Source organism: Cellulomonas taurus (assembly GCF_012931845.1).
Taxonomy (GTDB): Bacteria; Actinomycetota; Actinomycetes; order Actinomycetales; family Cellulomonadaceae; genus Cellulomonas; species Cellulomonas taurus.
The window spans coordinates 1-57671 of the sequence record NZ_CP051884.1; the positions used below are offsets into that span (position 1 = coordinate 1).

At 70.2% G+C, this 57671-nt stretch carries 53 protein-coding genes, 3 tRNA genes and 1 riboswitch (1 of these 57 running past the window's edge); of the genes, 40 read left to right on the forward strand and 16 right to left on the reverse strand.

Features of this window, described 5'->3' with window-relative positions; translation table 11 throughout:
- The 13 genes from dnaA to HGK68_RS00060 all read left to right on the forward strand — a co-directional run bounded on the left by dnaA (position 1) and on the right by HGK68_RS00060 (position 13257).
- Entirely contained in the window at positions 1-1461 is a 1461-nt protein-coding gene (dnaA, locus tag HGK68_RS00005; protein ID WP_169164116.1) for a chromosomal replication initiator protein DnaA, read from the forward strand.
- 452 nt (positions 1462-1913) lie between these two features.
- Complete coding sequence (dnaN, locus tag HGK68_RS00010; protein ID WP_169164117.1) at positions 1914-3044, forward strand: DNA polymerase III subunit beta; 1131 nt, start codon at positions 1914-1916, stop codon at positions 3042-3044.
- 147 nt (positions 3045-3191) lie between these two features.
- Positions 3192-4124: a phosphogluconate dehydrogenase (NAD(+)-dependent, decarboxylating) gene (gnd, locus tag HGK68_RS00015; RefSeq protein WP_169164118.1), complete on the forward strand. Its 933-nt coding sequence runs from the start codon at positions 3192-3194 to the stop codon at positions 4122-4124.
- A gap of 12 nt (positions 4125-4136) precedes the next feature.
- Positions 4137-5327, forward strand: a complete 1191-nt coding sequence (gene recF / locus HGK68_RS00020; RefSeq protein WP_169164119.1) for a DNA replication/repair protein RecF — start codon at positions 4137-4139, stop codon at positions 5325-5327.
- Complete coding sequence (locus HGK68_RS00025; protein WP_246260447.1) at positions 5317-5865, forward strand: DciA family protein; 549 nt, start codon at positions 5317-5319, stop codon at positions 5863-5865. The genes recF and HGK68_RS00025 overlap by 11 nt, the downstream gene beginning before the upstream one ends.
- Positions 5866-6050: 185 nt before the next feature.
- A complete protein-coding gene (gene gyrB, locus HGK68_RS00030) occupies positions 6051-8072 on the forward strand; it encodes a DNA topoisomerase (ATP-hydrolyzing) subunit B (protein ID WP_169164120.1) in 2022 nt (673 codons plus the stop codon).
- Between the two features lie 30 nt (positions 8073-8102).
- Positions 8103-10679 carry a DNA gyrase subunit A gene (gyrA, locus tag HGK68_RS00035; protein WP_169164121.1) on the forward strand — a complete coding sequence of 859 codons (2577 nt, stop codon included), beginning with the start codon at positions 8103-8105 and terminating at the stop codon, positions 10677-10679.
- Positions 10676-11398: a DUF3566 domain-containing protein gene (locus HGK68_RS00040; RefSeq protein WP_169164122.1), complete on the forward strand. Its 723-nt coding sequence runs from the start codon at positions 10676-10678 to the stop codon at positions 11396-11398. The genes gyrA and HGK68_RS00040 overlap by 4 nt, the downstream gene beginning before the upstream one ends.
- A 98-nt stretch (positions 11399-11496) precedes the next feature.
- Positions 11497-11570, forward strand: a tRNA-Ile gene (locus HGK68_RS00045).
- Positions 11571-11594: 24 nt separating this feature from the next.
- Positions 11595-11714 (forward strand): DLW-39 family protein, encoded by a 120-nt coding sequence (locus HGK68_RS15990; protein ID WP_210766870.1) that lies wholly within the window; start codon positions 11595-11597, stop codon positions 11712-11714.
- 19 nt (positions 11715-11733) lie between these two features.
- A tRNA-Ala gene (locus HGK68_RS00050) sits at positions 11734-11809 on the forward strand.
- Between the two features lie 81 nt (positions 11810-11890).
- Entirely contained in the window at positions 11891-12919 is a 1029-nt protein-coding gene (locus HGK68_RS00055) for an alpha/beta hydrolase (protein WP_246260449.1), read from the forward strand.
- Complete coding sequence (locus tag HGK68_RS00060) at positions 12916-13257, forward strand: DUF2200 domain-containing protein (protein ID WP_169164123.1); 342 nt, start codon at positions 12916-12918, stop codon at positions 13255-13257. Before HGK68_RS00055 ends, HGK68_RS00060 begins: the two co-directional genes overlap by 4 nt.
- A gap of 51 nt (positions 13258-13308) precedes the next feature.
- On the opposite strand, the gene HGK68_RS00065 is transcribed toward HGK68_RS00060, so the two are convergent.
- A complete protein-coding gene (locus HGK68_RS00065) occupies positions 13309-14259 on the reverse strand; it encodes a hypothetical protein (protein ID WP_169164124.1) in 951 nt (316 codons plus the stop codon).
- Positions 14260-14394: 135 nt separating this feature from the next.
- Between HGK68_RS00065 and HGK68_RS00070 the strand changes: the two genes are divergently transcribed.
- Together HGK68_RS00070 and HGK68_RS00075 are read left to right on the forward strand one after the other, a co-directional pair.
- Positions 14395-14934: a peptidylprolyl isomerase gene (locus HGK68_RS00070; protein WP_169164125.1), complete on the forward strand. Its 540-nt coding sequence runs from the start codon at positions 14395-14397 to the stop codon at positions 14932-14934.
- Between the two features lie 76 nt (positions 14935-15010).
- A complete protein-coding gene (locus HGK68_RS00075) occupies positions 15011-15802 on the forward strand; it encodes a rhomboid family intramembrane serine protease (RefSeq protein WP_343036952.1) in 792 nt (263 codons plus the stop codon).
- Positions 15803-16213: 411 nt separating this feature from the next.
- Here the strand turns inward: HGK68_RS00075 and HGK68_RS00080 are convergent, their stop codons facing one another.
- A complete protein-coding gene (locus HGK68_RS00080) occupies positions 16214-16462 on the reverse strand; it encodes a cell division protein CrgA (protein ID WP_169164127.1) in 249 nt (82 codons plus the stop codon).
- Between the two features lie 96 nt (positions 16463-16558).
- Here HGK68_RS00080 and HGK68_RS00085 point away from each other — a divergent pair, with 96 nt between their 5' ends.
- From HGK68_RS00085 to HGK68_RS00100, 4 genes are read left to right on the forward strand one after another with little or no spacing between them, the layout of a single operon-like run.
- Complete coding sequence (locus tag HGK68_RS00085; RefSeq protein WP_246260451.1) at positions 16559-17407, forward strand: DUF881 domain-containing protein; 849 nt, start codon at positions 16559-16561, stop codon at positions 17405-17407.
- Positions 17404-18252, forward strand: a complete 849-nt coding sequence (locus tag HGK68_RS00090) for a class E sortase (RefSeq protein ID WP_169164128.1) — start codon at positions 17404-17406, stop codon at positions 18250-18252. Before HGK68_RS00085 ends, HGK68_RS00090 begins: the two co-directional genes overlap by 4 nt.
- Positions 18252-18413 carry a hypothetical protein gene (locus HGK68_RS00095; RefSeq protein ID WP_169164129.1) on the forward strand — a complete coding sequence of 54 codons (162 nt, stop codon included), beginning with the start codon at positions 18252-18254 and terminating at the stop codon, positions 18411-18413. The genes HGK68_RS00090 and HGK68_RS00095 overlap by 1 nt, the downstream gene beginning before the upstream one ends.
- Positions 18414-18417: 4 nt before the next feature.
- Entirely contained in the window at positions 18418-19047 is a 630-nt protein-coding gene (locus HGK68_RS00100) for an aminodeoxychorismate/anthranilate synthase component II (protein ID WP_169164130.1), read from the forward strand.
- Positions 19048-19194: 147 nt separating this feature from the next.
- Here the strand turns inward: HGK68_RS00100 and pknB are convergent, their stop codons facing one another.
- The 7 genes from pknB to HGK68_RS00135 are packed head-to-tail and all read right to left on the reverse strand — an operon-like array spanning position 19195 to position 28036.
- Complete coding sequence (gene pknB / locus HGK68_RS00105; RefSeq protein WP_169164131.1) at positions 19195-21225, reverse strand: Stk1 family PASTA domain-containing Ser/Thr kinase; 2031 nt, start codon at positions 21223-21225, stop codon at positions 19195-19197.
- Positions 21225-22553 carry a serine/threonine-protein kinase gene (locus HGK68_RS00110; protein ID WP_169164132.1) on the reverse strand — a complete coding sequence of 443 codons (1329 nt, stop codon included), beginning with the start codon at positions 22551-22553 and terminating at the stop codon, positions 21225-21227. Before HGK68_RS00110 ends, pknB begins: the two co-directional genes overlap by 1 nt.
- On the reverse strand, positions 22550-24007 hold the full coding sequence (locus tag HGK68_RS00115) for a peptidoglycan D,D-transpeptidase FtsI family protein (protein ID WP_169164133.1): 1458 nt from the start codon (positions 24005-24007) through the stop codon (positions 22550-22552). The genes HGK68_RS00110 and HGK68_RS00115 overlap by 4 nt, the downstream gene beginning before the upstream one ends.
- Positions 24004-25494 carry an FtsW/RodA/SpoVE family cell cycle protein gene (locus tag HGK68_RS00120; protein ID WP_169164134.1) on the reverse strand — a complete coding sequence of 497 codons (1491 nt, stop codon included), beginning with the start codon at positions 25492-25494 and terminating at the stop codon, positions 24004-24006. Before HGK68_RS00120 ends, HGK68_RS00115 begins: the two co-directional genes overlap by 4 nt.
- Positions 25494-26825, reverse strand: coding sequence for a Stp1/IreP family PP2C-type Ser/Thr phosphatase (locus HGK68_RS00125; RefSeq protein WP_169164135.1), 1332 nt, complete (start codon positions 26823-26825; stop codon positions 25494-25496). Before HGK68_RS00125 ends, HGK68_RS00120 begins: the two co-directional genes overlap by 1 nt.
- Positions 26826-26830: 5 nt before the next feature.
- Positions 26831-27316, reverse strand: coding sequence for an FHA domain-containing protein FhaB/FipA (locus tag HGK68_RS00130; protein ID WP_169164136.1), 486 nt, complete (start codon positions 27314-27316; stop codon positions 26831-26833).
- A 9-nt stretch (positions 27317-27325) separates the two neighbouring features.
- Entirely contained in the window at positions 27326-28036 is a 711-nt protein-coding gene (locus HGK68_RS00135) for an FHA domain-containing protein (RefSeq protein WP_169164137.1), read from the reverse strand.
- Between the two features lie 198 nt (positions 28037-28234).
- Here HGK68_RS00135 and HGK68_RS00140 point away from each other — a divergent pair.
- The 10 genes from HGK68_RS00140 (at position 28235) to HGK68_RS00185 (ending at position 37976) form a co-directional block, all read left to right on the forward strand.
- Positions 28235-28317 (forward strand) — tRNA-Leu (locus tag HGK68_RS00140).
- A 945-nt stretch (positions 28318-29262) separates the two neighbouring features.
- Complete coding sequence (locus HGK68_RS00145) at positions 29263-29565, forward strand: hypothetical protein (protein ID WP_169164138.1); 303 nt, start codon at positions 29263-29265, stop codon at positions 29563-29565.
- 224 nt (positions 29566-29789) lie between these two features.
- On the forward strand, positions 29790-30569 hold the full coding sequence (locus HGK68_RS00150; RefSeq protein ID WP_169164139.1) for a Hachiman antiphage defense system protein HamA: 780 nt from the start codon (positions 29790-29792) through the stop codon (positions 30567-30569).
- Positions 30562-33042 (forward strand): DEAD/DEAH box helicase, encoded by a 2481-nt coding sequence (locus HGK68_RS00155; RefSeq protein WP_169164140.1) that lies wholly within the window; start codon positions 30562-30564, stop codon positions 33040-33042. Before HGK68_RS00150 ends, HGK68_RS00155 begins: the two co-directional genes overlap by 8 nt.
- 225 nt (positions 33043-33267) lie before the next feature.
- Positions 33268-33480, forward strand: a complete 213-nt coding sequence (locus HGK68_RS16310; protein ID WP_169164141.1) for a DUF3892 domain-containing protein — start codon at positions 33268-33270, stop codon at positions 33478-33480.
- Positions 33481-33889: 409 nt separating this feature from the next.
- Positions 33890-33982, forward strand: a riboswitch (TPP riboswitch).
- 97 nt (positions 33983-34079) lie between these two features.
- Positions 34080-34889, forward strand: coding sequence for a 3-oxoacyl-ACP reductase (locus HGK68_RS00165; protein ID WP_169164142.1), 810 nt, complete (start codon positions 34080-34082; stop codon positions 34887-34889).
- The gene (gene thiM, locus HGK68_RS00170; protein WP_169164143.1) at positions 34886-35743 is read left to right on the forward strand and encodes a hydroxyethylthiazole kinase; all 858 of its coding nucleotides are present in this window, start codon (positions 34886-34888) and stop codon (positions 35741-35743) included. Before HGK68_RS00165 ends, thiM begins: the two co-directional genes overlap by 4 nt.
- Positions 35740-36399, forward strand: a complete 660-nt coding sequence (gene thiE / locus HGK68_RS00175) for a thiamine phosphate synthase (protein ID WP_169164144.1) — start codon at positions 35740-35742, stop codon at positions 36397-36399. Before thiM ends, thiE begins: the two co-directional genes overlap by 4 nt.
- On the forward strand, positions 36396-37241 hold the full coding sequence (gene thiD / locus HGK68_RS00180) for a bifunctional hydroxymethylpyrimidine kinase/phosphomethylpyrimidine kinase (RefSeq protein ID WP_169164145.1): 846 nt from the start codon (positions 36396-36398) through the stop codon (positions 37239-37241). Before thiE ends, thiD begins: the two co-directional genes overlap by 4 nt.
- Before the next feature lie 42 nt (positions 37242-37283).
- Positions 37284-37976, forward strand: a complete 693-nt coding sequence (locus tag HGK68_RS00185) for a DUF998 domain-containing protein (RefSeq protein ID WP_169164146.1) — start codon at positions 37284-37286, stop codon at positions 37974-37976.
- 36 nt (positions 37977-38012) lie between these two features.
- Here HGK68_RS00185 and HGK68_RS00190 read toward each other — a convergent pair whose 3' ends face one another.
- On the reverse strand, positions 38013-38639 hold the full coding sequence (locus HGK68_RS00190) for a hypothetical protein (protein ID WP_169164109.1): 627 nt from the start codon (positions 38637-38639) through the stop codon (positions 38013-38015).
- Positions 38640-38741: 102 nt separating this feature from the next.
- Between HGK68_RS00190 and HGK68_RS00195 the strand changes: the two genes are divergently transcribed.
- Complete coding sequence (locus tag HGK68_RS00195) at positions 38742-39374, forward strand: TetR/AcrR family transcriptional regulator (protein ID WP_169164147.1); 633 nt, start codon at positions 38742-38744, stop codon at positions 39372-39374.
- Between the two features lie 69 nt (positions 39375-39443).
- Here HGK68_RS00195 and HGK68_RS00200 read toward each other — a convergent pair whose 3' ends face one another.
- Entirely contained in the window at positions 39444-41051 is a 1608-nt protein-coding gene (locus HGK68_RS00200; protein WP_169164148.1) for a methyl-accepting chemotaxis protein, read from the reverse strand.
- 253 nt (positions 41052-41304) lie between these two features.
- Here HGK68_RS00200 and HGK68_RS00205 point away from each other — a divergent pair, with 253 nt between their 5' ends.
- On the forward strand, positions 41305-42201 hold the full coding sequence (locus HGK68_RS00205; RefSeq protein WP_169164149.1) for an NADP-dependent oxidoreductase: 897 nt from the start codon (positions 41305-41307) through the stop codon (positions 42199-42201).
- A 273-nt stretch (positions 42202-42474) separates the two neighbouring features.
- Here the strand turns inward: HGK68_RS00205 and HGK68_RS00210 are convergent, their stop codons facing one another.
- A complete protein-coding gene (locus HGK68_RS00210; protein ID WP_169164150.1) occupies positions 42475-43464 on the reverse strand; it encodes a hemolysin family protein in 990 nt (329 codons plus the stop codon).
- Positions 43461-44846, reverse strand: coding sequence for a hemolysin family protein (locus tag HGK68_RS00215; protein WP_206155769.1), 1386 nt, complete (start codon positions 44844-44846; stop codon positions 43461-43463). Before HGK68_RS00215 ends, HGK68_RS00210 begins: the two co-directional genes overlap by 4 nt.
- 181 nt (positions 44847-45027) lie before the next feature.
- Between HGK68_RS00215 and HGK68_RS00220 the strand changes: the two genes are divergently transcribed.
- Both HGK68_RS00220 and HGK68_RS00225 read left to right on the forward strand, forming a co-directional pair.
- Positions 45028-45846 (forward strand): nuclease-related domain-containing protein, encoded by an 819-nt coding sequence (locus tag HGK68_RS00220; RefSeq protein ID WP_169164151.1) that lies wholly within the window; start codon positions 45028-45030, stop codon positions 45844-45846.
- Between the two features lie 24 nt (positions 45847-45870).
- Positions 45871-47328: an amidase gene (locus HGK68_RS00225; protein WP_169164152.1), complete on the forward strand. Its 1458-nt coding sequence runs from the start codon at positions 45871-45873 to the stop codon at positions 47326-47328.
- 16 nt (positions 47329-47344) lie between these two features.
- Here HGK68_RS00225 and HGK68_RS00230 read toward each other — a convergent pair whose 3' ends face one another.
- A complete protein-coding gene (locus tag HGK68_RS00230; RefSeq protein WP_169164153.1) occupies positions 47345-48160 on the reverse strand; it encodes a PP2C family protein-serine/threonine phosphatase in 816 nt (271 codons plus the stop codon).
- 63 nt (positions 48161-48223) lie between these two features.
- Positions 48224-48799: a TetR/AcrR family transcriptional regulator gene (locus tag HGK68_RS00235; protein ID WP_169164154.1), complete on the reverse strand. Its 576-nt coding sequence runs from the start codon at positions 48797-48799 to the stop codon at positions 48224-48226.
- A gap of 172 nt (positions 48800-48971) precedes the next feature.
- Here HGK68_RS00235 and HGK68_RS00240 point away from each other — a divergent pair, with 172 nt between their 5' ends.
- The 3 genes from HGK68_RS00240 (at position 48972) to HGK68_RS00250 (ending at position 52808) form a co-directional block, all read left to right on the forward strand.
- Positions 48972-51158 carry a beta-glucosidase family protein gene (locus HGK68_RS00240; RefSeq protein WP_169164155.1) on the forward strand — a complete coding sequence of 729 codons (2187 nt, stop codon included), beginning with the start codon at positions 48972-48974 and terminating at the stop codon, positions 51156-51158.
- Between the two features lie 71 nt (positions 51159-51229).
- The gene (locus HGK68_RS00245) at positions 51230-52486 is read left to right on the forward strand and encodes an MFS transporter (RefSeq protein ID WP_169164156.1); all 1257 of its coding nucleotides are present in this window, start codon (positions 51230-51232) and stop codon (positions 52484-52486) included.
- A gap of 91 nt (positions 52487-52577) precedes the next feature.
- Positions 52578-52808, forward strand: a complete 231-nt coding sequence (locus HGK68_RS00250; protein ID WP_206155770.1) for a hypothetical protein — start codon at positions 52578-52580, stop codon at positions 52806-52808.
- A gap of 78 nt (positions 52809-52886) precedes the next feature.
- Here the strand turns inward: HGK68_RS00250 and HGK68_RS00255 are convergent, their stop codons facing one another.
- The gene (locus tag HGK68_RS00255; protein WP_169164158.1) at positions 52887-53513 is read right to left on the reverse strand and encodes a TetR/AcrR family transcriptional regulator; all 627 of its coding nucleotides are present in this window, start codon (positions 53511-53513) and stop codon (positions 52887-52889) included.
- Between the two features lie 158 nt (positions 53514-53671).
- Here HGK68_RS00255 and HGK68_RS00260 point away from each other — a divergent pair, with 158 nt between their 5' ends.
- From HGK68_RS00260 to HGK68_RS00275, 4 genes are all read left to right on the forward strand, one after another.
- Positions 53672-55339 carry an ABC transporter substrate-binding protein gene (locus HGK68_RS00260; RefSeq protein ID WP_169164159.1) on the forward strand — a complete coding sequence of 556 codons (1668 nt, stop codon included), beginning with the start codon at positions 53672-53674 and terminating at the stop codon, positions 55337-55339.
- A 61-nt stretch (positions 55340-55400) separates the two neighbouring features.
- Positions 55401-56255 carry an ABC transporter ATP-binding protein gene (locus HGK68_RS00265; RefSeq protein ID WP_169164160.1) on the forward strand — a complete coding sequence of 285 codons (855 nt, stop codon included), beginning with the start codon at positions 55401-55403 and terminating at the stop codon, positions 56253-56255.
- Entirely contained in the window at positions 56252-57058 is an 807-nt protein-coding gene (locus tag HGK68_RS00270; protein ID WP_169164161.1) for an ABC transporter ATP-binding protein, read from the forward strand. Before HGK68_RS00265 ends, HGK68_RS00270 begins: the two co-directional genes overlap by 4 nt.
- A gap of 3 nt (positions 57059-57061) precedes the next feature.
- Positions 57062-57671, forward strand: partial view of an ABC transporter permease gene (locus HGK68_RS00275; protein ID WP_169164162.1) — the 5' portion only. The gene runs 374 nt beyond the window's last position; the window shows 610 of its 984 coding nt (coding positions 1-610); its start codon is at positions 57062-57064; the stop codon falls past the right edge of the window.

Sequence of the window (57671 nt, forward strand, 5' to 3'; positions counted from 1 at the left end):
GTGCCATCCCAGGACGACCAGCTCCACCAGGTATGGGCGACCGCGGTCGCCCAACTCGAGGTCAGCCCGGACATCACCCCTCGTCAGCTCGCCTTCGTGCGACTCGCGACGCCGCTCGGTCTGCTGGACGGCACCATGCTGCTGGCGGTCGGCAACGACCTGACCAAGGACTACCTGGAGACCCGCGTCCGCGCGGAGGTCACGGAGGCACTGGGTTCGGCGCTGGGCCGGGAGGCCCGGTTCGCGATCACCGTCGACCCCGCGCTGGAGACCGGCAAGGGCGACCACCTCACCTCCTCCACCGGAGCGGCACCCGCGACCGAGCAACAGGACACCGAACCGGAACCGGCTCCCGAGCCGGAGCCGGTCGAGGTCGTCCAGCAGCCCTACCGCCGCCAGCCCGCCGGTCCGACCCCCAGTGCCGAGCCGGCCCGGCTGAACCCCAAGTACCTGTTCGAGACCTTCGTCATCGGCTCGTCCAACCGCTTCGCGCACGCCGCGGCGGTGGCGGTCGCCGAGGCGCCGGCCAAGGCCTACAACCCGCTGTTCATCTACGGCGACTCGGGTCTGGGCAAGACCCACCTGCTGCACGCGATCGGGCACTACGCCCGGAACCTGTACCCGTCGATCCGGGTGCGGTACGTGAACTCGGAGGAGTTCACCAACGACTTCATCAACTCGATCTCTGAGGGCAAGGCCGGCGCCTTCCAGCGCCGCTACCGCGAGGTCGACGTCCTCCTCATCGACGACATCCAGTTCCTGCAGGGCAAGGAACAGACGATGGAGGAGTTCTTCCACACCTTCAACACCCTGCACAACGCGAACAAGCAGGTCGTGATCACCTCCGACCTGCCGCCGAAGCAGCTGAACGGCTTCGAGGACCGGATGCGGTCGCGGTTCGAGTGGGGCCTGATCACGGATGTCCAGCCGCCGGACCTCGAGACCCGGATCGCGATCCTGAGGAAGAAGTCCGCGAACGACAACCTGTCGGCGCCGGACGACGTGCTGGAGTACATCGCCTCCAAGATCTCGACCAACATCCGCGAACTGGAGGGTGCCCTGATCCGGGTGACCGCCTTCGCGAACCTGAACCGGCAGCAGGTCGACATGTCGCTGGCCGAGATCGTGCTCAAGGACCTGATCACCGACGAGGACCAGGCGGACATCACCGCCACCGCCGTGATCGGGCAGACCGCCGCGTACTTCGGTCTGAGCATCGAGGACCTGTGCGGCTCCTCCCGCTCCCGGGTGCTGGTCACCGCTCGGCAGATCGCGATGTACCTGTGCCGCGAGCTGACCGACCTGTCACTGCCGAAGATCGGCCAGGCCTTCGGCGGCCGGGACCACACCACGGTGATGCACGCGAACCGCAAGATCCGTGAGCTGATGGCCGAGCGGCGCTCGATCTTCAACCAGGTCACCGAACTCACGAACCGGATCAAGCAGGAATCGCGGTCCTGAATCCCGCCGATGGGACGATTCCCACACCTGTGGACGGACCTGTGGATACCGGTGGATGACCCCCAGCGTTCGTGTGGACGGATCCTGCGCGATCGGTGGACGGAGAATCACGCTCTCCGCGCCGTGCACGGCGCTCGGCGTTGTCCACCGATCCGTCCCCAGGCTCCGAGCACAGGCCGTTGAACCCGGTGACCTGCGCAAACAGTGGTTCTCCACAGCTTCCACAGACGCGATGACCACGACGACAGATTCCTCTAGAAGAAGATCCACAGACCGTCCAAGCCTTGCCGGGCCGATCCGGGACCCCGGGCGACCGGAGAATCGATCCAGGCCAAGGAATTCGTGGGCTGTTCGCCGTCCACAGGTCACCCCACCAGCGCGCTCTCGCGTAGTCTTCGGCCAGGAATCACACGCCTGGGATCACTCCGGTCCCACGACTGAGAGGGTGGGGCATGAAGTTCCGCGTCGAACGTGACGTCCTCGCTGAAGCCGTCACCTGGATCGCTCGCAGCCTGCCCACCCGTCCGCCGGTCCCGGTGCTCGCCGGGGTGCGGATCGAGGCCGAGGCGGATGGCGTGCTCCGGTTGGCCTCCTTCGACTACGAGGTGTCGGCGCGGTCCGAGATCCCCGCGGAGGTGAGCGAGCCGGGCAGCGTCCTGGTCTCTGGCCGTCTGCTCGCTGAGATCTCCCGTGCACTGCCCGCCAAGCCGGTCGACGTCGTCCTGGACGGCACGAAGGTGTCGGTCACCTGCGGCGCCAGCCGGTTCACCCTGCTCACGATGCCGGTCGAGGACTACCCGACGCTGCCCGTGATGCCGAGCCTGTCCGGCACGGTGGACGGCGACGAACTGACCAAGGCCGTCGCGCAGGTCACCGTGGCCGCGAGCCGCGACGACACCCTGCCGCTGCTGACTGGCGTCCGGGTGGAGATCGAGGGCGAGAAGGTCACGCTGCTCGCCACCGACCGGTACCGTCTGGCGCTGCGCGAGCTGGTGTGGACCCCCTCCGACCCGTCGATCTCCGAGGTCGCCCTGGTGCGCGCCCGCACCCTGAACGACGCGGCGAAGTCCCTCGGTGCCTCCGGTTCGGTGAACGTCGGTCTGTCCACCGGCCAGGGTGTCGACCTGATCGGCTTCGAGGCCGGCGGCCGGCACACCACCTCGCTGCTGGTCGACGGTGACTACCCGCCGGTGCGTCGGCTGTTCCCGGACGAGTCGCCGATCCACGCCGTGGTCAACACCCAGCTGCTGATCGACGCCGCCAAGCGCGTCGCCCTGGTCGCCGAGCGCAACACCGCGATCCGGCTCACGTTCTCCGAGGGCCAGGTCGTGCTGAACGCGGGACAGGGTGACGACGCCCAGGCGTCCGAGGCGCTGGAGGCGACGCTGGTCGGCGGTGACATCGCAGTCGCGTTCAACCCGCAGTTCCTGCTGGACGGACTCGGCGCGCTGAACACGCCGTTCGTTCGGATGGCCTTCACCCACCCGAACAAGCCGGTGGAGTTCACCGGTCAGGAGTCGCTGGAGGGCGAGGACATCAAGGCGTACCGGTACCTGCTGGTGCCGATCCGCTTCGCCTCCTGACGGGTTCGACCGGACCGGCGGCGCGACCGGATGTGACCGGACAGACGGTCGCTCCGGTCGTCAGCACCGGGTGGTCGGCAGCAGAATGGCGCAGACAGTGCCACCACGGGGTCGGCCCGTGTGCTGTCGGGCGAGAGAGGTGGAGACATGCGGATCGGCCTGGTGGGTCTGGGCAGGATGGGCGCGAACATGCGGGAGCGCATGCGTCGAGCGGACATCGAGGTCACCGGTTACGACCGCAATCCGGAGGTCTCCGACGTCGCCTCCCTCGCGGAGCTGGTGGAGGCACTGCCCGCCGGTGAGCGGATCGTCTGGGTGATGGTCCCGGCCGGTGAGGTGACCCACGCCGTGATCGAGGAGCTGTCCGGGCTGCTGGCCGCGGGCGACCTGGTGATCGACGGCGGCAACTCGTACTACGGCGACGACCGCACCCACGCCGACACCCTGGCCGCCAAGGACGTGCACTACCTGGACGTCGGCGTCTCCGGTGGTGTCTGGGGCCTGGAGAACGGCTACGGCCTGATGGTCGGCGGCGACGCGGCGGACGTCGAGCGCGCGCTGCCGATCTTCGACGCCCTGCGGCCGGAGGGCCCCCGCGAGGAGGGCTTCGTGCACGCGGGCAAGGTCGGTGCCGGGCACTACGCCAAGATGGTGCACAACGGCATCGAGTACGGCCTGATGCAGGCCTACGCCGAGGGCTACGAGCTGCTCGAGGCCAAGGACATCGTCGAGGACATCGCCGGCACCATGAAGGCATGGCAGCGCGGCACCGTCGTGCGGTCCTGGCTGCTCGAGCTGCTGGTCAAGGCGCTCGAGGAGGACAAGGAGTTCCACGAGATCGACGGTTGGGTCGCGGACTCCGGCGAGGGTCGGTGGACCGTGGACGAGGCGATCGAGGCCGCTGTCCCGCTGCCGGTCATCACCGCCGCGCTGTTCGCACGCTTCCAGTCGCGCCAGGACACCTCCCCCGCGATGAAGGCCGTCGCCGCCCTGCGTCAGCAGTTCGGTGGGCACGCCGTGAAGTCCGCCGGCGGCGACATCGCCGGTGAGACGCCGTCCGGCGTGCGCTCGGAGGGCTGACGCCCCACGCGCATGTACGTCTCCCACCTGTCGCTGACGGACTTCCGGTCGTACCACCAGGTCGATCTGACCTTCGGACCGGGGATCACCGCGTTCGTCGGACCGAACGGACAGGGGAAGACGAATCTGGTCGAGGCGATCGGCTACGTGTCGACCTTCGCCAGCCACCGCGTGCCGTCCGACGCCCCGCTCGTGCGAGCCGGGGCGTCGGCGGCGGTGGTGCGGTCCCGGATCGTGCGCGCTCAGGACGATGGCTCCGAGCGCTCCCTGGTGCTGGACATCCAGCTCGGCTCCGGGAAGCAGAACCGGGTCAAGCTCAACGGGTCGCCGTCGCGCTCCCGGGACGTGATCGGCGCGTTGCGCTCGGTGCTGTTCGCCCCGGAGGACCTGTCGCTGGTCAAGGGCGATCCCGATGGTCGGCGCCGGTTCGTCGACGCGCTGTGCGTGCAGATCACGCCGCGGCTGGCCGGGGTGTTCGCCGAGTACGACCGGGTGGTCCGGCAGCGCACCGCACTGCTGAAGTCGGCGGCCGGGATGCGCGGCGCACGCCTGGACCTCAGCACGTTGGACATCTGGGACGCCAAGCTGGCCGAGCTGGCGGCGCGGGTGATCGTGGCCCGGCACGCCGTGGTCGCGGCCCTGGCACCGTATGTGGCGGCCGCGTACCGCGAGGTCAGCGATGACCAGGGCACCGCCGAGCTGACCTACAAGTCGTCGGTCGAGCCGCTGGCGGCCCCCGGTGACCCGGTCGCCGTCGAGGCCGACGTGCTGCGCGCGCTGGAGCATGTCCGGCGCAAGGAGCTCGACCGCGGGCTGTGCCTGGTCGGACCGCACCGGGACGATCTGGTGCTCACCCTCGGCGGACTGCCGGCCAAGGGGTACGCCAGCCACGGCGAGTCGTGGTCCTTCGCCCTGGCCCTGCGTCTGGCGTCGTACCAGCTGCTCAGCCACGGACCGCAGCAGGGCACCATCGACGGCGAGACCGACCTTTGGGTCGCGGACTCCGGACCGGACGGCGAACCGGTGCTGATGCTGGACGACGTCTTCGCCGAGCTGGATGCCAAGCGCCGCACCCGGCTGGCCACGATGGTCGCCGATGCTCGCCAGGTGTTCGTCACCGCGGCCGTCCCGGGCGACGTGCCGCCGCAGCTGGCCGGTGATCGCTTCGACGTGCTGGCATCGGAGGTCACCCGTGGCGGGTGACCTGGACCCCACGATCCCGGTCTGCGAGCAGGTCGAGGGCCTGACCCCGGCGCCGCAGATGGCCCGTCTGGCTCTCGGGCGGTTCAAGGCGGTTGCCCGGTCCAAGGGCTACCGCCCGGGCCAGCAGTCGACGCCCCGCTCGCCGCTGAGCCCGGCGGACCGGGGTGCGCCGGGTGTGCATCCTCGCGATCCGCAGACCGTCTCAGCCACGATGTCCCGGTTGTTCCGCGACCGTGGGTGGGTGCCGGAGATCTCGGTCGGCGGCGTGATCGGCCGCTGGCGGGACGTGGTCGGCGACCAGATCGCCGACCACTGCACCCCGGAGAGCTTCACGGACGGGATCCTGCTGGTCCGCACCGATTCCACCGCGTGGGCGCAGCAGTTGAAGCTGCTCGCTCCGCAGCTGGTCAGCCGGATGGCGGAGGACGTGGGGCAGGGTGTGGTGAAGGACGTGCGGGTGCTCGGGCCGGCCGGTCCGGGCTTCGGCCGCGGGAAACGGTCGGTCAAGGGACGCGGCCCCCGGGACACCTGGGGCTGAGACGCGTCGACCCCCCTTCCCGGGGTGGGGTACGCGGAACGGCCCTCCGAGCCGCCAGCGGGCCGTCTGACGCCGATTACGCGCGGGTCGACCACCGAATCGGCACGTTCACAGGGTAGAATCGGGTGGTCATGCCCATGGCAGCAGAGCCACGGGCTGCGCAGGACTGAGGAGCACCACCGACCGTGGCCGATCAGACACCCAAGCCGAACGGCGGCGACTACGGCGCCTCCGCCATCACCGTCCTCGAGGGACTGGAGGCGGTGCGCAAGCGTCCGGGCATGTACATCGGCTCCACCGGTGCGCGCGGTCTGCACCACCTGGTGTACGAGGTGGTCGACAACTCGGTCGACGAGGCACTGGCCGGGTACTGCGACACGATCGGCGTGACGCTGCTGGCGGACGGCGGGGTGCGGGTCTCCGACAACGGCCGTGGCATCCCGGTCGAGATGCACCCCACCGAGGGCAAGCCGACCCTCGAGGTCGTCATGACGATCCTGCACGCCGGTGGCAAGTTCGGCGGCGGCGGCTACGCGGTCTCCGGTGGTCTGCACGGCGTCGGCATCTCCGTGGTGAACGCCCTGTCCAGCCGGGTCGAGTCGCAGGTCAAGCGGGACGGCTACGCCTGGGAGATGGACTTCGCCGACGGCGGCCACCCGCAGGGCACCATCCGTCAGGGCGAGGCCACCGACGAGACCGGCACCACCCAGACGTTCTGGGCCGACCCGGCGATCTTCGAGACCACGGTCTACGACTTCGAGACGCTGCGCTCCCGGTTCCAGCAGATGGCGTTCCTGAACAAGGGCCTGCGGATCACCCTCACGGACGAGCGCCCGCAGGGCCAGGACGTCGACGACGAGGTCACCGGTGCCGAGTCCGGCTCCGACCCGGCGCAGGCGTCGCACCGCACGGTCAGCTACAAGTACGACGGCGGTCTGGTCGACTACGTGAAGCACCTGAACTCGACCAAGAAGGTCGACCTGGTGCACCCCGAGGTGATCGACTTCGAGGCCGAGGACACCGAGCGCAAGATCTCCCTGGAGATCGCGATGCAGTGGACCAGCGCCTACTCCGAGTCGGTGTTCACCTACGCGAACACCATCGCCACCACCGAGGGCGGCACCCACGAGGAGGGCTTCCGGGCGGCGATGACCTCGCTGGTCAACCGGTACGCCCGGGACAAGGGCATCCTCAAGGAGAAGGACGACAACCTCACCGGCGACGACATCCGTGAGGGACTCACCGCCGTCATCTCGGTCAAGCTCGGCGAGCCGCAGTTCGAGGGCCAGACCAAGACCAAGCTCGGCAACACCGAGGCCAAGACCTTCGTGCAGCGGGTGGTGAACGAGCAGCTCGGCGACTGGCTGGACTCGCACCCGAACGAGGCCAAGGACGTGATCCGCAAGGCGATCCAGGCGTCCCAGGCGCGGATGGCCGCCCGCAAGGCGCGCGAGGCGACCCGGCGCAAGGGCCTGCTGGAGTCGAACTCGATGCCCGGCAAGCTGAAGGACTGCCAGTCCAACAACGCCGCCGAGTGCGAGATCTTCATCGTGGAGGGTGACTCGGCCGGTGGTTCCGCGGTCCGCGGCCGCAACCCGCGCACCCAGGCGATCCTCCCGCTGCGCGGCAAGATCCTGAACGTCGAGCGTGCCCGCCTGGACAAGGCGCTGGGCAACGCCGAGGTCCAGGCGCTGATCACCGCCTTCGGTACCGGCATCGCCGAGGACTTCGACCTGAGCAAGCTGCGCTATCACAAGATCGTCCTGATGGCGGACGCCGACGTCGACGGCCAGCACATCCGCACCCTGCTGCTCACCCTGCTCTACCGGTACATGCCGGAGCTGATCCTGCAGGGCCACGTCTACATGGCCCAGCCGCCGCTGTACCGGATCAAGTGGTCCAACTCCCCGCACGACTACGTCTACTCGGACCGGGAGCGGGACGCCGTGCTGGCCGACGGCCAGGCGAACGGCAAGCGGATCCCCAAGGAGAACGGCATCCAGCGCTACAAGGGTCTGGGTGAGATGGACTACTCCGAGCTGTGGGACACCACGATGGACCCGGAGCACCGCACCCTGCTGCAGGTGACCCTCGAGGAGGCCGCCGCCGTGGACAGCGTGTTCTCCGTGCTGATGGGCGAGGACGTCGAGTCGCGCCGCAGCTTCATCCAGCAGAACGCGCGCGACGTGCGCTTCCTGGACATCTGAGCCTCCCGTAGCTGAAAAAGGACTGAGTTCGTGACCGAACTGACCGGCGACAACATCCAGCACGGCAACATCGAGCAGGTCGATCTCCAGCTGGAGATGCAGCAGTCGTACCTCGACTACGCGATGGCCGTGATCGTGGGCCGTGCCCTGCCCGAGGTGCGCGACGGCCTCAAGCCCGTGCACCGTCGCGTGCTCTACGCCATGTACGACGGCGGCTACCGACCCGACCGCCAGTTCTCCAAGTGCTCGCGCGTCGTCGGCGACGTGATGGGCAAGTACCACCCGCACGGTGACACCGCGATCTACGACGCTCTGGTCCGCCTGGTCCAGGACTGGTCGCTGCGCTACCCGCTGGTCGCCGGCCAGGGGAACTTCGGCTCCCCCGGTGACGATCCGGCCGCCGCACCGCGGTACACCGAGTGCAAGATGGCGCCGCTGGCCATGGAGATGGTCCGGGACATCGACGAGGACACCGTCGACTTCCAGGACAACTACGACGGCCGCACCCAGGAGCCGGCGGTCCTGCCGTCGCGCTTCCCGAACCTGCTGGTCAACGGCTCGGCCGGCATCGCGGTCGGCATGGCGACCAACATTCCGCCGCACAACCTGCGCGAGGTCGCCGAGGGCGTCCGCTGGCACCTGGACCACCCGGAGGCCAGCCACGAGGAACTGCTCGCGGCGCTGCTGACCCGGATCAAGGGCCCGGACTTCCCCACCGGCGCGACCATCCTGGGTCACAAGGGGATCCAGGAGGCCTACCGCACCGGCCGTGGCTCGATCACGATGCGCGCGGTGGTCGAGGTCGAGGAGATCCAGGGCCGGATCTGCCTGGTCGTCACCGAGCTGCCGTACCAGGTCAACCCGGACACCCTGGCCAAGAAGATCGCCGACCTGGTGCGGGACAACCGGGTGCAGGGCATCGCGGACATCCGCGACGAGACCTCGGGCCGTACCGGCCAGCGCCTGGTGATCGTGCTCAAGCGCGACGCGGTCGCCAAGGTGGTGCTGAACAACCTCTACAAGCACACCCAGCTGCAGGAGACCTTCGGCGCGAACATGCTCGCCCTGGTCGACGGGGTGCCGCGCACGCTGAGCGTGGACGCCTTCATCCGGCACTGGACCGCGCACCAGATCGACGTCATCCAGCGTCGGACCAGCTTCCGGCTGCGCAAGGCCGAGGAAGCGATCCACATCTTCCGCGGCTACCTCAAGGCGCTGGACGCGCTGGACGAGGTCATCGCGCTGATCCGTCGCTCCCCTGACGTCGAGGAGGCACGCGCCGGGCTGATGGCGCTGCTGGACATCGACGAGGTGCAGGCCAACGCGATCCTGACCCTGCAGCTGCGCCGCCTGGCAGCGCTGGAGCGGCAGAAGATCCTGGACGACTACGCCAAGCTCGAGGCCGAGATCACCGAGTACCGGGCGATCCTCGGTTCCGGCGAGCGGCAGCGGTCGATCGTCCGCGAGGAGCTGGACGAGATCGTCGACCGCTACGGCGATGAGCGGCGCACGACGATCCTGCCCTACGACGGTGAGGTCTCGGTCGAGGACCTGATCGCCGAGGAGGACATCGTCGTCACGATCACCCGCAGTGGCTACGCCAAGCGAACCCGGACTGACGCGTACCGGGCGCAGAAGCGTGGCGGCAAGGGCGTGCGCGGCGCGACCCTGCGCGAGGACGACATCGTCGACCACTTCTCGGTGACCACGACGCACAACTGGCTGCTGTTCTTCACGAACTTCGGTCGGGTGTACCGGGCCAAGGCCTACGAGCTGCCCGAGGGCGGCCGCGACGCCAAGGGTCAGCACGTGGCGAACCTGCTGGCCTTCCAGCCCGGGGAGAAGATCGCCCAGGTGCTGGACATCCGCACCTACGACGCGGCGGAGTACCTGGTGCTCGCCACCCGGTCCGGTCTGGTGAAGAAGACCCGGCTGACCGAGTACGACACCAACCGCACCGGCGGCGTGATCGCGATCAACCTGCGCGAGGACGACAACGGCGTGGCGGACGAGCTGGTCTCGGCCCGCGCGGTGAACTCCGACCAGGACCTGATCCTGGTGTCCCGCAAGGGCCAGTCCGTGCGGTTCACCGCCTCGGACGACACCCTGCGTCCGATGGGCCGGGCGACCTCCGGTGTCACCGGCATGAAGTTCCGCGGCGACGACGACCTGCTGTCGATGGACGTCGTGCGCGAGGACGCCTTCCTGTTCACCGTGACCGAGGGCGGCATCGCCAAGCGCACCGCCCTCACGGTGGAGAACTACCGGCAGCAGGGCCGTGGCGGGCTGGGCATCAAGGTCGCGAACCTGCCCGAGTCCAACGGTGACCTGGTCGGTGCCCTCGTGGTCGACACCGACGACGAGGTGATGGTCATCATGGAGCGCGGCAAGATCGTCCGCTCCGCGGTCAGCGAGGTCAACGCGACCGGCCGGACCACCCAGGGCGTCATCTTCGCCAAGCCCGACAAGAACGACCGGATCATCGCCGTGGCGCGCAACAGTGAGCGTCAGGTCGAGGAGGATGCCGGTACCGTGGACGAGGATTCCAGCACAGCGACGGACGTCCCGGTCGCTGACGACACCACCCCCGAGGAGGCCGGCGAGTGAGCGATCAGAAGCCGCCGTCGATTCCGCCGCGCAAGAAGTCGGGCAAGGACGACACCGCTGCCACCCCCAGCACCGCACCGCGTTCCGGTGCCGCAGCCCGGGGTGCCGCGGTCAAGACCGGTGGATCGACCACCACCAAGGCCACCGAGTCGGTGAAGCCGGAGACCGCCACCGCGGCTCCCGCCAAGACCGAGACGGCCAAGCCCGCGGGATCCGCGCCGAAGACCGAGACCCCGGCCGTCACGCTCACCCCGGTGGACCGCCCGGCCGCTGACCGTCCCAGCACCGACCGCCCGGCCAAGGACCGTCCGAGCAAGGACCGCCCGAGCAAGCCGGCCCCGTCCGCCGCCAGCGAGTCCGGTCCGCGCCGGGTGCGGCTCGCGGTGTCCCGCATCGACCCGTGGTCGGTGATGAAGCTGTCGTTCCTGGTGTCCTTCGCGATCGGCATCATGCTGGTCGTCGCGGTCTCCGCGGTCTGGCTGGCCCTGAACGGGATGCACGTCTTCGCCAGCATCAACGACCTGGTCACCGAGATCCTCGCGGACTCCAACTTCGACCTGCTCGACTACGTGTCCTACGACCGGGTGATCTCCGCGACCGCGCTGATCTCGATCGTGAACGTCTTCCTGATCACCGCGCTGAGCACCATCGGGGCGTTCATCTACAACATCTCGGCGGCTCTGGTGGGCGGCGTACACCTCACCATGACCGACGACTGATCACCCCGCACCGTGGCCGGTCGCAGCGTCGACCGGCCACGGTTTGGGACCTGGGCTGATGATCGGGTAACCTCATCCGGTCCGCACAGCGTGACATCGGGCCTATAGCTCAGACGGTTAGAGCGCTTCCCTGATAAGGAAGAGGTCAGAGGTTCAAGTCCTCTTAGGCCCACTCCCGACCCACCTGGAGAATCCCGTGAAGAAGCTCCTGCTGCTCGCGGCGGTCGCCGCCGTCGGTTACGTCGCCTACACGCGGTACACCGCCGAGCGGGACGACCGGGACCTGTGGGCCGAGGTCACCGACACGGTCGACTGACCACACGGGGCACCACCCCGGGGCCATGGCGCAATTGGTAGCGCACCTGCTTTGCAAGCAGGGGGTTAGGGGTTCGAGTCCCCTTGGCTCCACCACCGAACGCCACTGATCCGCACCGGATCGGTGGCGTTCGTCGTTGGCAGGCGTGATGTGCTCAGCATGCTTAGCATTGCCGGGTGCGATCCCGACTTCTGCTTCTGCTGCGCGGCTTGATCGGCGTCGCGCTGATCGTCGCTCCCTCCTGGACCTTGCTGAGCACCGGCGACACCGTCCGGCACCAGCACGTGTCGTTGGCGGTCCTGCTGGGGATTTCCGCGCTGGCAGGCGTGCTGGTGCTCGCCTTCGCCGTGCGCTCAGTGGTCGCTCGCTCCCGCCCGCGGCCCGAACGGACGTCCGCCAACGCCGCCGAGCGTGGAGAAGGGGACGCGACGACGGAAGCGAGCACGTCTCACCACTCGACCCGACCCCGCCGGGTGGTGCGCGGTATCGGGACCGCACTCGGGCTGGTGCTCCTGGCCGTCCTGGCGGGGGCGAGCGCATGGCTGAGGCCATTCCCTGCGACCGACGCCGCACGGGCCGCACTGGTCTCCGACTCCACCGTGACGATCACCGAGTCCGGCGGCTGGTACACCTTCGCACCGAGCAGTCAGGCCACCACCGGCCTGGTCTACTCCCCCGGCGCCCGGGTCGACGTCCGCGCCACCGCGGCCGTCCTGCGCCCGCTCGCCGAGGCAGGGTACTTGGTGGTCGTGCTCAAGGAACCGCTCGGCATCGCGCTCACCGATCTCGGGCAGTCGGCGGGTCCGATCGACGCGCACCCGGAGATCACGCACTGGGCGGTCGGCGGCCATTCACTCGGTGGCGTGGCCGCCGCCCGGTTCGCCGAGGACCACCCGCAGCTGGTGGACGGTCTCCTGCTGCACGCGTCGTACCCGCTGGACGACATGAGCGGCGCCGACCTGGCGGTCACATCGATCTCCGGCTCCGAGGACGGCCTGAGCACCCCGGCCAAGGTCGACGCCTCGCAGGCGAAGCTGCCCGCGGACACCACGTACGTCCAGGTGTCCGGCGCGGTGCACGCCTTCTTCGCCGACTACGGTGCCCAGCCGGGTGACGGCACGCCGACCACCTCGCGCGCCGACGCCCAGGACCAGATCGTCACCGCGAGCCGGGAGCTGCTGGACGGGATTAGCCTCGGCGAATGAGCCGGATCTTCAGCCAGAGCTTCGCGTCGGTGTATCCGGCGTACCTCGCCAAGGCCGAGCGCAAGGGGCGCACGGCGGCCGAGGTCGATCAGATCATCCTCTGGTTGACCGGGTTCACCGAGGTCGAGTTCCGCGCGCACCTGGAACGCGGGTCGACGTTCACCGAGTTCTTCGTCGCCGCCCCGATGAACCCACACACCGACCTGATCACCGGCGTGGTGTGCGGCATCCGGGTCGAAGAGGTCGAGGACCCCCTGATGCAGCAGATCCGTTGGCTGGACAAGCTGATCGACGAGCTGGCCAAGGGGAAGGCAATGGACAAGATCCTGCGCGCCTGACATGCGGAACGGCCCGCCCCCACGTGGAGGACGGGCCGTTCGACGGTCGGCTCAGGCGTTCTCGCCCGAACCGTCCGGCTGCTTGGTGGAGCTGCGGCGCGGAGCTGCCTTCTTGGCGGCGTCCTGCACCTTCTCGGTCGCCTCGGACACCTTCTCCTGCACGTCCTGGGCGCGCTCGGTGGCGGCGTCCCGGACCTCGGCGGCCTTCTCCGCGACCTTCTTGCCGGCCTCACGGCCCTTGGCCACGGCCTCACCGGCTGCCTCGCCGACCGCCTCGGCCGCCTCACCGAGCTGGTCGTTCAGGTCCTCGCGGGCGGCCTGCGCCCGGGCGCGAATCTGGTCACCGGTCGGTGCCTCCGGCTCCCACGGCTCGGCCCACGGGTCGTTCTGGCTGCGGGACCGGCTCCACGCGAAGACCGCGGCACCGGCGCCGACCACCGTGGCGACGATCAGGAACCGCTTGCCCGCCTTGCCCTTGGGCTTCTGGGCCTCCTCGATCGCCTTCGCGGCCTTCTTGGACGCCTTGGTCAGCTTCTCCGGGGCGGCCTGTGCACTGTCGGCGGCCTTGGAGACCGCGGCGCCGGCACGGTCGGCGGCGTCGTTCACCGCGGCGACCAGCTTCGGCAGCAGCTCGTCCACCAGCTTGTCGTGCGCGGTGTCGATCACCGGTCCGGCCTTCTCGGCGGCCTTCTCCACCCGGGGGGCGGCGGCCTTCACGCTCTCCTTGTAGGCGTGGTCGAGCCGGGGGAGCAGCCACTCGATGGCGGCCTCCACCCGGGGCTGGCTCCACTCCACGGCGTGACCGGCTGCCTCCTTGGCGCTACCGGCCTTCTCCACCGCCTGCTCCTTGGCGACGACGGCGAGCTTGCCCGCCTGTCCGGCCGCCTTCGACCGGGCCTCGGCCAGGGCCGCACCCACGTCGGCCGCCTGGTCCTTGAGGCGCTCGGCCTGCAACTTGTCGGCGACGCGATCGAGCTTGCTCCGTCGGGTCAGAAAGGGCATGTCCACTCACTCCCGCTCCACGCTGGTCTCAATGGCCTCCCACTCTGCCACTGAGTCGGCTTTCGCGCAGGTGGCAGCGCGAGACGCACCGGATCCACCCAGCTGATCGTCAGACCCCCGTGCGAGGATGACGGCATGTACGCGACTCTGCACACCAACCGTGGCGACATCCGCCTGGAGCTGTTCCCCAACCACGCCCCGGTCACCGTGGAGAACTTCCGCGGCCTGGCCACCGGCGACAAGACCTGGACCGACCCGGCGACCGGCGAGCAGAAGAACACCCCGCTGTACGACGGTGTGGTCTTCCACCGCGTGATCGACGGCTTCATGATCCAGGGCGGCGACCCGCTCGGCCGTGGCACCGGCGGCCCCGGCTACACCTTCGACGACGAGATCCACCCCGAGCTGCGGTTCTCCGAGCCGTACCTGCTCGCGATGGCGAACGCCGGTCAGCGCCGGGACCCGATCTCCGGCAAGGTCGGCGGGACCAACGGTTCGCAGTTCTTCATCACCGTGACCGAGACCCCGCACCTGAACGGCAAGCACACCATCTTCGGCAAGGTGGCCGACGAGGACAGCAAGAAGGTCGTGGACGAGATCGCCACCACCCGCACCGGCCCGGGCGACCGGCCGTCGCAGGACGTGGTGATCGAGTCGGTGACCATCGAGTCCTGACCCACCCATGAGCTACCCGCAGCCGGGCGCTGCCCCCACTCCACCGCCGCCGGTCTGTCCGCGGCACCCCGACCGCGTGTCCTACGTGCGCTGTCAGCGGTGCGGCCGACCGACCTGCCCGGAGTGCCAGCGCCCGGCCGCGGTCGGCATCCAGTGCGTCGACTGCGTGCGTGAGGCGGCGGCGCGCACCCCGAGCAACCGCACCATCTTCGGCGGCGTGGTGCGCCAGGGCCGCCCGGTGGTCACGCTGACCCTGATCGGCCTGTGCGTGCTCAGCTACGTGCTGCAGCAGGTCAGCGGCACCTGGACCCGTGACCTGCTGTTCGCCCCGGTGGTCGGCGCGCAGGAGCCGTGGCGGTTCCTCACTTCGGCCTTCCTGCATGCGCCCAACCAGCCGTTCCACCTGTTGTTCAACATGGTGGCGCTCTGGTCGGTCGGGCCCTTCCTGGAGCAGGCCTTCGGCCGGTGGCGGTTCGCGGTGCTCTACCTGCTGAGCGCCCTGGGCGGCTCGGTCATGTTCCTGGTCCTCGCGCCGTTCCCCGAGGGCTGGGTCACCGGCCTGTACGGCGCCTCCGGTGCGGTCTTCGGCCTGTTCGGTGCCGTGCTGGTCGTGCTGCGCCGGGTCGGCCGGTCGGCGGGCACCATCGTCGGGATCATCGCGATCAACGCGGTGCTCGGCTTCGTCCTGCCCGGGGTGGCGTGGCAGGCGCACCTCGGCGGTCTGGTGATCGGTGCCGCCCTCGGCGCGATCTTCGCCTACACCCCCCGCGAGCGGCAGCAGGTCGCCGCGATCGGCGCCAGTGTCGGCGCGCTGATCCTCTTGGTCGCGGTGCCAGTCGTGCTCTACAGCCAGCACGGCTTCCTCTGATCCGCTGACCGATCGGGCACTCCTGGAGCAACCCGGGGCCCCGGGAGGACCGTCCCCAGAGTTACTCACAGCTGTGGAATTACACCGGTGTAGTTATCCACAGGGATGTCCACCGCTGGGGACAGTGCACCGTCAACACGCCGAAGACGCGGGGTTTCCCGGCGTGTCGCCCTGGGGATCGGGTGTGGATCGCGGGGAAGCGCCTGGGGACAACGCCTGCGGGTGCTGGCGCGGGATGAGCGGTCGCCTCACCACTACGGCTCGAGGCGGCTGGCCTGGCGAAGGGTTCCGGCCTTGGGCGCGTGCGCCCTGCGGTGCGTACGCCGGAGGTGCCCGGGGCCCGGGTCGCGGGGCCGGATACGACACACCCCGCCCACCCGTGCACGGGCGGACGGGGCGAGGGTCAGCGGATCACTGCCAGCGGGTGAGCATCCCCAGCCCGACCAGCGCGAAGCCGAAGCCCACCGCCAGGTTCCAGGCACCGATCGACGGGATCGGGAAGGCGAAGCTGGTCAGGTACGCCACCACGATCCAGATCAGCGCGACCACCAGCAGGCCGATCACCACCGGGACGAACCAGGTCGGGTTGCCGACCTTGGCGACCGACTTCTCCTGCGGGGCGATGTACTGCGCCTTCTTCCGCGTCCTCGACTTCGGCACGGGGATGCTCCTGACTTGTGTGGCGGCGACCGGAACCGACCCTGCAGGCCGGAGAATGTGACCTAGCGTAGTGGCGTCGACCCGGGAGGAGGGTGCGTGTCCGAGCAGCACGAGGTGTCAGCAGCGCGCACCGAGCATCATCAGCACCGGGCCAAGCGCCGGAACGGTCTGCGTGGCGCGGTCAGCGTGGCGCTGGTGACGGCGCTGGCCGGTGCGCTGTTCACCGCGAACGCTCGGCTGTCCCACGGCACCAATGAGCGGCAGGCCGTCGACCTGCCCGGGTTGCAGGCGAACGAGGACTCCCGCCGGGAACGCCTCGCGAACCAGGTCGATCAGTTGCGCAGCGAGGTGGACGCGCTGACCGCTCAGCAGAACGCGCAGTCGGGGATCGACTGGTCCTCGGCCGGGATCGCCGCCGACGTCGCCGCCGGTCAGGTGCCGGTGACGGGCGAGGGGCTGGTGGTGAAGCTGGACGACGCGGATCCGAACGGTCCACGGCCGGCGGGCGTGGGGGTGGACGACCTGGTGGTGCACCAGCAGGACCTGCAGGCGGTGATCAACGCGCTGTGGGCCGGTGGGGCCGAGGCGATGATGCTGATGGACCAGCGGGTGATCTCCACCAGTGCCTTCCAGTGCATCGGGAACGTGCTGTCGTTGCAGGGCCGGCGGTACTCCCCGGCCTACGTCGTGACGGCCGTCGGCGACCCGGACAAGCTGCTGGCCGCCCTGAACGCGGACCCGGCGATCCGGGCGTACAAGAGCTGGGTGACCGCGGTGGGTCTGGGCTGGTCGGTGGAGGAACGGTCCGATCTCAGCTTGCCCGCTTACGATGGCCCGGCCGATCTGACCTATGCCAGCGTGCCGGAGGGGACCGAGATCCTGCCGGGCCTGGTCGCCGCCGCAGCTGGATCGGGTGATGCCGACCAGGAGGACTCCGCAGGATGAGCGGCACCCACGCTCCGGTGCCCGGCTTCGACGACGTGTTCGCCGACCCCGGTACCCCGTCCCGACGTGCCCGCCACCACCGGTCCGACGACCGCGGGACCCGGCCGAACCGCCGCGGGTTCGGCGGCTTCGTGCTCGGCTTCGTGGGGGTGGTCGGGGAGCTGCTGATCACCTGCGGGGTGCTGCTGCTCGCGTTCCTTGGCTGGCAGCTGTGGTGGACCGACGTCGAGGGCAACCGTGAGCAGGCAGCGGTGGTCGAGGCGGGTGGCTGGAACGATCCGATCGAGCAGGGACAGGAGACCGGCGGCATCGTCACGCCCCGGTACGACGACCCGCCGGTGATCGAGCAGCCCGAGTACCTGACCACCTTCGCGTCCATGCGGGTGCCGCGCTGGGACGGCGAACCGACCCGGACCATCACCCAGGGCACCGACCGGCCGAATGTGCTGAACCCGCTGGGTGTGGGGCACTACGACGGGGTCGCGATGCCGGGCGGTCTGGGCAACTTCGCCCTCGCCGCGCACCGCACCACCTACGGCAAGCCCTTCAACCGGGTCGCGGAGCTGCAGGAGGGCGACCCGATCGTGGTCTGGACCCAGGACACCTGGTACGTCTACCGGGTGATCGGGTCGGACATCGTCTACCCCAAGGACGTCTGGACCATCCAGCCCGATCCGTGGGACGAGACGGTCACGAACGAGACGGCCACCCGGCGCCTGATCACCCTGACCTCGTGCCACCCGATGTACTCCGCGCGCGAGCGGTACATCGTCTGGGGCGAGCTCGACTACTGGGCGCCGACCTCCGAGGGAATCCCGGCCGAGCTGGAAGGTGTTGAGCTCTGATGTACGGCTGGCTCTGGCGTCATCTGCCCGGACCCGCCGTGGTGCGGGCCCTGATCCTGCTGGTCCTGGCAGCGGCCGTGCTCGCCGCCTGCTTCCTGTGGGTGTTCCCCGAGATCGCCCCGTTCATGCCGTTCAACGACGCCACCGTCGGTGAGGAGTAACCCCGTGGGCAGCCGCATCCTGGTCGTGGACAACTACGACTCGTTCGTCTACACCATCGTCGGATACCTCGATCAGCTCGGTGCTGAGACGGTCGTGGTCCGCAACGACGCCGTGCCGTCCCTGGCGCAGCGCTCCGGCTTCGACGGGGTGCTGATCTCGCCCGGACCGGGGACCCCGGCCGAAGCGGGTGACTCGATCCAGGTGATCCGGGACTGCGCCGCCACCGGCACCCCGATGCTCGGCGTCTGCCTCGGTCACCAGGCACTCGGCGAGGTCTTCGGCGGTACCGTGACCCACGCGCCCGAGCTGATGCACGGGAAGACCAGTCAGGTCGAGCACGAGGGCCACGGGGTGTTCGCCGGTCTGCCGACCCCGTTCACCGCGACCCGCTATCACTCGCTCGCGGTCGTGGACGACACCGTCTCGGACGAGCTGGTGGTCACCGCCCGGGCGAACGGCATCATCATGGGCCTGCAGCACCGCGAGCTGCCGCTGCACGGGGTCCAGTTCCACCCGGAGTCGGTGTTGACCGAGGGCGGCCACCGGCTGCTGGCCAACTGGCTCGCGGTCACCGGTGACGACCAGGCGGTGGCCCGGTCCGCCGAGCTGCGTCCGCTGGTCCGCCAGGACTGACGCTGCTGGTCCGCGGGCGACGGAGCCGGGCGACCACCACGGCTCACCGGGGCCGCGCCTGAACGCGGACGCCGGGTTCGACTCCGTGACGACACGAAGGCCCCGGCACTCATCGCGAGTGTCGGGGCCTTCGTCATGTCGTACGGCTCAGGGGTTCGCGGTACCGCCGCCGTTCCCGCCGCCGTTGTTCCCGCCGCCGTTGTTCCCGCCCCCGTTGCCGCCGCCGTTGTTCGACTGCGGAGCGCCCTCGGACACGGTCAGCGTCACCGTGCTGCCCACCTTCACCGAGGTGCCGGGGCTCGGGTTGCTGGACATCACGTTGCCCTCGGCGACGTCGTTGGACTGCGCGCCCTGGGTGGTCACGGTCAACCCGAGCTGCTGCAGCGCGGAGGTCGCGGACTCGGAGTCCATCCCGACGATGCTGTCCGGGATCGTGACCGTGGTGGGTGCGGTGGCGATCGACAGGGTGATCGTCGTGCCCTGCGGCACCGGACCGGCCGCCCGGTCCTGACCGATGACCCGACCGGCCTCGACCGTGTCGGACTCCTGGGTCTTGATCACCGCCGACAGCTTGAGCTTGCCCAGTTCGGCCTGCGCCTCGTCCTGGGTCTTGCCGGTCAGGTCCGGGAGGTCGACCTGGCCGGAGGCCACGACGATCGTGATCTCGGCGCCCGCGGCGACCGCCTGGCCCGCCGCCGGGTCGGTGCGCAGCACCCGGTCCTCGGCCTGGTCGGGGCTGTTCTCCTGCGTCACGTTGCCGACGGTGAATCCGGCGGCCTCCAACTGGTCGCGTGCCTGCTGCTGGCTCATCCCGCTGACGTCGGGCACCGAGGCGGTGTCCGGGCCGGTGGAGACGTACAGGGTGACGGTGGAGCCCTCGTCGACGGAGGTGCCTTCGGTGGGGTCGGATCGGGTGACCATCCCGGCCGCCACGGTCGCCGATGTCTCCTCGACCCGCTTGGACTCCAGTTTGGCGTCGGTCAGCGCGGCGGTCGCGTCCGCCTCGGCCAGACCCACCACCGTGGGCACCTCGACCTGCGGCGTCGGATCGGGCTTGTTGCCCTGGAGCAGCACCCAGATCAGACCGGCGACCGCGAGGACGCCGATGATGCTCAGGGTGATCCAGAGCCACTTCTTGGACTTCTCCGGCTCGGCCTCGTCCAGATCGGTCGAGGTGCCGACCGGCTCGACGGCGGTCGGGGCCCAGGCGGGCGCGACCGAACCGTCCATCACCTGGGTGGCCTCGGCTGCCTGCGGGGAGATCACCTGCGTGGCACCCAGACCGGCTGCGGCCAGCGCCGGGGCGGCGACATGTCCACCGCGGGCGGCCGATTCCAGGTCGGCGCGGAACTCGGCGGCCGATGAGTACCGGTGGTCGCGCTCCTTGGCCAGTGCCTTCGCACAGATCCGGTCCAGCACCTCCGGGACGTCGGAGGCGAGGGAGCTCGGCGCCGGGGCCTGCTCGCGGACGTGCTGGTAGGCGACCGCGACCGGCGAGTCACCGATGAACGGCGGGCGACCGGTGAGCAGCTCGAACAGCAGGCAGCCGGCCGAGTACAGGTCCGAGCGCGCGTCGACGGTCTCGCCGCGCGCCTGCTCCGGGGACAGGTACTGCGCGGTGCCGATCACCGCCTGGGTCTGGGTCATGGTGGCGGCGGAGTCCGCGACCGCGCGGGCGATGCCGAAGTCCATCACCTTGACCGCCCCGGTGGGGGTCAGCATGACGTTCGCGGGCTTGATGTCCCGGTGCACGATCCCGGCGTGGTGCGAGTACTCCAGCGCCGACAGCACACCGGTGGTGATCTCGATCGCCTCGTCGATCGGCACCGCCTGGCCGTCGCGCAGGATGTCGCGGACGGTGTGCCCCTCGACGTACTCCATCACGATGAACGGCACGTGCTGGACGGCACCGGTCGCGAAGTCGGTGATGGTGTCCTCGCCGGTGTCGTAGACAGCGACGATCGCCGGGTGGTTCAGTGCCGCGGCCGCCTGCGCCTCCCGACGGAACCGCGCCAGGAACGACGGGTCGCGTGCCAGGTCCGAGCGCAGGATCTTGATCGCCACGGTGCGACCCAGCCGGGTGTCGTGCCCGATGTGCACCTCGGCCATGCCACCACGGCCGATGAGCTCGCCGACCTCGTACCGTCCGGCGAGGATCCGGGATCCGTCGTCCACCACTAGGCGTCCTTCACTGTCGTCGTCTGGGCGTCCGGGCCGAACCCGGACACGCGCTCGCGCATCATGTCATTGTCCCCTGCGGCCAGGACTCGGCCCACACTGGTCGTGCTCAGATCGTGATCGAGCGGGAACCGGTCCGCGGAACCGACGATCTTGTCGGCCAGCGCGGCCCCGAGCAGTGCCACGACCAGGACGGCGAGTGCCAGCAGCGGCCAGCGCACCTGCATCCGATCCAGCCGGCTGCGCGGGATGCGGGCGTGCGGGCGGTTGACCGGTCCGCTGCCCCGTGGCGGCGTGTGCTGGCCCAGCGGCCGGCCGGTGCGCGGGTCGAAGGCCGGTGGCAGCGGCTGGTCGGCGGTCATCGGGTTCGGCGTCGCCGCCTGCCCGCGCACCCGGGTTGCCCCGTCGGCGGACGGCCGACCGCGCTCGCTCCGGGGCCGGCCGCCCACCGGGATCGCCGCCGGACGCGGTGCGTCGCTGCCGGGCAGCGACGGCATCCCGGCGGCCGGGGTGCGGGGCACCAGGGCGTCCAGCAGGTCGGCGAGTTCCTCGGCGGTCGCCGGGCGCTCGACGGGGTCCTTGGCCAGCAACCGCATGATGAGCCGGGCCAGCGCCGGGTCGACCTGCGCGGGCAGTGGCGGCACCGCCTGGTTCACGTGCGCCACGGCGATGTCCACCGCGGTCGCGCCGGTGAAGGGCCGCTTCCCGGCGGTGGCCTCGTAGGCGATGATCCCGAGCGCGTACATGTCGGAGGCGGCGCTGGCCGGGCCGCCGACCGCCTGCTCGGGGGACAGGTACTGCGCCGTCCCCATCACCATGCCGGTCGCCGTCATCGGCACCTGGTTGCTGGCCATCGAGACACCGAAGTCGGTCAGCTTCACCTTGCCGGTGGGCGTGATCATGATGTTGCCCGGCTTCACGTCCCGGTGCACCACCCCCGCCTGGTGCGCGACGTGCAGCGCCCGGGCCGCCTGGGACAGGATCGGCAGCAGGGTGCGCGGCGGCATCACCGGGTCCTTGTCCAGGATGTCGCTCATCGGGTCGCCGATGATCAGCTCCATCGCCAGGAACGCGGAGCCCTGCTGCTCGCCGTAGTCGTAGAGCGCGGCGATGCCGGGGTGGGACAGCGAGCCGGCGTTGCGGGCCTCGGTACGGAACCGGGCCAGGAATCCGGCGTCACCGGCGAACTCCTCGCGCAGCACCTTGACCGCGACGTCCCGCTCCAGCGACTGGTCGTGGGCCACCCAGACCTCACCCATGCCGCCGACGGCGATCCGCCGGGTCAGGCGGTAGCGACCGCCGAGCACCACTCCCGCGTCCGGCCTCACTTGTCGATCACCGCCTGGATCACCGCGCGGGCGATCGGTGCTGCCACCCGGCCACCGGTCGCCTCGGAACCGGAGTCGCCGCCGTTCAGGACGATGGCTGCCACGGCCACCTGCGGGTTGTCGGCGGGGGCGAAGGCGGTGAACCACGCGTGCGGGTTCGCCCCGTCGACGCCGGTCTGCGCCGTGCCGCTCTTGCCGGCGACCTGCACACCGCTGATCTGGGCGGCGGTGCCGGAGCCGGACTGCACCACGCCGAGCATCATGTCGGTGAGCTGCTGGGCGGTGTCCGCGGAGACCGCCTGGGAGTAGGTGCTGGGCTCGGTCTGGCTGATCACGTCCAGGTCCGCGGTGCGGACGGTGTCGATCAGGTAGGGGCGCATCAGCTCACCACCGTTCGCGATCGCGGCGGCGACCATCGCCATCTGCAGCGGGGTCGAGCGCACCGACTCCTGACCGATCGCGGTGAGGGCGGTCTGCGCGGCGTTCGGGTCCGCCGGGTAGGTGGAGGTCGCCACCGGCATCGGGATGTCCAGCGAGTCGTCGCCGAAGCCGAACTTCTCCGCCTGATCCCGGATCGCGTCGTCGCCGAGGGTCGCGCCCAGGTCGGCGAAGGCGGTGTTGCAGCTGATCCGGAGGGCGTTCGCCAGCGTGGTCTCGTCGTTGGCGCCGCAGGAGCCGCCGCCGAAGTTCGGCAGCGTGGTGCTGGTTCCGGGCAGCGTGTAGAGCGTCGGCGCAGGCAGCACCGACTCCGGGGTGTAGTTCCCCGACTCCAGGGCGGCGGCCGCCGTGACCAGCTTGAACGTCGACCCCGGCGGGTAGTTCTCCTGGATGGTCTTGTTGCGCAGCGGGTTGCCGTCGGCGTTGAGCAGGTCCTGGTAGGCGGTGTTCGCGGCCGCGGTGTCGTGGGTGGACAGCGCGTTCGGGTCGTAGCCGGGCGTGGAGACCATCGCCAGGATCTTCCCGGTGGACGGCTCGATGGCGACCACCGCGCCCTGCTGGCCGCCGAGTGCGTCCACCGCCGCCTGCTGGGCTGCCGGGTCCAGGGTCAGCTCCACCGACGATCCCTGCGGCTGCGCGCCGGTGACCAGGTCCTGCACCCGCTGCCAGAACAGCGAGTCGGCGGAACCGGTGAGCAGGTCGTTCGCCGACTTCTCCAGGCCCCAACCGCCGTTGACGATGGAGTAGAAGCCGGTGACGGTCGAGTACAGGCCGGGCTGCAGGTAGCTGCGCTGGAAGCCGTAGGGGTCGTCGACCGGCGTCGACTGCGCGACGACCTCCCCGCCGACGATGATCGGCCCACGTGGCTTGCCGTACTCGCGGTAGAGCGTGCGGACGTTACGGGTGTCGTTGTTCAGCGAGGACGCCTGCACGAACTGGACGTAGGTGGTGCCGACCAGCAGGACCAGGAACATCACCATCGTGATGCTGGCCAGACGGCGCAGGGCGGTGTTCACAGGTCACCTCCGTCGGAGCGGCGCAGGGCCTGGGTGGGCTGGTCGTCGGTCGGCGCGACCTTCGGGGTGGCGTCCGCCAGCGCGCGGGCCGGTGCCATCCCGATGCTCAGTCCACCGGCGGGCGTTTGCACGATGTCGCCGGTGAGCACCGGGGCCGGTCGGCGTGCGTCGTCGGAGATGCGGAGCAGCAGCGCGACCACCACCCAGTTCGCCAGCAGCGACGAGCCGCCGTAGGCGAGGAACGGGGTGGTCAGACCGGTCAGCGGGATGATCCGGGTGATGCCGCCCACCACCACGAAGCACTGGAAGGCGATCACGAAGGCGAGACCGGCGGCGAGCAGCTTGCCGAAGCCGTCCCGGACCCCGATCGCGGTCCGCATGCCGCGCTGGCAGAGCACCAGGTACAGCGCCAGCAGCGCCATCAGACCGGTCAGCCCGAGTTCCTCGCCGAGGGAGGCCACGATGAAGTCCGACTCGGCGAAGGGCACCAGATCCGGTCGGCCCTGGCCCCAGCCGGTGCCGAACAGTCCGCCGCTGGCCAGGCCGAACAGTCCGCGCACCAGCTGACCGGAGCCACCGGGGGAACGGTCGAAGACCTCGGGGTCGAGCGCGTGCAGCCAGACGTCGAACCGGGCGGCCACGTGCCCGAAGGTCGAGGCGGCCAGCACCACGCCACCGGCGAACAGCAGCAGACCGATCACGATCCAGCTCAGCCGCTCGGTGGCGACGTAGAGCATCGCGACGAACAGCCCGAACAGCAGCAGCGACGTGCCGAGGTCCCGCTCGAAGACCAGCACCGCGATCGAGGCGCCCCAGACCACCAGGATCGGGCCGAGGTCGCGCAGCCGGGGCAGCTGGAGGCCGAGGATCTTCGGGCCGGCCAGCGCCAGGGTGTCCCGGTGCGTGACCAGGTACCCGGCGAAGAAGATGGCCAGCGCGATCTTGGCCAGCTCGGCGGGTTGCAGCGAGAACCCGAGGGCGCGCACCCAGATCCGGGCGCCGTTGATCGTGGTGCCGAGTCCGGGCACCAGCGGCAGGGCGACCAGCACCAGACCGGCGACCATCGCGGTGTAGGTGTAGCGCCGCAGCGTGCGGTGATCGCGCAGCAGGATCAGCACCAGACAGGCCAGCACCACGGAGATCGCCGACCACGCCAACTGCTTGCCGGCGAACATCTGGGTCATGCCCCGGGCCTCACGGGCCAGGTCGATCCGGTAGATCATCGCCAGGCCGACGCCGTTCAGCGCCACCACTACCGGCACGATCACCGGGTCGGCGTAGGGCGCCCGCCACCGGACCACCAGGTGCACCAGCAACGCGAGACCGGTCATCCCGGCGCCGTAACCCAGCACGTCGGCGGGCAGCTCCTCGGTCGCCCCCAGCCCCACCAGGGCATAGGACGCGATGCCGATCACCAGGGCGAGCAGGAGCAGACCGAGTTCGGTGCCCCGCCCGGCGCGCACCCGGTGCGCCTGGACGGTCGCCATCACGGAGCGTCCGTCGGCTGCGGATCGAGGGAGTCGGTGGCGCTCCGGGTCACCGACGGCGAGGGCGTCGGCTCGGGCTCCGGCGTCGCGTCCTCGGCCAGTGCGTCGACCCGCTCCCGGGCGCGGGCCAACGAATCGGTGTGGATCGTCTGCTCCACCCGCTGCTGGACGTACGGCGGGAGGTCGTCCAGGGCGAGGTCGGTCACCTCGACCACCTCGGAGAAGGTCACCGGGCCGAGGGTCTGCGGGATGCCCCGGTAGATCGTGACCTGGCCGTCGGACTCCCCGACGTAGAACTGGGTCTGCGTCCAGCGGTAGAAGCCGAAGGCGGCGCCGGCCACGACCAGGAGCGCGAGCACCGTGAACAGCCAGCCGCGGATCCGGCGGCGGCGACGGGCACGACGCTCGTCGTCATCGGCGTCGTCGTCCTCCGACGGCTCGGCGACGACCGGAACCCCACCGGCCGGGGTGTTCGCCTGCCGGGACAGCTCGGCGGCCCGGGCCGCCGGACCGTCCGAGGCGGCAGTCGGGGTGTTCCGCGTGGTGGCGGCCGACCCGACGATCACGGCGTTCGTGTTCGGTCCGGCGCCGTCCGGCAGGGTGTCCAGCTCGACCACGTCCGCGACGATCACCGTCACGTTGTCGCCGCCACCGGCACGCAGGGCCAGCTGGACCAGTCGCTCGGCGCAGGTGTCGACGTCCTGGATCTCGTGCAGGGTGCGGGCGATGGTGTCGCCGCTGACGAAGCCGGACAGTCCGTCCGAGCACAGCAGCCACCGGTCGCCGGACCGTGCCTCGCGCACCGACAGGTCCGGGGCGATGTCCGCGTCGAAGTCGCCGAGCACCCGCATGACCACCGACCGCTGGGGGTGGTGCTCGGCCTCCTCCGGCGTGATCTTGCCGGTGTTGACCAGGTGCTGGACGAAGGTGTGGTCGGTGGTGACCTGAGTCAGCACCCCGTCGCGCAGCAGGTAGCCGCGGGAGTCACCGAGGTGCACCATCGCGAGCTTGTTGCCGGAGCGCAGGATCGCGGTCACCGTGGTGCCCATCCCGGCCAGTTCCGGCTGCTCCTGGGACAGCGAGATGATCTCGTCCCGGGCGCCGTCCAGGGCGCGTTCCAGCTCATCCAGTGCGTCGTCCGGACCGTGCGACTCGCCGTCCAGCGGTGCCAGGGCCGCGATCGCCACCGAGGAGGCGACGTCGCCTCCGGCGTGCCCGCCCATCCCGTCGGCGACCACCAGCAGGTGCGGACCGGCGTAGGCGGAGTCCTGGTTGTTCGACCGGACCAGGCCGACGTCGGAGCGGGCGGCGTACCGCAGTGCGATGCTCACGCCGGTTACCCCTGCAACTCGATGACGCTCTGGCCGATCCGGATCGGCGTGCCCGGCCGGACCTCGACGGTGCCGGTGATCCGACGGTCGTCGACGAACGTGCCGTTGGTCGACCCGAGGTCCTCGACGTACCAGAGGCCGTCCTGCTGGAACACCCGGGCGTGCTGGGAGGAGGAGTAGTCGTCGTCCAGCACCAGGGTGCAGGACGGGGCGCGGCCGATCAGCACCGCCGAGCCGCCGAGCGGCAACGTGGTGCCGCGCAACGGCCCCTCGGTCAGCACCAACCGGGTCGGGCCGGAGCGACGGGGCTTGGCAGCGGCGGGTGCGGGAGCGGCGACGTTCGCGTTCACCGGGGCAGCCGCCTTCTGACGACGGTTGGTGATCCGGGTGCCGTACAGATCACGACGCAGCACGCCGATCGCCGACAGCACCAGTGCCCACAGCAGCACCAGGTAGCCCAACCGGAGCAGGGTGACCGTCAGCTCACTCATGTCTGCCGTTCACTCGTCGACCTCGCCGTCGCCATCGCCGGTCCAGAACATGATGCGGGTGCGCCCGATGGTCAGCGTGTTGCCGTCCAGCAGCGTCGCGGCCGGCACCTGGTGCCCCTCCACGTACAGCCCGTTGGTCGATCCGAGATCCGAGGCGACCACACCCTGCGGGGACACCCGGATCTCCAGGTGACGACGCGAGACACCCGGGTCGTCCACCACGATGTCCGCCTCCGAGCCGCGGCCGATCACCGTCACCGGCCCGGTCAGCAGGTACCGCTGCCCGTCGATGTCGATCAGCGGGTGCCGGGGACTCGGCGCGGCAGCTGTCGCCGGAGCGGCAGCGCCCCGAACGGTCGCCGACTTCACCCGGAACCGACCGACCTCCAGGTCCTCGTACTCGTGGAAGGCCACCGTCACCGGGCCGACGAACGCGTAGCGCTGACCGGTGGCGTGGTCGGTCACATTGGCCGCCAGCTCGTCCGCCAGCGCCTCCGCACCCCACGCCTCGACCTGGTCGTAGTCGCCGGGGGACAGCTCGATGATGAACTCGTTCGGGACCACGGTCCGGTCCCGGCCCACCACGGCGGCGCGGTCGTCGACCTCACGCCGCAGCGCGCTCGCCAGCTCCACCGGCTTGACCTCACTGCGGAACGCCTTGGCGAAGGCCGTGTTCACGACGCGCTCGACCCCGTGCTCGAACCGGTCGAGGATGCCCATGTCCACCACCTCTCTGGCCGTCGTCCTCATCGGGCCGCACACCAGAGCGGCGGCGACAGTCTCGGTAGATGGTAGCGATGCGATGCCCACTGACGCGTCATCGGAGTGACGGCGCGCGGGGGCGATTCTGTGCGCACACGTGGCGGTGACGTGCCGATGTGCAGACCACCCCCCAAGCCGTGCTAACTTTCTCTCAGCGCGCGAGTGGCGGAACGGCAGACGCGCTGGCTTCAGGTGCCAGTGTCCGAAAGGGCGTGGGGGTTCAAATCCCCCCTCGCGCACGCTGGGTTGTTCGTCTAAGGACAGCCGAGGTAGTTCAGGTAACCCCTGGCCGGAGTGATCCGGCCAGGGGTTTTCCGTTTGCCGGGTGTGACCTGCGGTTCCGCTCGCACGCTGGTGTGGTGGGTTGCTTGTGGGCGGGGCTGAGGGGCGCTGGCGTGGGCACGCCCACGATGCCCGCTGACCGGTCAGCGAGCTATAGGGGTAGTGCTATTCAGTTCGTCAGGGCCAGGTTGCCGCGCCGGTGGGGGTAAGCCGGGCTGGTTCGGCGGTGTGTGGTCTTGCGGGTCGAACGCGTCCGCCAGGCCGGTCGAGTCGACGATTGCCTCGGCGACCTTCGTGGCCCGCGCGAGCGACAAGTCGCACGCCTCCAGGACATGCTTGGGCAGTGGGACCAGGAGCAGTGGTCCGGTCACCGGCCACCGCCGATCAGCCGGCGGAGTACAGCGCCGTCGCGGCGCGGGACGAACTTCTTGAAGTCCTCCCAGCCCTTCAACGTCTTCACACCAGCCAGGTGCTGAAGCTCGGAGATCCGCACCCCGCCGTGGACAGCTCGACCACCACGTGGTCCGCAACCGGGATGGTAGGAGTCGGGTGCGACATCATCACTGACGGTGCCGGCCGGTTCTGTGACTGGTCACGCGCCACCGACCCGCGGCACGGATGGTGGAGTTGCGCCACGCCGAGAGGCGACTGCTCGCGAAGAAAATGAACGTCTCTCCTGAGGGAGCTGCGTCGGGACCTCGTCTACGCCAGGACAGAGCTGGACGCGGTCGTGGAGTACGAGCTCGTGAAGTCGACGAAGAAGGGCGACGTGCAGTTCGCGCTCGGTTCGGACTCAAGCATCGCAAACCAGTTCACGAGGCTTGAGGCTCTCGAGGCCACCCCGACCTGCATGCTGAAACGGGAAGACCCGACGACGTACCCCCTCGGCGAAGGCTTCATGTTTGCTGGAGTTCGTGATCACGGACGTCGAGCACGAGCGGCCGGCAGGGCAGCCGACCCCCGGTTGGTACATGGCGACCGAGTACGTGCGGTGCCGCACGATCTCTCCCGACACAGGGCCGAGGGGTGGCGACGTGCTGAAGATCGACGACGTCGGAACGCTCTCCGCAGGCGGCTTCGCCCAGCTGGTCTGCAGCGTCCTTTTGGGTTCGAGAGGTGTCGCGACGGCGGCACTCCGCATCCTGCCCGGGGTCCCCACGACCACGAACGTCGTCGTCGCGGTCGACGAGCGAACTAGCAGATAGCTGGTCCTGATCGGGTGAACGTCAGCGATGTGGGCGACGAGCGAAGCACCGAGGGTCGCCGGTGTGAGCGGGTCCGGGGCGCAGTGATTGCCGCCGAACCGGCCGCACTCTAAACCTGATGAGATGGTGTATCACCCGTTTGCGCGCGACACGGCATTGTCCAGGGCTGCTAGCCCTGCCGTTGGTGTCATCGGTCATAGGCTGCGCGCGTGCAGGGTATGCGAGTGGAACTCGACAACGACGTCGCTGTCGTGATCGTCGACGAGGTCAGCGAGCAGCTGGGTGTTCAGTTGCGAGACCGCCTGGCTGCGTACTGCTTCGGGTCGGCGAACGTCGCCGACGACGCCGACTACTACTCGTTCGAGCGCACGATCAAAGAACTCCTTGTCAGGTATGACACCAAACCGCACGAGACGAAGATCGGCATGGCTGGCGAGCTCCTCGTGCACGTGCTCGTGCCGCACACCCACCCGAACATGTCGAGTTCAGCGGTGTTCCTCAACAAGGAGGAGCGCAGCATCAAGAAGGGATTCGACCTCACCTTCCACGCCACCGCCGACGGCTCCGTCTGGTACGGCGAGGTGAAGTCTGGCGTCGTGAAGGGCACCCAGCTGGCGGACGAGAAGTCCGTGGACCTCCTCAAGACCGCAGCGGCTGACATTGCCGACAAGCTCGGCAAGGGGGCGCAGCGGTCCCGGTGGGACTCCGCGGTCGCCGACGCAGTCTTGACGCTCGAAGCGTCCCAGGCGGCCTCTGCGAAGAAGCTGCTCCGCAACGACGCGACCGAAGCGGCAGCAGGAAAGTTGAAGAACAAGAATGTCCTGGTGGCAGCGGTCGTCATGCACGAGATCGGGCACTGCGAGATCAGCGGCGCTCATGTCCGCCAGGCGGTGTCCTCGTTGAACTCCACCGGACGGTTCTCGTCGGTCGCGGTGTTGGTCGCCCAGCAGCATGAGATCGAGACGCTCCTGGACCACCTCCGTGAGGCCGGGGCCAGTGTCTGAACAAGTTGATCTGACCGTCCGCAAACTGCGTCACGCGAGCAACCTCGAGGGCTCTGACTTCCTGCGCCTGTACCAGCGCTTGATGCGCCACGAGCAGATCCCAGAGCACGAGCTGGTCGCGGTTCTGCGATTCGCGGTGCTGTTCCTGAGATCCACGGACGAGGTTGTCTCCCGCCTCGGGTACCGGATGATACTGCAGTACGGTGAGCTCACCGGGGACTACGAGCCGCTGCACGCCGTCGCCCGCGAACGGGACCTGATCCCGGTGGTCGCGGCCACCGAGCGGCTGAACCCGGACCTCAGATCACGCGAGAGCTTCCAGTCGATCCTATTCGACGCGCATGCGACGAACTTCCTGACCGACGAACCGGACGGGACGACCCTCCGACGGACGCGCGGTCAAATGGAGCTGCGGGATTTCAACCTGCGCGAGCCGCGCGCGATCATCGTCGCACCGACCTCGTACGGCAAGTCCGAGATGCTGATCGAGAAGATTGTCCGCCGGCTGGACGCGGCCACGTGCGTGATTGTGCCTAGCCGGGCGTTGATCGCCCAGACGCGCCAAGTGATTATCAGCGACCCACGGATCCAGGCATCGCGCATCCGGGTGCTCACCCACCCGGACGCGTACACAGGCGAGGAGCGGTTCGTCGCGGTGATGACCCAGGAGCGCCTCCAGCGGCTGTTCGCCGACCACCCGGACCTAAAGCTCGACCAGCTCCTCGTCGACGAGGCCCACAACCTGCTGCCTCAGGGCACCCGCCCGATCGACCTGTCCCAGGCCATCTTGATCGCTAGCGGCCGTAACAAGGACCTCGCGATCACGTACTACACGCCGTTCATGGCGGAGCCCGACATGCTTCGGCACGTCGGCGGCGCTGACGTGCGGGCCAAGTCCCGTGCGGTGAACGAGCACGTCAAGGCTGAGCGGCTCGTGCACGCCGAACCTGGTTCCCACGAAGAGCTCTACGACCAGTTCCTGGATCGGATGATCCCGCTCGGGCGATCCGTGCCCTCCGACGAGGTCGACGCGGTCCTATCTAGGGCTGAGCATCGCACGCTCGTGTACGTCAACCGTCCCCGTGACGCCCAGCACCTCTCGCTGCGGATCGCGCAGCGACGCGGGGCCGTGGTGATGTCGGTTCAGGCGCAGCGTGCCATACGAGCCGTCGGTGACCTCATCGACCCCAGGTACTCGTTGATCACCGCGATCAAGTCCGGGGTGCTGTTCCACCACGGGCAGATCCCTGACGTCCTACGGCAGTACATCGAGATGCTGTTCCGCACCGACCGTTCCGACGAGCGGCGCCTGCTCGTGACGACATCGACCCTGCTGGAAGGCGTCAACACGCCCGCCGACTGCCTGGTGCTGATGACCCCCGCCCATGGCCGTGGGTACTTGTCCCGGTCGGCGTTCCGGAACCTGATCGGTCGGGTTGCCCGATTCCGGGAAGTGTTCGACCCGCGCAGGGAGAACCTCAACCTCCTGCAACCGCGGATCTACCTCGTGCCGTCCAGCTATGCGCGAAGCAACTGGAACGTCAGTAACTTCCTCAGCCGGGTCGCGAACCTCGCCCGCTCCGTCGAGGACACCGTCGCCAACCCGTTGCTCGAAGCGGCCGGCGACTCCGACAGCCGCGCTCGCGAGCTCGAGTACCTCAACAACATCGAACCGGACCTCGTCCAGGTGCCGGACGCACGCTCCGCCGAGACCGAGGTAGGCGTCCTGTGCTTCCGCAACGGTGTGCGGGACTTCGACATCTTCGACTTCGAGCACGAGATCCAGGCCCGGGTCGACCGCATGCGCCTGGAACCCGTTCTCGTCGATGTGCGGTCCGTGATCGACGCGGTCTGCGACGTGTTCCTTCGCGGTGTCGAGCTCGACGATGGCGACGACCTCGGCCGGATTCAGCAGCACGAGGAGGCCCGGAAGTTCTACAGCATGTTCCTCGGCTGGCGTACCCGCAACGAGCCGTTCAAGCTCCTCATCGCTCACTTCGTCGCGTACTGGAACCGGATGGACCAGCCGTTGGCGTACGTCGGGTCGAAGTGGGGTGAGGAGACGTACGGGGACGGTGTCCTCAAGCTCTGGGTTGACATGAGGCGCAAGTCCACCGCGGGCAAGATCAACCTCGCCGTGGTGCGCATCAAAGCCGAGCAGGACTTCGTCGACTTCCGGCTGATGAAGTACGTCGAGATCCTCAACGCACTTGGCTTGATCGACCTGACTCTGTACCAGCAGATCAAGTATGGGACCGCCGACCCGTACCTGATCTGCCTGCTCCGCAACGGGTTTTCCCCGGAGCTGGCTCGACTCGTGAGCGATGAGTACTCCGACCTCGTCGTCGTCGACACGGACGGCGAGCACGTGTCGGTACTTCCGGAGCTCCCGGATCACATGAGTCAGGACGACCAGAACGATGTGCTCGTCTACGAGGCGCGCACGCTCGTGAACGTCGGCCTGTCGATCTGAGCTTGCGCGCCGCGCCGAACTGGTCCGTCGTTCCGCTGCAAAGAACTTGAGCTCCGAGCCGGTCACAGGGTCGCCGCCGGTTGAGCTGTGTGCGTACGGGGCGTAGGACTCGCCGGAGCACAGGGAGAGGCCGCTCAGCAAATCCGATCGTGGCACGCGAAACCGCCTCTTCGTGCCGGTTTCGCGTGCCACGATCGGAGTGCGCGCTCTAATCAACGACGCCACGTGCGGTGGGTCGGCATCGAGAACGGCAAGGTCGACTCGAACGCCAAATCCGTGGTCGTCGAATGGATCGACAAGGGCGGCGCGGCGTTCGTTGGCACCGGGACGTCGCAGGTCCCAGTGGTGACCGTGAATCCGAGCGGCGGCACGCCCTACCTGCGGACCCGGGCTGACAGGCAGTGGACCAACAACCTCGTCTCGCTCCCCGAGTTCTGAACCAAGACCAACGGTGGCGTGGTTTGAGACCGAGGGTCAAAAGTCGAGCACGTTCTGCAACGGCGGTCGGGTGCGCCCGATTCAGCTGCAGAACTATGAGGACGTCGTCGCGCATGTCCATGGTCGCGCCCGCCCTTCGTGGCGCGGTCAAGTGCGTCAGCAGCGGGCTAGCAGCCCGGCTTGTACACATCATCACCTCCAGCCTGTACTCAGCCACTGACCGGTAGATGCGCACCACGTGGTGGGAAAGTTAGCCGAACAAGGCACGCTAGTGATAACGGGAAACCCCCGGTCGGAGAGACTCCGGCCGGGGGTTTTCTGCGTGCGGGTCCCGGGGGGTCCGCGCGCCGGCGATCCCGGCCGACCTGCACGATCCGGGCCCGCGGGGACAGAACGCCCCTATGCTCGAGGCAGTGACACGGGGTGCCGCCTGCGGCTGAGATCACACCCGTCGAACCTGATCCAGATCATGCTGGCGAAGGGAATGTCCGTGGCTGACAGCGCGCGCTCGACGCTCGACCGGGTCCGACGGTCGAGGCGACGTTCGGGCTGCCCCTGGCCGACCTTCGTCGTCGACCGGAAGGCCCCAGATGAGTGCCATGACCTCCTCGCATCCCCTGACCGACCCGGCTACGCGAAGGGGTGCGCCGGGCCTCGCTGACCAGGTGGTCCTGGTGACCGGCGCCGGGCGCGGGCTCGGCCGGGCGATCGCGCACGCCTTCCTGCGCCAGGGTGCGCGAGTGATCGTGGACTTCCGCGTCAGCCGGGACGGCGCGCAGGAACTCGCCGACCGGTTCCCCGGTCGGGCGCTGCCGGTGCAGGCCGACGTGCGGGAGCGCGAGCAGGTGGACGCGCTGTTCGAGGCGGCCCACCGTGCGTTCGGCGATCCGGTCGCCACGGTGGTCAACAACGCACTGGTCGACTTCTCCTTCAACGGAGACGCCCGGGCCACGGCCGACGCGATCGACTTCGGGTCGTTCTCGGCACAGTTCAGCGGGGCGGTGCAGGGCGCACTGAACACGACCCAGGCGGCGCTGCCCGGCTTCGACCGGCTCGGGTCGGGACGGGTGATCACCATCGGCACGAACCTGTTCCAGCACCCGGTGGTGCCGTACCACGACTACACAGCAGCGAAGGCGGCCCTGCTGTCGCTGACCCGGACGTTCGCCGAGGACCTCGGCCCGCGGGGCGTCACGGTGAACATGGTCAGCGGTGGTCTGTTGCGCACCACCGATGCCAGTGCGGCCACCCCGGAACCGGTGTTCGAGGCGATCGCCGCCGGGACGCCGCTGCGGTCGGTCACCACGCCGGCCGAGTTCGCGGACGCGGTGCTGTTCTTAGCCTCGCCCTGGGCACGGGCGGTGACCGGCCAGAACCTGGTCGTCGACGGCGGGTTGGTGAAGGGATGACCCGGCGGACGAGCGGTCAGATCCGTGCCGAACAGCTCGTCGACACCTGTGGAACGCTGCTGGCGGCGGTCCGCGACCGGGCCCCGTTGGTGCAGTGCGTGACCAACACGGTCGTCACCGGGTTCACCGCCAACGTGCTGCTGGCACTGGGCGCGGTTCCCGCGATGGTCGACATCCCGGAGGAGGCCGGAGCGTTCGCCGGCGTGGCTGACGGGGTGCTGCTCAACCTGGGCACCCCCTCCGCGGAACAGCGCGCGGCGATGCGGGAGGCGGCTGCTTCCGCGCGGGGTGCCGGCACGCCGTGGGTGCTCGATCCGGTGGCGATCGGTTCGCTGCCGGTGCGCACGGCGCTCGCGCACGACCTGGCGGCGATGACGCCGACGGTGGTCCGAGCCAACGCCTCCGAGACCCTGGCGCTGACCAATGGGAGTGGCGGTGGTCGGGGGGTGGAGGCGATCGACGGCCCGGAGGCGGCGTTGATCGCGGCCCGGCCCTTCGCGCGGGACCGGGGGATCGTGGTCGCGGTCTCCGGACCCACCGATCTGGTCACCGACGGCGAGCGGACGATCGCGGTCGCGAACGGGCACCCGCTGCTCACCCGGGTGACCGGTGCCGGGTGCGCGCTCGGAGCGGTGGTCGCCGCGTTCTGCGCGAGCGCCGGGGACCGGTCCGCACTGGAGGCGGCGACAGCGGCGCACGTGGTCGTCGGGATCGCGGCGGAACGCGCGGCGACACGGTCCGCCGGGCCGGGGAGCTTCGCCGTCCAGTTGCTCGACGCCCTCGACGCGGTGGACCAGCAGGAGGTCGCCGACCGGGCCCGGGTCAGCGTGCTCGCCGGAACGGAGGCGGCATGATGCCCGACCTGTCGGTGTACCTGGTGACCGATGTCGCGCAGTCGGCTGCTGCGGGGCGTGACCTGGTCGACACCGTCCTGGCCGCCGTCCGGGGTGGCGTGACGACCGTGCAGCTCCGCGCGAAAGACGCGGAGGCCGCAGACATGCTCCAGCTGGCCGAGGAGCTCGCCCGCCGGTTGCCGACGCACGTGGACGTGCTCGTCAACGACCGGGTGGATGTCTATCTGGCGGCCCGTGCGCGCGGGGCGCGTGTGGCGGGGGTGCACATCGGGCAGCGCGACCTCCCTCCGGTCGCGGTCAGGGAGATGGTCGGTCCGGACGCCGTGATCGGGCTGAGCGCGAGCAGCAGGGCCCAGATCGCCGAGGCGGCCAGCGGTGCGGGCCGGGTCACCTATCTCGGCATCGGGGCGGTGCATCAGACCTCCTCGAAGCCGGACGCGCCGCCGGTCCTCGGGATCGCCGCGGCGGGGCACCTCGCATCGGTGTCGTCGCTGCCCGCGGTGGCGATCGGCGGCGTCACACCGGAGGACGTGCCCGCCCTGCGCGCGGCGGGGTTCGCCGGAGCCGCCGTCGTGTCCTGGATTTGTGCTGCACCCGACGCCAGGGCCGCCGCTGCCGAGCTCGCACGGGCCTGGGCCACGCCGGAGCACCGATGACCGGGACGACGCGGCTTCCACCGCGCCCGACCTGCATCCCCCGGGTGCTCAGCATCGCGGGGACGGACCCCTCGGGCGGGGCGGGCATCCAGGCGGACCTCAAGAGCATCGCCGCGAACGGTGGCTACGGCATGGCGGTGGTCACCGCACTGGTCGCCCAGAACACTCGGGGGGTCCGCAGCGTCCACGTCCCACCCGTGGCGTTCCTGGCGGAGCAGCTCGACGCGGTGAGCGACGACGTCGAGATCGATGCGGTGAAGATCGGCATGCTGTTCGACGCCTCGATCATCGAGGTGGTCGATGCCTGGCTGCGCCGCGTCCGCCCGCCGGTGGTCGTCCTCGACCCGGTCATGGTCTCGACGAGTGGTCATCGGCTGTTGCAGCCGGAGGCCGAAGAACGGATGCGCGCCCTGGTCGGCCTGACCGGTCTGGTGACGCCCAACCTGGCCGAGCTGGCGGTGCTGGTGCACGAGGACGTGGCAGCGACCTGGCGCGACGCACTCGACCAGGCCCACCGATTGTCCGCCGCGTACGGGGTGCCGGTGCTGGCGAAGGGGGGCCATCTCGCCGGTCCGGACGCCCCCGACGCGCTGGTGGATGCCGAGACCGGCACCGTCGACGAGTTCCCGGGGGATCGGATCGCGACCACCCACACCCACGGGACCGGGTGCTCGCTCTCCTCGGCCGTGGCCACGCGTCGCGTGCAGGCGCCGACCTGGTCGGAGGCGATCCGTCCGGCGAAGGCATGGCTGCTGCAGAGCATCGCCGCGGCCGACGACCTGCGCGTCGGGCGCGGGAACGGCCCGATCTCGCACTTCGCCGGACTCTGGGCCGCCGGGTGAGGCCGGGACGCGGCGGACAGCCGGTCGTGCGACAGTCTGCGCATGAGCGAGACGCGGTGGCGGGTGGCCGGGTGGTTGCTGCTGCTGGGGGCGATCGCCTACACCGGGGTGCCGTGGGAGGCGCTGCTGGGGTTCCCGTTGGACCCGGCGGTGGCGTTCCAGTCGGAGCTGGCGGCCAGCGATCAACCGACGCGGGTGGTGTTCGCGCTGAGCGACGGGTTCGCCGGAGTGGCGGCGGTGGTCGCGGCGGGGCTGCTGTGGTGGGGGCGGCCGCGGCTGGACACGCGGTGGGCGCGGTTGGCGCCGATCCCGGTGCTGCTGTTCGGGATCGGGACCATCGCGGATGTGCTCAGTCCGTTGCCGTGCGCGCCGTCGGTGGACGCCGGGTGTGCGGAGGCCGATGGGGTGGCGAGTGCGGGGACCGCGCACTCGGTGACCAGCCTGATCGCGACGACGGCCCTGATCGCGCTGGCGGTGTTGCTGGCCGGGCTGTTGATCGGGTGGCGTCGTCGTGGCGGGCGGGTGTCCGTCGGTTGGTGGCTGCCGGTGCTGCTGTACGCGGCGACCAGTCTGGTGACGGCAGGACTGTCGATCGCTGACAACCTGGGTGCCGACCCGACCGGACTCGGCTGGTGGCAGCGGGCACAGACCGCCTCGGCGAGTCTGTGCTTGGCGGTGTTGCTCCCGGTGCTGCGGCGGCACCACCGGTCGGGGCGCACGGACACCGCGGGCTGACCTGCGCCGCCGCGGGCCGAGCGGCGCGAGGTGACCTCAGTCGCGCAGCTCGGCGACGTCGACCGCCACCCCGATCACGTCGTCCACCGGCATGTCGGCTGCCTCGGGCACCGTCAGCATGGCGCCGGTCGCCACGACGGTGACGGTTCCCCTCGGGTAGAGCACCTGCACCGAACCGACCTCGCCGAGGGTCTCGCCCTCGCCCAAGATCAGGATCCGACCACCCAGGGTGGCGGCACGGGGGTCGTCACTGACGCCGGGCACGGTGGCCAGTTCGTCGGCGGACCAGGTGGTGCCGTCCACGGTGACGCTCAGGGTGGCGTAGGCGGTGAGGTCGGTGGAGGCGGAAGCCACGGCGTCGTTCACCCAGACGCAGCTCGTGCTGGTGGCGTCCTCCGAGGAGTCGTCGGGGGAGAGGGCGAAACCTGCGGTGATCGGTGCTGCCAGAGGCTCGATCTCGGCGCAGGTGATCACAGCACCGGCGGAGTCGGTGTCGGCGTCGGTCTCCGCGGCGGTGGGGGCGTCCTCGGCGGCGGTGGCCTCAGCGGCAGCCGGTGCGGCAGGGGCGGGATCGGCGGCGGGTGCGTCCTCGGCGGAGCACGCGGTCAGGGCGAGGACACCGACGACGCCGACGGTGAGGAGCAGGCTGCTGCGGCTGGTCATGGGCACAAGCTACGCACAGGAGTGCGCGGCCGAACACCCTCGTCTCATCGCTGGGACCTGCACGGTTGATCGTTCGGCTCCATGCCGTCCTAAGCTCCGCCGGTGGACGAGGACAGTGCAGCCACTCGGCTCGCCGAGGCACGACGCGAGACCCTGCTCGACGCCGCGGTCCAGGTGATGCGCTCCGGCGGGGTGCGAGCAGCGACCACTCGGACCGTGACCGGGACCGCGGGGCTGCCGCTGGGTGCCTTCCACTACTACTTCACCGCGCAGGACGACCTCTACGCGGCGCTGCTGGAGCGGGAGATCCGACGGGCGTTGATCTCGGCGTGGATCGCGGTGGGGGAGCAGGGGCGATCCGCGGAGCTGATGCGACCGGACGCCGGACTGGAGGCGGCGTTCCTCGGGTATGCGGCCCACCTGCGCCGGGACCCCGGCTATCAACTGCTGATCCACGAGCTGATCGCGGTGGTCGCCCGCCGCAGCCCGGCCACGGCGAGCAGCACCCGCCTGATGGTGCTGACCAGCGTGCAGGACATGATCGGTCAATGGAGCCAGAGCCGGGGGTTGTCCTGGTCGGTGCCGCTGGACGCGGTCGCCGGGCTCGTGGTCGCCACCGCCACCGGGATCGCGCTCGGCTGGCTGAGCACACGGGACGACGCCCAGGCCGACGCCACCGGACGCGCGGCGGCGCAGGCGCTGGCGTCCCTGTGTCAGGGGCATCGGGGGAGCTGATCCCGGCGGCGCGGCGGTCGACCCACCGCGCCACCGGGTCGGGAGCGTCATCGAGCGAGGTGACCCCGATCAGACCTTGAAGATCGACGCCTGTTCGCGCATCGACTCCGCCATCCGCGCCAGCTCGTTCACCGCCGAGTCGACCTGCACCAGCGCCTGGGTCGAGGCGTCGGCCGAGTCGGCCACCGAGGCGATGGTGGCGGCGATGCCACCCGATCCGGTCGCCGCCTCGGTCACCGAGCGGGAGATCTCCGCGGTGGTCGCCGTCTGCTCCTCCACCGCCCCGGCGATGGTGGTCTGGTAGGAGTTGATCGAGTCGACCGTGCGGGTGATCTCCTCGATGGCCGCCACCGCCGCATGGGTGTCGTTCTGGATCGCCTCGACGCGCCGGGCGATGTCGTCGGTGGCCTTGGCGGTCTCCTGGGCCAGCTCCTTGACCTCCCCGGCGACCACGGCGAAGCCCTTGCCCGCTTCACCGGCCCGGGCTGCCTCGATGGTGGCGTTGAGGGCGAGCAGGTTGGTCTGCTCGGCGATGGAGGTGATCACCTTGACGATGTTGCCGATCTCCTGGCTGGAGGTGCCGAGCTGCTTGACCTGGTTGTCGGCGGTGGCGGCGGTCGCGGTCGCGGCGGTGGCGACCTTCGCTGCCTCCGTGGCGTTCTGCGCGATCTCCCGGATGCTGGCACCCATCTGCTCGGCCCCGGCGGCGACGGTCTGCACGCTGCGGGACACCTGCTCGGCGGAGGCCGCGACCGACCCGGCCTGGGTCGCCGTCTCCCGGGAGCTCGATGCCACCTGGGTGGAGGACGCGGACAGCTGCTCGGTCGCCGACGCGACGGTCTGGGATGCCTCGACCACACCGGCGATGGTGCGCCGGAGTCGGTTCAGCGCGGAGCCCAGGGCGCGGGCCATCCGGCCGATCTCGTCCGCGCCGCGCACCGACGGCGGGGAGGTCAGGTCACCGGCGGCGACCGCGTCCAGGGACTGCTCGACGGCGCGCACCCCGGTGAGCACCTGACGGATGACGGCGACGGCGATGCCGCCGACCACCAGCAGGGCGACCACCAGTGCCACCCACACCGCGATGACCGACTGCCGGGCCAGCGCGGTGCCCTGATCGGCGATCTCGTCCGCGCGGGCACCCGCCTCGTCCGACGCCTGGTCCAGCAGCTTGTCCGCGTCCTGACCGGCCTTGAGCAGATCGGAGTTGGCCACATCGGCAGCGGTCGGGTCGTTCGCCTCGATCAAGGGCAGGTAGGTGTCCTCGGCGACAGAGCGGTACGCGTCGATGGAGGCAGCGATCTGGTCGTCGACGTCGCTGAGTTCCCACTCCGCGTCCAGGGTGCCGATCAGATCGTCGATCGTGCCCTCACGGTCGGCGATGGTGGCGAGATTCTGCTGGATCTGCTCGGCATCGCTGGAGGCCATCCGCACGTAGGCGAGTCGCTGTGCCGTGAAGGCCTGCTGCAGATCGGCGACCGCGACCAGCGGCCGGACGCCCTCGGCGTACATCGCGTCCTGCTGGCTGGACATCGACAGCAGCCGCGAGGTCGCGACCCCGGCGATGGTCGCCGCGACCAGCGCCAACAGTCCGATCGTGCCGCCGAGTTTCACCACCAATGAACGGTCGGCGAACCAGTGTCTCGGCTGGACTGTCTCGGACTCGGGGTGGGACATGCCGTCTCCTCGGTGGGGCCGCTTGGTCATCCGACCTGATCGGCGAAAACCCGAAGGGTGGTCGGAATAGTCGGTGTGAGGCGGATCACATCACCGCGATGAAGAGGAGAAACGGCAGTTTCGAGGGTGAAAGTACCCGGGGCGGGTGGGAAGTCGGTGGCACACGGGTGAACGACCGATCACCTGTTCGGGCGACAGTGTTGGGCCAGGCGTAGCGTCGGGTGCATCGCATCCGCATCACGGAAGGACTCTCATGCGCGCAGCTCGGTACCACCAGTACGGCGACCCCTCGGTGCTCCGGGTGGAGGACGCCCCCGAGCCGCACGCCGGCCCGGGCACGGTGCGGATCCGGACCCTCACCGTGAGCGTGAACCCCATCGACTGGAAGCTGCGCCAGGGGCTGGCGGCGCAGATGATCCCGCTGGAGTTCCCGGTGATCCCCGGGCGGGACGCAGCCGGTGTGGTGGACGAGGTCGGGGACGGCGTCGACGGGGTGGCGGTCGGTGACCTGGTGTTCGGGATGGGCGGGGTCAGCGACACCACCGCGGAGTTCTCGGTGCTGTCGGCCTGGGCCCCGGTGCCGGAGGGCTGGTCGGTGGAGCAGGCGGCCTCGGCCGGACTGGCGTCCACCACGGCGATCCCGGCGCTCGCGGCCCTCGGCGACCTGTCCGGCAAGACCCTGGTCGTGAACGGGGCCTCCGGTGCTGTCGGGTCGGCGGCGGCGATCTTCGCGATCGACGCCGGTGCCCGGGTGATCGGCACCGCCTCGGAGCGCAACCACGCGTTCCTGTCCGAGCTCGGGGTCACACCGGTGCGCTACGGCGCCGGGCTGGCCGAGCGGATCGGGTCGGCGGATGCCGCCCTCGACGCGGCGGGGCACGGAGCACTGCCCGAGTTGATCGCCATCACCGGGTCGCCGGACCGCGTGGTCACCGTGGCCGACAACCATGCGGCGGGGGAGCTGGGCGTGCGGGCGATCAGCGCCTCCAACGACTCCGAGTCGCTGCGCACCGCCGCCCGACTCGGCGCCGCCGGGGCGTACCTGCCGCGGGTGGACACCGTGCTGCCGCTGGAGCAGATCGCCGAGGCGCACCGGGTGGCCGAGTCGGGGGAGACCGCCGGGAAGATCGTCATCCGGATCACCGACTGACGGCACGCCGCGCCCGACGTCGGCGGTTCGCGCCTGAAGTCGGCGGTTCGCGCCTGAGGTCGGCACTTCGTGCCTGAGGTCGGCACGTGCCTGAGGTCGGCACTTCGCGCCCGAGGTCGGCACCTCGCGCCGAAGGTCGGCAGTCCGCGCCCGAGGTCGGCAGTCCGCGCCTGAGGTCGGCAGTTCGCGCCCGAGGTCGGCAGTTCGCGCCCGAGGTCGGCACTTCGCCGGGGTTGTCCCGGCGCGAAGTGCCGACCTCGGCGCTGGTTCCTGCTAGGCGGCGACCGGGAAGAGGCGGGCGAGGACGTCGGCCAGGGTGAGGACGCCGACGGTGGTGCCGCCGTCGTGCACCAGGGCCAGGTGCTGACGACCCTCCCGCATCCGGGTCAGCGCGTCGGCGACCGGCGTCTCGGCCGCCAGCCGCAGCACCGGTCGGACCAGCGGTGTGACCGGTGCGTCATCGGGGTGCGCCAGGGTGTCCCGGACGTGCACCACCCCGGCGTCGCCGACCAGGATCCGCAGGTGACCGGAGGACCTGACCGCCGACCGGACATCGGCCATCGTGGACCCGGGTGCCACCGCGGTGGGTGCGCCGGTCGGCCGGACCAGATCGCGGACGGTGAGGTCCTGCAGCTCCAGCGCGCCGGTGATCTGCGCGGAGTAGGCCGAGTCGAGGGCACCGACATTCGCCGAGTGCTCGACCAGGTGCCGCAGGTCGTCCGGGTTCTGGCCGGTGGCCACCTGGTCGGCGGGCTGCACGCCCACCCGGCGCAGACACCAGTTCGCCGCCTCGTTCAACGCGCGCAGCAGCGGCCGGGTCAGCCACATGAACGCCCGCATCGGTGTGGCCAGCATGATCGCCGAGGTCTCCGGGTGCGCGATCGCCCAGGACTTCGGTGCCATCTCCCCGACCACCAGGTGCAGGAAGGTGACGATGATCAGCGCCAGGACGAACCCGGCGACGTCCGCCAGCCACAGCGCCACACCCCAGCCCTCGAACAGCGGGGTGAGCCAGTGGTGCACGGCGGGCTTGGTGATCGCACCCAGGGCCAGGGTGCAGGCGGTGATCCCGAGCTGCGATCCGGCCAGCAGCACCGTCAGCTCGGTGGAGCTGCGCAGCGCGGCCCGGGCGGAACGACTGCGCGGCGCTGCCTCCTCCAACCGGTAACGCTTGGCGGCGAGGGCCGCGAACTCCACCGCGACGAAGAACGCGCTCAGCGCGATCAGGGCGATGGTGATGACCACGACGGTCAGGGCGCTCATCGGGCGGCCTCCCACTCGGTGCGCTCGGCGTCGGTCGGTGGCGGATCGGCCGGGACGGTCACCCGGACCCGGGCCGGGACGTGCCGCTCCAGCTCCAGAACGTCCACCCGCATCCACACCGGATCCGGGGTCTCGGTCAGTGCCAGGTCGCCCGGGTCACCGGGGAGCAGGACGACGACGCTGGTGCCGACCTCGGGCAGTGACCCGTGCTCGGCGATCACCAGGCCGGCGATCGTCTCGTAGTCGCCGGCGGGCAGGTCACGGCCGACGGCACGCTCCACCTCGTCGACGTGGACGTCGCCGGGCATGGTCCACGACCCGTCCTCGTCCACCGGCGACTGCACCGTCTCGGTGTCGTGCTCGTCGGTGATCTCCCCGACCAGCTCCTCGGCGAGGTCCTCGAAGGTGAGCACCCCGGCGAGTCCGCCGTACTCGTCCAGCACGCAGGCGAGCTGGTTGCGGGTGGTGGCCAGTCGACGCAGGGCGTCGGGCAGGGACATCGAGGTCGGGATCAGCTCGGGGCGGCGCATCATCCGCTCCACCGGCTCGGACGCGTCGGTGGCGACCAGCACGTCCTGCAGGTGCACCACGCCGATCACCTCGTCCTGGTCGGTGAGCACCGGGTAGCGCGAGTGGCCCTCGCTCATCAGCTCGCGGACCTCGGCCAGCGTGGTCCCGGGGCGCACCGTGCCCACCCGGGAGCGCGGGATCATCGCGTGCTCCACGTCCTGATCGGGGAAGTCCAGGATCCGGTCGAGCAGCACGGACAGCTCGTGCGGCAGGTCACCGCTGCGGGCCGACTCCTCGACGATGTGCTCCAGGTCGCGGGCGGTCGCCGAGTGCTCGACGTCGTGCACCGGTTCGATCCGCAACAACCGCAGCAGCGCGTTCGACGCCGAGTCGAAGACCCGGATCAGCCAGCCGAAGACCGTCAGGTACGCGGTGGTCGACCCGGCGAGCCGCACCGCCACCGGCTCGGGACGGGCGATGGCGAGGTTCTTCGGGAACAGCTCACCGAAGAGCATCTGGATCACGGTGGACAGCAGGAGCGCGAGCACGGTGCCGACGGCGATGCCGACCCCGGTCGGGACCCCGACACCGCCCAGCGCCTCACCCAGGGCACCACCGATCAACGGCTCGGCGACGTACCCGACCAGCAGGCCGGTCACCGTGATGCCGAGCTGGGCACCGGACAGCATGAAGGACGTCCGGCGGGTCACCGACAACGCCCGGCGCGCACCGGCGTCACCATCGGCGGCGCGGGCGTTCAACCGCGACCTGTCCACCGCCATGTAGGCGAACTCCTGGGCCACGAAGTACCCGGTCGCCACCGTGATCGCCAGCACGACCAGCAGGCCGAGCAGCAAGGACAACACCCACATCAGATCTCACCCCCCGTCACCGGCTCGCCCCAGCGCGGGGGGTGGCTACTCGGGGGGTGACTACTGTCGCTGTCCATCTCTCTCCTGATCGAGGTACTGGGTCGACGCGTCAACGCGTGACGTTGGTCCTGGGTTCCCGGGGAGGGGCGACCGATCACTACCGTGACGGCCAGGGGGGACGATGAGCAACGACACCGAGAAGACCATGCGGTTGCGCTACGCCGGGCGATGCCGACTGTGCGCGGCGGAACTCACCGCCGGGACCACCGCCGTGTACGACCGGGCATCCAAGACGGTGCGCTGCGTCGCGTGCTGCCAGGGCGAGGCGACGACGGTCGCACCCGTGGACACCGGTATCGCGGGCGCATCCGCGGCTCGCGAGTACCAGCGCCGATCAGAGCGTCGCGAGCAGCGGATCCGGGCGGCCCACCCCCGACTCGGCGGGTTGATCCTCGCGGTGAGCGACGAACCGCAGAGCACGCGGGCCTGGGCGATCGGGGCAGAAGGTGAGCGACGGCTCGCGGCAACGTTCGAGGGACTCTCGGACCGCGGCGTCCGACTCCTGCACGACCGACGGATTCCCGGGACCCGGGCGAACATCGATCATCTCGTCGTGTCGTCCGCGGGGGTGTTCGTGGTGGATGCCAAGCACTACCGGGGCCGCCCGACGCTTCGGGTCACCGGTGGCCTGATCCGACCGCGGGTGACGACACTGCGGGTCGGGGGTCGGGACTGCACCCGGTTGGTCTCCGGCGTCCACAAGCAGATCGACCTGGTGCGGACCGCGCTCGCCCACGCCGGCGAGGAGGTGCCCGTGCACGGGATGCTCTGCTTCGTCGCCGCCGACTGGCCCCTGATCGGTGGGTCCTTCACCATCGACGGAGTGCGGGTGCTGTGGCCGAAGAAGGCGATCCGGGGATTCACCGCCGGTGGCGACCTGGCAGACGACCACGTCGAGCGACTGCACCGGACCCTGGCGACCGCCTTTCCGGCAGCCTGATCCGGTGCGGCCTACCGTGGCCCCATGTCCGCTCTCCACGACCGCACCGCCGTCGACCTGGTCATCGCCCTGCGTGACGGGTCGGTCACCCCGAGTCAGCTGACCGAGCACTACCTGGGTCGGATCGACGCGCTGAATGCCCGGGTCGGTGCCCTGGCGACGGTCACCCCGGAGCTGGCCCGGGAGCGGGCGGCCGGGTTGACCGAGCCGCACGGGGTGCTGTGGGGTCTGCCCACGGCCGACAAGGATCTGAGCAACCGGGCCGGGGTGCCCACCGGGTACGGGTCGCGGGTGTTCGCGGGGGAGCGGCGGTTCGTGCCGGAGGTCAGTGACGACATCGTGCGGACGCTGGACGAGGCCGGGATCGTGTCGCTGGGCAAGACCGCGGCACCGGAGTTCGGGTTCCCGTCGTACACCGAGACCCTGATCGGGCCGCCGGCCCGGAACCCGTGGGACCTGGACCGGGGCGCGGGGGGTTCGAGCGGTGGTGCGGCGGCGGCGGTGGCGAGCGGGATGCTGCCGGTCGCGCCCGGGTCGGACGGCGGCGGGTCGGTGCGGATCCCGGCGGCAGCCTGCGGTCTGGTCGGGCTGAAGACCACCCGGGGGCTGTTGCCCGGCGGTGGTGGCGTGGAGTCGTTGGGCGGGCTGGTCACGCACGGGCCGATCGCCCGGACCACGGCCGATGCGGCATTGCTGCTGGAGGGCATGCTGCCGCGTGCCGCCGATGGGACCGTGCCGCACCCGCGCACCCTGCGCACCACGGCCGCGCCGGCCGGTGCCTACCTCGCGGCTGCCCAGTCGCCCGACCCGCGACGGCTGCGGATCGGGGTCAGCACGTTCAGCGCGTGGGAGGGCACCTACGACATCCGGCTCGGTGACGACGCCCGGGCGGCCCTGGACCTCGCGGCCAGCACGCTGAGCGACCTGGGGCACGAGGTGGTTGAGGCCCCGCGCTGGGAACCGGATCCCTCGTACTCCCCGGCGTTCCGGACGCTGTGGATGGCCGGTGCGTCGGCGGTGCCGATCGACGACCCGGAGTCGTTGGCGTTGCTGGAGCCGTTGACCCGGTGGCTGGTCGGGGTCGGCCGGGAGGTGACCGCGCGGCAGGTGGTCGAGGCGGTGGCGGCGCTCGCCGCCTTCGAGCGCACCCTGGTCGGTCGGGTCGGCGGGTACGACGCCGTGCTGCTGCCCGGGATGGCGATGACGCCGCGCCCGATCGGCTGGTACGACGCCGCGGACCCGGAGCGGAACTTCGCTCAGCAGTGCGAGTACACGCCGTACACCTCGATGATCAACGTCGCCGGACTGCCGGCGCTGGCGGCTCCGGTGCACTGGACGGCACCCACGGCGTCGGCGCCGGGTGGGCTGCCGATGGGGGTGCAGCTGGTCGGGTCGCCGGGGGCGGAGCGGGTGCTGCTCGGGCTGTCGGCGGAGCTGGAGGACGTGCTGCGGTGGGGGGAGCGCCGGCCGCCGCTGTGGTGAGCGGGCGCGTCGCGGGTCACCGCGACAGATCCGCCACCGCCCCCAGGTCGTCCCCCGCCGCGGCACCCAGGAACCGGTACGGCCTCGGCGCGTCGTCCACCTCGCCGATCACCACGTCGGCCACCGCCAGGCTGATGTTGTCCCGGGAGTCGGCGGCCAGTGCGGCGGCTAGCAGGGCGTCGGCGGCTGCCTCGCGGTCGGGGGTGTCGGCCAGGATCGCCAGGATCCGGTCCTCCTCGACGTAGTCGGTCAGGCCGTCGGAGGTGACCAGCCAGCGGTCGCCGTCCTGCGCCGGGACGTCGAGCACCGGGAGGTCGGCGGTGTCCTCCACATGGCCGGAGAGCGAGCGCATGATCACGTTGCGCAACGGGTGGGTGCGGGCATCCGCCGGGTCCACCGCGCCGGAGTCGACCAGCATCTGCACGTAGGAGTCGTCACGGGTGACCCGGTAGCCCGCGCCGTCGCGCACCAGGTAGGCGCGGGAGTCGCCGAGGTGGCCGACCCGCACGGAGTCATCGCCGCCGAAGACCGCGGTGACCGTGGTCGACATGCCGTCGAGCTCCGGTTCGCGGCGGATCCGGTGGCCGATCTCCGCGTTGGCGGTGGCGATCAGCTCGGCGAGGTCGTCGGTGGTGAAGCGGTGGGCGGGCCGGTTCGCCAGTGCTGACATGACGCGGTGGGTGAAGGTCCAGGAGGCGATGTCGCCGCCGACGTTCCCGCCGACCCCGTCCGCGACCAGCGCGTAGTCGACCGAGGCGCCGACCGAGTCCTGGTTCTGGGCGCGATGGGGACCCGTCTCGGAGCGGAGCGCGGTGTGGAGGGTGACCGGCATTGGTCGATCGTGCGGGTGGGAGCGGGGGCGGGGCAAGTGGGGCGCGCGGATGGGGCGGCGGGGTCAGCTCCCGAGCAGCCGATCGGCGAGCTGCCGCCAGGCGGTGGGCAGGTCGACGCCCTCCTGGTCGCGCAGCCAGCGCAGCTGAATCCCGTCCATCGCGGCGAGGACCTCTCGGGCCAGTTCGACGGGGTCGTCGACGTCGGGTCCGGCGGCGGTGGCGAACAGGTCCAGCGCCCAGCGTTCGCGGGTGACGAAGTAATCGTGGGCGGGGTGGCTGGGTTCCAGGGACTCGGCGTTCAGCACCGAGTAGAGCCGGACGATCTCCGGTTGGCGGGAGTTGCGCTGGACCAGCGCGTCACAGAGCGCGCGGAGCGGGATGTCGGCATCGGTGCCGCTGTCGAAGACCTCGGGCTCGACGCCGAGCAGGTCGGCGAGCTGGGCCAGGTCCTGGGCGTCGCGGTACTCCAGGACGGCGACCAGCAGTTGATCCTTGGAGCCGACGTGGTGCAGGACGCCGCCCTCGGTGATCCCGCAGGCCAGGGCGACGTCGCGCAGGGTGAGACCCCAGAATCCGCGCTCGGCGATCAGGCCGGAGGACACGGTGAGGATCTGGGTGAGCCGGTCCGATGCGCTCATCCGTGAGCGGGTGGCACGCGGCGAGTAGCGGCTGATGGGGGGCTGCGACACCGGATCTCCTGAACTGGACTCTGCTGCTGGTCATTGTGGCAGAGGCACCTTCGGCGCTACCTTACTGAACACTGAACGAGCACTCAGTAAAACCCTCGACGATGAGCGGAGACCGAGTCATATGAGCACCACCGGCGCCACGGCATTCGACCGGGCGGTCAGCGCGGTCAGGAACGGCGCACCGGCTGCCACCCAGGCGGCCCACCTCTACGAGCAGCTCACCGACGCGGAGCGGCTCGACCTGTTGGACGGCGACCTGCCGTTCTGGCAGGGCATGCACTCCTTCGTCACCGACGGCTACAACGTCGACCCCTACCCGATGGGCGCGGTGCCCCGACTGGGGGTGCCCGGGATCCAGTTCGTCGACGGGCCGCGCGGCAGCGTGGTCGGACAGGCGACGGCGTTCCCGGTGTCGATGGCCCGCGGCGCGACCTGGGACACCGACCTGGAGGAGCGGATCGGCGCCGCCATCGGCGCGGAACTTCGCGCGGCCGGCGGCAACTTCTTCGGCGGGGTGTGCATCAACCTGCCCCGGCACCCGGCGTGGGGCCGCGCGCAGGAGACCTACTCCGACCAGCCGACCCTGCTGGGCGAGATGGGCGCCGCCCTGACCCGCGGCGTCCAGCGGCATGCGATGGCCTGCGTGAAGCACTTCGCGCTGAACTCGATGGAGAACGCCCGCTTCCAGGTGGACGTCCGCATCGACGACGCCACCTTGCACGAGGACTTCCTGCCGCACTTCCGCCGGGTGATCGACGAGGGCGCGGCCGCGGTGATGAGCTCCTACAACGCGATCAACGGCGAGTGGGCCGGGCAGAACCCGCACACCCTGACCACGGTGCTCCGCGAGGAGTGGGGCTTCGAGGGCACGGTGATCACCGACTTCATCTGGGGCATGCGGGACGGCACCGCGGCACTGCGCGCCGGACTGGACGTCGAGGCACCGTTCCGGCAGCAGCGCGGTGCGCACCTCGCCGCGGCGCTCGCGGACGGCACCGCCGACTGGGCGGACGTGCGCCGGGCGGCGCTGCGCATCCTGGCGACCCAGCTCCGGCACTACGCCGGGCGGGAGCAGGTCGAGCCGGACCGCGAGGTGATCCTGAGCGACGCGCACACCGAGCTGGCCCGCGATGCCGCCCGCCGGGCGATGGTGCTGCTGCGCAACGAGCCGGTGGCCGGGTCGCCGGTGCTCCCGCTGCCCGCCACGCTGGGTTCCCTGGCGGTGCTGGGCCGGCTCGCCGACCGGGCGAACACCGGCGACCACGGCTCCTCGGATGTCCGCTCGCCGGAGGTGACCTCCGCCCTCGCCGGGCTGACCGCCGCGCTGCCGGACGCTCGGATCCGCCACGACGACGGAGCCGATCTGCGCCGGGCCGCCGAGCTCGCCGCCGACTCCGAGGTCGCCGTCGTGGTGGTGGGCTACACCGCGGAGGACGAGGGCGAGTTCGTGGACGGGTCGGTGGCGACCCGGGAGGAGCTGCTCGCGATCTACCCCGAACCCGAGGATGACCAGCAGGCCGCGTGGCGGGACGAGGTGCTGTCCACGATGGGTGCCGGGGTCAGCGTCGTCGGGGCCGGATCGGCGGGTGGTGACCGGCGTGACCTGCACCTGCGCCCGGAGGACGTGCAGCTGGTGCACGCGGTGGCCGCCGCCAACCCGCGCACGGTGGTCGTCCTGGTCACGGCGGGGGCGGTGCTGATGGAGGAGTGGCACCGCGAGGTCCCCGGCATCCTGGTGTCCTGGTACTGCGGGATGGCCGGTGGGCATGCGTTGGCCGACGTGCTGCTCGGCGCGCACAACCCCTCCGGCCGGCTGCCCTACGCGATCCCGGCGGACGCCGCCGACCTGCCCGAGCTGGACATCGACGCCACCGCGATCACCTACGACCGGTGGTACGGCCAGCGGCTGCTCGCCCAGCGGGGTGTGCAGGCGCTGTACCCGCTGGGGTGGGGCCTGTCCTACACCGGGTGGTCGGTCTCCGGACTGACCATCGTGCGGGACGGCGAGCGGCTGCGCGGCGAGGTGACCGTGGCGAACACCGGTGACGTGGATGGTCGGCACGTGGTGCAGGTGTACGGCACCCGTACCGACGGCGACCGCACCGGTGAGCGCGAGCTGCTCGGCTTCGCGACGGTCACGGTGCCCGCCGGGTCGAGTGCGGTGGTCCCGCTGGACGTCAGCCTCGACCGCCTGACCCGCTGGGACGCCACCGGCGCCCGGTACGTCCTGCCCGGCGGTCCGGTGCGGATCGAGGCCGGCTCGTTCTGGGGCGACCCGGACGCGGCGGTCGGCACCGTCCAGCTCTGAACCCTGCGGGGCGGCGCTTCCCCCGGCGCCGCCCCGCAGTCCCCTCATTTCCTCAATGACGAGAGAGAACCATGTCCGCAACCACCTCCCCGTCCCCGGTCCCCACCGACGACGACCAGGCCTCGGTGCCGGTCAGGGGCGGTGTCGCCCTCGCCCTCGGCTGCTTCCTCTGGCTCGGGCCCTACCTCGGGGTGAACGCCGTGCTGCTGCCCGCCCGGGTGGCCGAGATCGCCCCGCAGGAGAAGACCGGCGTCATCGCCCTGCTCGCCACCGTCGCGATGATCGTCGCCACCCTCGCCAACGTCCTGATCGGCGCCTTCTCCGACCTGACCCGTTCCCGGTGGGGGCGACGCAGCCCGTGGCTGATCGTCGGGTCGATCGGCTCGGCGGCGATGCTGCTGGCGGTCGGTCGGGCCAGCACCGTCGGGCAACTGGTGCTGCTCTGGGCGATCTACCAGGTGTTCCTGAACGCGATCGTGGCGCCGCTGCTCGCGGTCATCTCGGACCGGATCGCGCCCCGGCACCGCGGCACGATCTCCTCCATCTACGCCTTCGGGTACTCCGCCGGGTTGTACGGCGGGCAGATCATCGGCGCGCAGTTCCTCGGCGGCCTCTGGGCCGGGTTCGTGGTGCTGGCCGCCCTGACCCTGCTGTCCGGGCCGGTGGCGGTGCTGCTGCTGCGCGAGCCGTCCAGCCGCGACCTGCCGCGCCGCCACCTGAGCAAGGCGATGCTGCTCGACTCGTTCAGCCTGCCGCGCAAGGACTGCCGGGACTACTACCTGGCACTGTTCGGGAAGTTCCTGATCATCTCGGCCACCTTCGCGATCTCCGGCTACCAGCTCTACATCCTGACCGACTACATGCGCCTCGGTGACGGTTCCACCGCCGGGTACATCTCCAGCATCGCGACCATCCTGATGATCACCGCGCTGGTGATGTCCGCGATCTCCGGCCCGGTGTCCGACCGGATCGGCCGCCGCAAGCTTCCCGTGGTGGTCGCCGGGGTGCTGGTCGCGGTGGGGGTGCTGGTGCCCGCCGTCTCCGCCAGCCCGTGGACGATGTTGGTGTACGCGGTGATCGCCGGCGTCGGGATGGGCGCGTTCAACGCCGTCGACCAGGCGCTCAACGTCGAGGTGCTGCCGAACCAGGACACCGCCGCCAAGGACCTGGGGGTGCTGAACCTGGCGAACACCGGCGGGCAGATCGTGGGACCGATCGTCGCGGCCGCGGCGATCTCCGCCATCGGGTACCGGGCGATGTTCCCGCTGGCGGCGGCGCTCGCACTGGTGGGCTGCGTGCTGATCCTGATGATCCGCCGGGTGCGCTGAGCCGGACCCGGCCCCGCTGCCTCGGATTGCTGAGTCCTCAGGTGCTCCATAGCCTGGGCCGGCCACATGACCCCGAGAACCAGGAGTGACGATGCTCAAGCGGTTGATCAGCGTCTCAGTTGCGATGACGGCTTTCGCGGGGGTGGGTCTGGCCACGGCCGGAGCGGCCTCGGCCTACAACGGCGGCACGGTGATCATGCCGAGCGCCTCCTCCTGCCGGGCCGAGGAGAAGCTGTTCCGCGACGAGGGCTACGTCATCACCCACGGCTGCATGCAGTTCTCCAACGGGTGGGCCTTCCACTGGTACGACCCGCGGCCCTGAGGCCTCGCGGTGCCTGACTGACGCGTCCGACCCGGGAGGGTCGGGCGCGTCAGTGCTGTCCGGAGGGGGCGGGCCGGCTCAGACCCCCGCGTCCTCCCCGACCACCGCCCGCACCAGCGCCTCGATCGCGAACGCCGACGTCTCGGCCAGCTCGACGTTCGCCGGGTCGAGCAGCCACTGCACCTGCAGCCCGTCCATCACCGCCAGGATCGCAGCGGCCGCGCGGTCGACGATGGCGGGTTCCTCGATGCCCCGCTCGGTGCAGATCCGGTCGAAGGCCTCGCGGATCTCCCGGCGCAGCGTCGTGTAGCGGTCCTGGAAGTACTCGCGCGCCGGGTGCTCGTCGGTGACCGACTCGGCGGAGAGGACGGCGTACGCCTGGACGATGCCGGGGCGCTGCTCGTTGGTGAAGGCGGTCCGGATCAGGTGCCGGAACAGCTCGATGCCGTCCGGGATGCGCTGCCCGGCGAAGTCCTCGACGTCGGAGCTGTCGCGGTATTTCAGCACTTCGAGCAGCAGCTGATCCTTGGACCCGAAGTGGTGCAGGATCCCGGCGTGGGTCATGTCGACCTGCTCGGCGATCTCGGTCAGCGGGCCGTTCTTGTAGCCCTTCGACCCGAAGGTGGTCATCGCCGCGCGCAGGATCTCCCTGCGCCGTTCCAGGGTCTCCGGGCGCGCCTTCGGCGTGCGCTTGGGCGCGCTCATCTGCCTGCCTTCTTCGCTGCGGTGGGGCGTCGGAATCGAGTGTAGGTGCACTCTGGACACGACTTACTGACAGTGTAGTAACCTCCCGGCATCACGTCATCGAGGACGGGGCTCTCCCTCCGGACGTGCACCCCGTTGCTGTTTCAAAGGAGAAACCGATGAAGGTCAAGATCCCCCTGGTCGCCCTGGGTCTGGCGGCGGCCCTGACGCTGGCGGCCTGCGGCACGGGCGAGAGCGGCTCCGACGGTGGTGGCGGTTCGGGTGCGGCCGGTGCGGCGCTCACCATCGCCAAGCCGGACGGCGCGATCGCCACCGAGTCGAACAACCCGTTCGTCGGCGATGCCTCGGCGATGAAGCTGGGGTACATCAACGCGATGCTGGAGCCGGTCGGCTTCGAGAACCTGGTCGACCCGACCCAGGAGACCAAGCCGTGGCTGGCGTCCCAGATCACCTGGAACGACGACTACACCCAGCTGGAGCTGGTGGCACGGGACGGGGTGACCTGGTCCGACGGCGAGGACTTCACCGCCGACGACATCGCCTTCACCTACCAGCTGCTCAAGGACAAGCCGGAGCTGGACAACGCGGCGCTGGGCATCAAGGACGTCACCACGGCGGAGAACACCGTCACGATCACCTTCGAGAACTCGATGTACGCCAAGCGGGACAAGGTGATCCACAAGCTGGTCATCCCGCAGCACATCTGGGAGTCGGTCGAGGACCCGGCCACCTACGAGAACCTCGACCCGGTGGGCACCGGCCCCTACACGCTGACCACCTTCAGCACCCAGAGCGTCGAGCTCTCCGCCCGGGACGACTACTGGGGCGGCGACCTGGCGGTGCCGACGCTGTACTACGTGTCCTACAACGACAACACCGCGCTCACCACGGCGCTGGCCAGCGGTGACGCCGACTGGGCGCAGGCATTCATCCCGAACGTCGACTCGGCCTACCTGTCCAAGGACGAGGCGAATGTCTACTGGGCGGCCGCCGGGCTGGGCATCGACGCGATGTTCATGAACACCACGGCCAAGCCCTTCGACGACGTGGCGTTCCGCCAGGCGATGAACCTGGTGGTCGACCGCTCCAAGCACCAGCAGATCGCCCGGGAGGGTGGGGTGCCGGAGCTGACGTCGGTCACCGGTCTGCCCACCCCGGCCGGTGACGCCTTCATCTCCGACGAGTACCAGGGCGAGGACCTGACGGTCGACGTGGACGGAGCGAAGGAGATCCTGGAGGACGCCGGGTACACCTGGAAGTCGGACAAGCTGGTCGACCCGGACGGGCAAAACGTCAGCTTCGAGCTGTCGGTGCCGCAGGGCTGGAGCGACTACGTGACCGGGATCAGCCTGATCGGCGACGCCGCGTCCGAGCTGGGCGTGGACACCACGATCAACACCCCGGACTCGGACACCTGGTGGGACATGAAGACCACGGGTGACTTCCAGGCGATCCTGCACTGGACCGACACCGGCCTGACGCCCTACGACTTGTACAGCGACATCATGGACGGTCGCTGGCTGGTCGCCGAGGGTGAGGCGGCCGACTACAACTTCGGCCGCTTCGACTCGCCGGAGGCCACCGCGGCGCTGAACGCGTACGCCACCGCCACCACCGACGAGGACCGGTCCGCGGCGCTGGCCACCGCGCAGCAGATCTTCGTGGAGCAGGTGCCCGCGCTGCCGATCGGTACCCGGCCGTTCATCGCCGAGTACAACACCCGCAACTACGTGGGCTGGCCGTCCGAGGACGACCCGTACACCAACCCGGACCCGACGCAGCCGACGGCCTCGCTGATCCTCACCTCGCTGAAGCCGGCCAACTGATCCCTGCGCGGGTGGTGGTCGTCCGGCCACCACCCGCGCACCGTCCGACAGGAATGATGCAGTGACCAGCGAGAACGTGGTGACGATCGACGGCTTCAGCGTCGTCTACGAGGTGGAGCCGCCGGTCCGAGCGGTGCAGGACGTCTCCCTGACCATCCGGCGCGGGGAGATCCTCGGGCTGGCCGGGGAGTCCGGCTGTGGCAAGACCACTCTGGCCTACGGGGTGCAGCGGTTGCTCAAGCCGCCGGCGGTGATCAGCTCCGGCTCCGCCACCTTCCATGACGCGGAGACCGGCGAGGACGTCGACCTGTTCGCGCTGGACGCCGAGCAGATGCGGGCGTTCCGCTGGGACAAGGTGTCGATGGTCTTCCAGGGGGCGATGAACGCGCTGAACCCGGTGACCGCGATCGGCAAGCAGCTCGACGACGTGTTCCTCACCCACCGGCCCGGGATGTCCGCCGCCGAGCGGCGCACCGAGTGCGGGGAGCTGCTGGAGATCGTCGGCGTCGGCAAGGAGCGGCTGCGGTCGTTCCCGCACGAGCTCTCCGGCGGGATGCGGCAGCGGGTGATGATCGCGATGGCGCTCGCCCTCAAGCCGCAGCTGATGATCATGGACGAGCCGACCACCGCGTTGGACGTGCTGGTGCAGCGGGAGATCCTGCAGCAGATCAGCGACCTGCGGACCCGGTTCGGTTTCTCGGTCGTCTTCATCACCCACGACCTGCCGCTGCTGCTGGAGATCAGCGACCGGATCGCGGTGATGCGCGAGGGCCGGATCGTCGAGCTGGACACCGCCGAGAACATCTACCGCCACGCCCGGCACCCGTACACCCGGCAGCTGCTCAGCTCCTTCCCGAGCCTGACCGGCGAGCGCGGCGACTTCGTGCGGACCGGGGCAGAAGGGGCCGCCCGATGAGCACCCTCGCATTCGAGCACGTCAGCAAGAGGTACCGGGTCCGCGGCGCCGGCGAGATGCTCGCGCTGGACGACGTCAGCTTCGACCTCAGCTCCGGTGAGACGGTGGCGCTGGTCGGGCAGTCCGGTTCCGGCAAGTCGACCATCGCCAAGATCATCACCCAGCTGGAGAAGGCGACCAGCGGGCGGGTGCTGCTGGACGGTCGGCCGATCCCCACCCGGGGCCGTGGTATGCGCCGCTACCGGCAGACCGTGCGGATGGTCTTCCAGGACCCGTTCGCCTCGCTGAATCCGTACCACACCATCCGGCACCACATCGAGCGCCCGCTCCGGCTGGACCACGTGGTGCCGAGCGACCAGGTCGAGGCGGAGACGCACCGGCTGCTGGAACGGGTGCGGCTGGAACCGGCCGCGGTGATCGACCGTCGTCCGCACGAGCTCTCCGGCGGGCAGCGCCAGCGGGTCGCCATCGCCCGGGCGCTGGCATCCCGGCCGCAGCTGCTGGTCGCGGACGAGCCGGTGTCGATGCTCGACGTGTCGATCCGGCTCGGCGTGCTCAACCTGCTGGCCGAGCTGCAACGCGAGTCGAACCTGGGCGTCCTCTACATCACGCACGATCTGGCCACCGCCCGGCACTTCAGCGACCGGATCATGGTGCTGCACCACGGTGTCGTGGTGGAGCAGGGCCCGGCCGACGACGTGATCCTGCGTCCGCAGCACGACTACACCCGCTCGCTGCGCAACGCCTCCCCCGACCCGGACCGGCACTTCGCCACCGGCGCGACGATCACCCAGGAGGGCTGAGCGATGCGGTTCTTCCTGCGCCGAGCGGCGTTCTACCTGTTCACCGCCTGGGCGGCGATCACGATCAACTTCTTCCTGCCCCGGATGCTCAAGGGCGACCCGGTGTCGGCGTACCTGGCCAAGAACCAGGGCCGGATCAGTCCGGAGGCCGCCGACTCGCTGCGCACCCTGTTCGGGCTGGACGACGGCAAGTCGGTGATCCAGCAGTACGTCGACTACTGGGGGCTGCTGTTCAGCGGTGACCTCGGCCGGTCGTTCTCCAAGGGGCTGGCGCCGGTCACCGACGTGATCGCCAGCGCCCTGCCGTGGACCGTCGGCCTGGTCGGCATCGCCACGATCCTGAGCTTCTTCCTCGGCACGTCGATCGGTGCGTTCATCGGCTGGCGGCGGGGGTCGAAGGCGGATCTGGTGGTTCCGGTGGCGACGTTCTTCTCCACGGTGCCGTACTTCTGGATGGGCCTGATCGCCATCGCGGTCTTCTCCACCGCGCTGGGCTGGTTCCCCGCGTCGCACGCCTACGACAAGGGATCCTCGCCCACGCTGAGCTTCGACTTCATCGCGCAGGTGATCCAGCACGGCACCCTCCCGGCGCTGACCATCGTGCTGGCGTCGC

Coding starts and splice junctions, on each gene's coding strand:
- HGK68_RS00225 (WP_169164152.1), top strand. CDS start 45,871: ATGTCCGCTCTCCACGACCGCACCGCCGTCGACCTGGTCATCGCCCTG.
- HGK68_RS00185 (WP_169164146.1), top strand. CDS start 37,284: ATGAGCGAGACGCGGTGGCGGGTGGCCGGGTGGTTGCTGCTGCTGGGG.
- HGK68_RS00230 (WP_169164153.1), bottom strand. CDS start 48,160: ATGCCGGTCACCCTCCACACCGCGCTCCGCTCCGAGACGGGTCCCCAT.
- HGK68_RS00245 (WP_169164156.1), top strand. CDS start 51,230: ATGTCCGCAACCACCTCCCCGTCCCCGGTCCCCACCGACGACGACCAG.
- HGK68_RS00065 (WP_169164124.1), bottom strand. CDS start 14,259: ATGCCCTTTCTGACCCGACGGAGCAAGCTCGATCGCGTCGCCGACAAG.
- HGK68_RS00235 (WP_169164154.1), bottom strand. CDS start 48,799: ATGAGCGCATCGGACCGGCTCACCCAGATCCTCACCGTGTCCTCCGGC.
- HGK68_RS00135 (WP_169164137.1), bottom strand. CDS start 28,036: ATGGGCATCCTCGACCGGTTCGAGCACGGGGTCGAGCGCGTCGTGAAC.
- thiD (WP_169164145.1), top strand. CDS start 36,396: ATGACCGGGACGACGCGGCTTCCACCGCGCCCGACCTGCATCCCCCGG.
- HGK68_RS00165 (WP_169164142.1), top strand. CDS start 34,080: ATGACCTCCTCGCATCCCCTGACCGACCCGGCTACGCGAAGGGGTGCG.
- gnd (WP_169164118.1), top strand. CDS start 3,192: ATGCGGATCGGCCTGGTGGGTCTGGGCAGGATGGGCGCGAACATGCGG.
- HGK68_RS00095 (WP_169164129.1), top strand. CDS start 18,252: ATGTACGGCTGGCTCTGGCGTCATCTGCCCGGACCCGCCGTGGTGCGG.
- HGK68_RS00070 (WP_169164125.1), top strand. CDS start 14,395: ATGTACGCGACTCTGCACACCAACCGTGGCGACATCCGCCTGGAGCTG.
- HGK68_RS00240 (WP_169164155.1), top strand. CDS start 48,972: ATGAGCACCACCGGCGCCACGGCATTCGACCGGGCGGTCAGCGCGGTC.
- HGK68_RS00260 (WP_169164159.1), top strand. CDS start 53,672: ATGAAGGTCAAGATCCCCCTGGTCGCCCTGGGTCTGGCGGCGGCCCTG.
- HGK68_RS00205 (WP_169164149.1), top strand. CDS start 41,305: ATGCGCGCAGCTCGGTACCACCAGTACGGCGACCCCTCGGTGCTCCGG.
- thiE (WP_169164144.1), top strand. CDS start 35,740: ATGATGCCCGACCTGTCGGTGTACCTGGTGACCGATGTCGCGCAGTCG.
- HGK68_RS00210 (WP_169164150.1), bottom strand. CDS start 43,464: ATGAGCGCCCTGACCGTCGTGGTCATCACCATCGCCCTGATCGCGCTG.
- HGK68_RS00190 (WP_169164109.1), bottom strand. CDS start 38,639: ATGACCAGCCGCAGCAGCCTGCTCCTCACCGTCGGCGTCGTCGGTGTC.
- HGK68_RS00215 (WP_206155769.1), bottom strand. CDS start 44,846: ATGTGGGTGTTGTCCTTGCTGCTCGGCCTGCTGGTCGTGCTGGCGATC.
- HGK68_RS00130 (WP_169164136.1), bottom strand. CDS start 27,316: ATGAGTGAGCTGACGGTCACCCTGCTCCGGTTGGGCTACCTGGTGCTG.
- thiM (WP_169164143.1), top strand. CDS start 34,886: ATGACCCGGCGGACGAGCGGTCAGATCCGTGCCGAACAGCTCGTCGAC.
- dnaN (WP_169164117.1), top strand. CDS start 1,914: ATGAAGTTCCGCGTCGAACGTGACGTCCTCGCTGAAGCCGTCACCTGG.
- recF (WP_169164119.1), top strand. CDS start 4,137: ATGTACGTCTCCCACCTGTCGCTGACGGACTTCCGGTCGTACCACCAG.
- HGK68_RS00250 (WP_206155770.1), top strand. CDS start 52,578: ATGCTCAAGCGGTTGATCAGCGTCTCAGTTGCGATGACGGCTTTCGCG.
- HGK68_RS00200 (WP_169164148.1), bottom strand. CDS start 41,051: ATGTCCCACCCCGAGTCCGAGACAGTCCAGCCGAGACACTGGTTCGCC.
- HGK68_RS00090 (WP_169164128.1), top strand. CDS start 17,404: ATGAGCGGCACCCACGCTCCGGTGCCCGGCTTCGACGACGTGTTCGCC.
- HGK68_RS00120 (WP_169164134.1), bottom strand. CDS start 25,494: ATGGCGACCGTCCAGGCGCACCGGGTGCGCGCCGGGCGGGGCACCGAA.
- HGK68_RS00060 (WP_169164123.1), top strand. CDS start 12,916: ATGAGCCGGATCTTCAGCCAGAGCTTCGCGTCGGTGTATCCGGCGTAC.
- HGK68_RS00220 (WP_169164151.1), top strand. CDS start 45,028: ATGAGCAACGACACCGAGAAGACCATGCGGTTGCGCTACGCCGGGCGA.
- HGK68_RS00270 (WP_169164161.1), top strand. CDS start 56,252: ATGAGCACCCTCGCATTCGAGCACGTCAGCAAGAGGTACCGGGTCCGC.
- HGK68_RS00255 (WP_169164158.1), bottom strand. CDS start 53,513: ATGAGCGCGCCCAAGCGCACGCCGAAGGCGCGCCCGGAGACCCTGGAA.